Here is a 53,759-nt window from a genome sequence, read left to right as displayed (position 1 = left end):
CCCCCCCCCCCCCCCCCCCCGCCCCCCCCACCCCCCCCCCCCCCCCCCCCCCCCCCCCCCCCCCCCCCCCCCCCCCCCCCCCCCCCCCCCCCCCCCCCCCCACGGCTCCCAGGAACGGGCGTCATTCGGACTTTCTTACCCGAAGGGTGGACGAGCGAACCACTTCGGCCCGGGATTCATCCTTCTCTGTCATCCTGGCCCCCTAATACGACCATCAGGCCCCCACCAGAGGCGTACTCTCTGCGCTGTCCTCCGAGGATCAACGACAGGAAGCGGTAGGGCAGATGGCGTATGGGTCGTGGCAGCCGAACACCGAACCCCGCCCGTTGCTTGAGCGCCAACGCGAACTCAGAGCGCTCGACTCCGCGTTGTCGGACCTCCGCGACGCCGCCGACGGCATGCAGCGGGCCCGGCCCAGCGGGCTGCTCGCCTTCACCGGTCCGGGCGGGCTGGGCAAGTCGACCCTCCTCACCGAGGCCCGCGCCCGCGCCGCGGAGCTCGGCTTCAAGGTGCTCTCGGCCCGGGCCGGCGAGAAGGACCAGGAGCTGGCGTTCCGTCTGGTGCGTCAGCTCTTCCAGCCCGTGCTGGCCACCATGGAGGAGGCCGAACGGCGTGCCTTCCTGGGGAGTTGGTACGACATCGTCGCCGCCGCGCTCGGCCTGGAGGCGGCGGACACCGCCCACACGCCGGACCCGACCGGGGTGCGCGACGGCCTCGACTGGGTCATGACGCGCCTCGCCGCGATGAAAGCACCCCTCGTGCTGCTCCTGGACGACCTGCAGTGGGCCGATCTCGAATCGCTCGGCTGGCTCGCCTCCTTCGCTCCGCGCACCGTCGACCTCCCACTCCTGATCGTCGTCGCCTACCGGCCCGACGAACTGCCGTCCGAGGCAGCCCCCTTCCGCACGGTCGTCGAACGGCAGGGGAACCGCCCCTACCCGCTGGCACGGCTCAGCGCCGCGGGTGTGGCCCGGATCGTCCGGCACGAACTGGGCGAGGGGGCCGAGGACGAGTTCTGCGACGAGTGCTGGTCGGTCACCGGCGGCAGCCCGTTCGAGACGGTCGAGCTCGCCATCAGGCTCGGCGAACGGAACCTGAAGGGCGCACAGCACGAGTTGCCCGCGATGCGGGACCTGGCTGCGGCGGTCAAGGGCCCGGGACTGATCGAGAACCTGCACCGGCTCGGCACGGCCACCGTGCGTTTCGCCCAGGCCGCGGCCGTGCTGGGTCCCCCGGTGTCGCGGGAGCTCGCCGCCACGCTGGCGGTGATCGGCAGCGAGGAGGCAGTGGAGGCGACCGAGAAGTTGCGCACCGCCCGGATCCTGACCGACGCATCCGAGTCGGGGGACGGGCTGGAGTTCGTCCATCCGCTCATCGCGACGGCGATCTACCGGTCCATCCCCGCGGGCCTGCGGGTCGGCCTGCACGACCGGGCCGCGGAGGCCGTCCGTGCGGCCGGGTTCGGCCCGGTCTGCGCCGCCCGGCATCTGCTGGAGGTGCCCTGCGAGGGCAGGCCCGAGGTGGTCGCGTGCCTGCGCGAGGCCGCCCGTGAGCACCTGCGTGCCGGGGCCCCGGAGGCCGCCCGGCGCGCCCTGGCCCGTGCGTTGCAGGAGCCGCCTCGGCCGGAGGACCGCGCCGCGCTCCTGCACGAGCTCGCGGGCGCGACCTTCCTGATCGAGCCCACGGCCACGGTGAGCCACCTCCAGGAGGCGCTCGCGGAACCCGGGGTGGATCCCCATCTGCGGGCCTCCATCGTCTACCGGCTGACCCAGGCGCTGGCCCACACGGACCGGCTGGCCGAGGCGGCGACCGTGTCCGCCGACGAGGCGCGGCTCGCCACCCATCCCCGTATCCGGCTGCGTATGCAGGCCGATCACTTCGTCTGGAGCGCCTTCCGCGCCGACGAACCCGACTCGTTCGCCCGCTCACGGAGGCTGACGCGGCTCGCCGAGCGGCTGGCCGGCCGCGGTCTGGAGGAGCGCTACATCCTGGGTTCGCGGGCCTGGGACGCCATGGTGCGCGGCGAGCCCCGGCAGACCGTCCTGCAGTGCGCGGAGCGGGCCCTGCACGGCGGACTGAGCTGGACCGACGAGAACCGGGGTTTCGAGGTCCCCGTCTCGGTCGCCCTGACCTTCATGTACGGCGACCAGCCGCGACGGGCCGAGGAACTGTTCACCGACGGCATCGCCGAGTGCGTGGGCAAGGGCTGGCGCGGCTCCCATCTGGCTCTCGGGCAGACCCTGTACGGCTACATCCGCTACCGTCGGGGCTGCCTGAGCGACGCGGAGCAGCTGGTCCGGGAGGGGCTGCGCATCGCCGACCGGGTCGAAGGCGCGGTGCCCGCCCAGTGGTTCGCCATCGGCATCCTGATCCAGACCCTGCTCGCCCGCGGCCGTACCGCCGCCGCGCGTCGTCTGGCCGACTCCTACCGGTACGGCGAGATCGTCCCGAACGCCGTCATCTACCCCGATCCCCGCACGGTGTACGCCGAACTCCTGCTGGCCGAGGGCCGGCATTCCGAGGCGGAGCATCTGCTGTCCGCCGTCGGGGACTGGCTGGACGCGCGGGGCTGGCGCAACCCCTCCTGGTGCCCGTGGCAGCTGCACCTGGCGTCCGCTCTCGCCCCCACCGCCCCGGACAAGGCGGCCGGTCACGCCCTGGACGCCGTCAAGCGCGCCCGGGACTTCGGCGCCGCCTCCACCATCGGCCAGGCCCTCCACACTCTCGCCGACGTGACCGGCGGCCCGGCGGCACTCGCCCTGTACGCGGAGGCCGTGGAGCACCTGGAGCAGTCGCCTGCCTCCTACGAGCTCGCCCGGGCCCAGGTCGGCCATGGCGCCGCCCTGTCCCGCCACGGCCGCCTCCATGAGGCCGCCGACCGGCTCTACCAGGGACTGGAAGGCGCCGTGCACTGCGGGGCCGAGGCGCTCACCGCCCGGGCCAGGGAGGAGCTCGCGGCGGCCGGAATGCGCCCGCTGCCGCTGCGGTACACGCAGGCGGACACGCTGACCGCACAGGAGCGCCGGACCGCCGAACTGAGCGTCCAGGGGCACCCGGTGGGGGTGATCGCCAAGGAACTGCGGCTCACCGAGCAGGGCGTGCGGCAGTTGCTGTCCTGCGTCTACCGCAAGGTCGGCACCGACGCCACGGGCCTCGCCAAAGCCCTGGAGACCTTTCCTCGCACGCGCACTTGAAGCCGCCCCGGCCCCACGCCGGGCGGCGTTCACATGGGTCGTGTACGTCCCTCCCAGTACGGGTCCCGCAACCGCCGCTTGTACAGCTTGCCGTTGGGATCGCGCAGCATCTCCGCGATGAAGTCGACGCTCTTGGGCCGCTTGTAGCCTGCGAGCCGGTCGGCGCAGTGGTCGAGGATCGCGGCGGCCAGGGCCGGGCCCGGCTCGTGACCGGGGGCCGGTTCCACGACGGCCTTGACCTCCTCGCCCCAGTCGTCGTGCGGGATACCGAAGGCGGCGGCGTCGGCGACGGCGGGGTGGGCGAGGAGCACCGACTCGATCTCGGCCGGGTAGATGTTGACCCCGCCGGAGATGATCATGTCGATCTTGCGGTCGCGGAGGAACAGATAGCCGTCCTCGTCGAGATAGCCGAGGTCACCGACGGTGAAGAAGTCGCCGATGCGGTTCTTGCGCGTCTTGGCCTCGTCCTTGTGGTAGGCAAAGCCGCCGGTGTTCATCTTCAGGTAGACGGTGCCGAGTTCGCCGGGCGGTAGCCGGTTGCCGTCGTCGTCGAAGATGGCGAGTTCGCTGATGGGCCAGGCCTTGCCGACCGTGCCGGGCTTCTTCAGCCAGTCCGCGGCGGTGGCGAAGGCGCCGCCGCCCTCGCTGGCCGCGTAGTACTCCTCCACGCAGGGGCCCCACCAGTCGAGCATCGCCCGCTTGACGTGGTCGGGGCAGGGGGCGGCGCCGTGGATGGCGTGCCGCATGGCGGAGACGTCGTAGCGGGCCCGTGTCTCCTCGGGCAGGGCGAGCAGGCGGTGGAACTGGGTCGGGACCATGTGTGTGTGGGTGCACTTCTCGCGGTCGATCAGCCGGAGCATCTCCTCGGGCGTCCACTTGTCCATCAGCACGAGACGGTGGCCGATGTGGAGCGACGCGCCTGCGAACTGGAGGACGGCGGTGTGGTAGAGCGGCGAGCAGACGAGGTGCACGTTGTCGTCGAACGGGCGGATGCCGAAGATGCCGAGGAAGCCGCCCAGGTACGCCTCCTCGGGGCGCTTGCCGGACAGGGGGCGCCGGATGCCGCGGGGGCGGCCGGTGGTGCCCGAGGTGTAGTTCATGACCCAGCCGAGGGTGCGGTCGGCGGGCGCCGACTCCGGTTGTCCGTCGACGAGTTCGGCGTACGGCCGGAATCCCTCGACCGTGCCGATCGCGTACCGCCGGTCGGCGGGCAGGCCGGCCTCGTCGGCGGCGTGGCGTGCGGGGGCGGCGAAGCGTTCGTGGGCGAGGAGCACCTTGGCGCCGGAGTCGGCGACGATCCAGGCGATCTCGGGGCCGACGAAGTGGTGGTTGATGGGGACCAGGTAGAAGCCGGCCTGGCTGGCGGCGAGGTAAGCGACGAAGAACTCGGCGCTGTTGGGCAGGACGACGGCGAAGGCGTCGCCGCGTTCCAGGCCGGCCGCGCGCAGTCCGTGGACGAGGCGGTTGGTGGCGGCGTGCAACCGGCCGGCGGTCCACTCCTCGCCGTCGGGGGCGACGAGGACCGTGCGGTGGGGGTCGGCCGCGGCCTGTGCCCAGAAGCCTGCCGGGGGTGTACTCGTGCTCGTCACTCGCCGCTCCTTCCGGCTATGCGGTTGATGCGATCGACGGCTCGCTCGAAGCCGCGGGTGAGGTCGTCGAAGACGGCCCGGACGCTGCGTTCGCTGTTCATCCGGCCGACGATCTGGCCGACGGGGGTGCCGAGCAGCGGCGCGACCTCGTACTTCTGGATCCGGGAGACCGCGTCGGCGACCAGCAGGCCCTGCAGGGGCATGGGCAGGGTGCCGGGACCGTTCGTGTCGTCCCAGGCGTCGGTCCACTCGGTGCGCAGCTGGCGTGCGGGCTTGCCGGTCAGGGCGCGGGAGCGCACCGTGTCGCCGGAGCCGGCGGCGAGCAGTTTGCGGGTCAGGGCGGGTGAGTGCAGATCGGCTTCTGTGGTGGTCAGCCATATGGAGCCCAGCCACACACCCTGGGCGCCCAGGGTGAATGCGGCAGCCACCTGTTGGCCGCTGCCGATGCCGCCGGCCGCCAGCACGGGCAGCGGGTCGACCGCCTCCACGACCTCCGGTGTCAACACCATGGAGGCGATCTCACCGGTGTGCCCGCCCGCCTCGTAGCCCTGCGCGACCACGATGTCGATGCCGCGCTCCTTGTGCTTGACGGCGTGCCGGGCACTGCCCGCGAGCGCGGCGACGAGGACGTCCCGCTCATGGGCGCGCTCCACCACGTCGGCGGGCGGTGAGCCGAGGGCGTTGGCGAGGAGTCTGATCGGGTAGTCGAAGGCGACGTCGAGCTGGCTGCGGGCGACCTGCTCCATCCACCCGGTGATGCGCCAGCCGGACGCCTCCCCCTCGGCGAGTTCGGGCACGCCGTACTTGGCGAGGGTGTCCTGGACGAACTGCCGGTGCCCTTCCGGGATCATCGCCTCCACGTCGGCCTCGCTGACGCCTTCCACCTTCTTCGCGGGCATGACGACATCGAGGCCGTAGGGCCTGCCGTCGACATGGGCCTCGATCCAGTCGAGGTCGCGTTTGAGGTCGTCGGGGGCGGTGTAGCGGACCGCGCCGAGCACTCCGAAGCCGCCGGCCCGGCTGATGGCCGCGGCGACGGCGGGGAACGGCGTGAAGCCGAAGATGGCGTGCTCGACTCCCAGTTTCTTGCTCAGCTCCGTCTGCATGGGCGCAGGATGCCGCACTCCTCCGGAGGACGGAAGAGGTTATCTGATACCCCGTCAGGTTCAGGCCCATGGTCGGCCGGCCATGGTTCCGGGTAGGTCTCACGTCTCCGGTCGAATCGACGAAGGGACTTCCCGGTGACCGACGACGTGGCGGGCAGAGCGCCGACGAGAAGCGGACTGACACGACGTCAACTCGGCAGGGGCGCCATGGCCCTGGGCGGAGCACTGACCCTGGCCTCGCTCCCCGCGGGACCGGCCGCCGCCTCCCCCTCCGGCCATCACACTCTGCGCCACGGCTCCCCCGAGCGCGCAGGCCTGCTGCCCGCCCACCTCCGCCAACTGGTCACCGACGCCGAGGCGTTCCTGGGCCCCTCCCCCAAACACCCCTGGTACGCGGGGGCCGTACTGCTCGCCGGGCGCGGCGGCACGGTGGCCCTGCACCAGCCCATCGGGACGGCGGTGCGCTACCGGGCCTACGACGAGAAGACCGACACCGGCGTCGAGTTACCCGCCGATCAGCAGATCCCCATGGCCGAGGACACCGTGTTCGATCTGGCCTCGGTGTCCAAGCTGTTCACCTCGGTCCTCGCCGTGCAGCAGATGGAGCGGGGCGCTCTCGGGCTGGAGGCGACGGTCGCCTCCTACCTCCCGGACTTCGGCCGTGCGGGCAAGCAGGACATCACGATCCGTCAGCTGCTCACCCACACCTCGGGGTTCCGCGCCTGGATCCCGCTGTACGGCGCGCCGACGCACGAGGCGCGGCTGGAGCTCATCTGGAACGAGGCGCCCCTCAACCCGCCGGGCACCAAGTACCTCTACTCGGACCTGAACCTGATCTCCCTGCAGCTGGTCCTGGAGAGGATCACCGGCCGGACGCTCGACGCCCTCCTGCACGACGAGATCACCGCCCCGCTCGGCATGCGCCGCACCCGCTACAACCCGCCCGCCGACTGGAAGCCGAGGATCGCGGCCACCGAGGACGCCCGGAAGCCCTGGTCCGGCCTGGAGCGTGGGCTCGTGTGGGGCGAGGTGCACGACGAGAACGCCTTCGCTCTCGGCGGGATCGCGGGCCACGCGGGCGTGTTCTCGAACGCCTGGGACCTCGCGGTCCTGGGCCGCACGCTGCTGAACGGCGGCGCCTACGGCCGCGCGCGCATCCTGGAGCCGGAGTCGGTGGAGTTGATGTTCACCGACTTCAACACCGCGTTCCCGGGCGACGAGCACGGCCTCGGCTTCGAGCTCTACCAGCACTGGTACATGGGCGCGATGGCGACCCCGCGCACCGCGGGACACACCGGCTTCACCGGCACCTCGCTGGTCCTCGATCCGACGACCGACTCCTTCCTCGTCGTGCTCGGCAACTCCGTCCACCCGGTGCGCAGTTGGCGCTCCGGTTCCGCGCCCCGCGTGGCCGCCGCCGACCACCTGGCGCGGGCCGTTCCGGTACGGCCACGGCACGGTCGTAGGGCATGGTTCTCCGGAATGGCGACCGCCACCACAGCCACCCTCGCCCTCCCCGCACTCGACTCGTCGTCCGGCGACGCACTGCTGTGCTGCGCCCTGTGGTGGGACACCGAGCCGGGCCCGGACGTCCTCACCCTGGAGACGACTGCCGACGGGGGCGCCACCTGGCAGCCGCTGCCCTTCACGACGACCCGTCACGGCGAGCCTCCGCAGGACCACCCGGCCGGCACGGTCACCGGCTGGTCGGGCCGCGTCTGGCACCGGCTCACGGCCCGGCTGCCCGTGCACCGGCGGCTGGTGCTGCGCTGGCGGTACGCGACGGACCGGCTGTTCGTGGGCCGTGGCGCGTACGTCGACGGTCTGCGCGTCGAGGCGGCGGCCGGCGTCCTCTTCGACGAGGCCCGGCCGGCGGACGCGGCCCGGATAACCGCGAGCGGCTGGACCGCCTCGGCGGACTGACCGCCCGCCGTGCGCAGGTCCCGTCAGTCGCCGGACCGCTCCAGCACCGCCATCGCCGCATTGTGCCCCGGCACCCCGCTCACCCCGCCCCCACGCACCGCGCCCGCCCCGCACAGCAGCACGTTCGCGTGCCGCGTCTCCACGCCCCAACGCCCGGTGTCCTCCTGGGCGTACGGCCAGGTCAGTTCGCGGTGGAAGATGTTGCCGCCGGGCAGGCGCAGGTCGTGCTCCAGGTCGAGCGGGGTCTTGGCCTCGATGCAGGGGCGACCCTCGGCGTCGGTCGCCAGGCAGTCCGTGATCGGCTCGGCCAGGTGGGCGTCGAGCTGGGCGAGCGTGGACTTGAGGAGTTCCTCGCGTACGGCGTCGTTGTCACGTTCGAAGAGCGCGGCCGGGGTGTGCAGACCGAACAGGGTGAGGGTCTGGTAGCCCTGTTCGACGAGGGCGGGGCCGAGGATCGTCGGGTCGGTCAGCGAGTGGCAGTAGATCTCGGAGGGCGGAGCGGCGGGGAGCTCCCCGGCGGCGGCCTGGGCGTGGGCGGCGGCCAGTTGGTCGTAGCCCTCGGCGACGTGGAAGGTGCCGGAGAACGCCTCGCGGGGGTCGACGGAGCTGTCGCGCAGCCGGGGCAGCCGCTTGAGCAGCATGTTCACCTTGAGCTGGGCACCTTCGGCGGAGGCCGGGGGTGTGTCCCCGGTGAGGGCGGCCAGGGCCTGTGGGGAGGCGTTGACCAGGACGTGGCGGGCGGCGGCGACGCCCTCGCCGTCCGCCGTGCGGTAGGTGACCTCGGCCGTACGGCCGTCCGTGTCGACGCGGACCGCCTCGTGGCCGGTGACGATGTCCGCGCCCGCCGCGCGGGCCGTCGTGGCCAGGGCGTCGGTGAGGGCGCCCATGCCGCCGACGGGGACGTCCCAGTCGCCGGTGCCGCCGCCGATCACGTGGTAGAGGAAGCAGCGGTTCTGCTTCAGCGACGGGTCGTGGGCGTCGGCGAAGGTGCCGATGAGGGCGTCGGTGAGGACCACGCCCCGGACCAGGTCGTCGGCGAAGCGGTCCTCGATCGCGACGCCGATAGGTTCCTCGAAGAGGGTCCGCCAGGCCTCCTCGTCGTCCACCCGGCGGCGCAGCTCGTCGCGGCTCGGCAGGGGTTCGGTGAGCGTCGGGAACACCTTCCGCGCGATCTCGCCGGTCATGCCGTAGAAGCGCTGCCAGGCGGCGTACTCGCGCTCCGCGCCGGTCAGCCGGGCGAACGCCTCGCGGGTGCGCCGTTCGCCGCCGCCCACGAGGAGGCCGGTGGGGAGTCCGTCGCGTTCGACGGGCGTGTACGAGGAGACGTTGCGGGTGCGGACTCGGAAGTCCAGGCCCAGGTCCCGCACGATCTTCTTCGGCAGCAGGCTGACCAGGTAGGAGTAGCGGGAGAGACGGGCGTCGACCCCGGCGAACGGGCGTGTGGACACGGCGGCGCCGCCGGTGTGGTCCAGCCGCTCCAGGACCAGAACGGACCGGCCGGCCCGGGCCAGGTAGGCGGCGGCGACCAGGCCGTTGTGGCCCCCGCCGACGATGACGGCGTCGTACGTACGGTGTCGCGGGTGTCCCTCGTTGGCAGCCATGGTTCTTCGTAACACGTGATGATCTAGGTCGGCCAGAGGTGGCGCGCGGGAGTCACGGACCTGCCGCCCGCCCGGCGCCGCTCTCACGCGCCGCCGGAGGCCCGCTGCTGTCGCAGCACCGCCACCCTCCGGTACAGCTCGACGGCTTCCGCGCCCCGCCCGAGCTGTTCCAGGCAGTGGGCCTCGTCGTTGCGGCTGGCGAGGGTGTCGAGGTGGTCGGCCCCGAGGACGCGTTCACGGGCGGCGGCCACCCTGCGGTACTCGGTGAGCGCGTCCGGCCAGCGGCCCAGCCAGCCGAGGCTCACGGCGACCTCGCGTCGGCTGACCAGGGTGTCCGGGTGTTCGGGGCCCAGCACGCGCTCGCGGATCGCGCACACGTCGCGGGACTCGGCGAGGGCCTCCTCCCAGCGGCCGAGGCGGCCGAGGTTGACGCCGAGGCCGTGGCGGGCGCGTAGGGTCTCGGGGTGGGCGGGGCCGTGGACGCGGGTGCGGTCGTCGATGAGGTCGCGGTAGAGCTGGAGCGCCTCCGCGCTGCGGCCGAGGCGGCCGAGGCTGATGCCGACCTCGTAGCGGGCGGCGAGGGTGTCGGGGTGGTCGGGGCCGAGAGCCTGGGCGCGGGCCTCGGCGACCTCGCGGTAGGTCTGCAGGGCCTGTGCCCAGCGGCCCAACTGACCGAGCGCATAAGCGACTTCGTAGCGGGTGACCAGAGTGTCGGGGTGGTTCGGGCCGAGGACTCGGGCGCGGGCGGCGGCGACCTCGACGGCCATGCGGTACGAGTCCTCAAGGCGGCCGAGTCGGCTGAGGTTGAAGGCGAGGTTGTGGCGGCAGCGCAAGGTGTCCGGGTGATCGGCGCCCATGGCGCGCTCGCGGGCGATCAGCACCGATGTGTAGACCTGGTGCGCGTCGAAGTGGCGCCCCAACTGGCCCAGCACGTACGCCATTTCCTGGCGGGCGGCGAGCGTGTCGGGATGGTCGGGGCCAAGGGCGAGGCTGCGGGCGCGGGCGACGTGCTTGTACTCGCGCAGTGCGTCCGCGGCGCGGCCGGTCCGGCTGAGGGTGAAGGCGACCTCGTAGCGGCTGGCGAGGCTGTCGGGGTGGTCGGGGCCGAGGAGGTGCTCGCGCTCGGCGGCGACGGCCCGGTGCACCTCGCCGGCCTCCGTCCAGCGGCCGAGGCGGCCGAGGCTGAGCCCGGCGTTGTGCCGCCCGGCGAGCGCGGCGAGCGCGGCCGCGGACGGGGCGGCCGGTTCGTCCGGTACGGCGGTCTCCTCGGGGCGGCCGGTGGGCGGGCGCGGGATCCACTCGCCGGTGAGGCCGGCCGCGGCGTCGGGGGGTGTGGTGCGCAGTCCGGCGCCGGTGGCCTTGTGGCCGGTGGTCATGCCGCGGGTCCAGGACGGCAGGCGGGTTTCGCGGGCCACGGGCTCCGGGGGCCGCAGCACCGGCTGCGGAGTCACCACGGTCGGCACATACGTCGGTGTCGTACGGCCCAGGCCGATCCGGCGGCCCAACTCGCGCCCGTCGTGCGGGCGTTCCTCGGGGCGTTTGGCCAGCAGGTCGAGGATGATCCGCTCGAAGTAGTCGGGCAGCTCGGCGCGGTGGGTGCGCGGCGGCCGGGGCGGGGTGTCACGGTGGCCGACGAGGATCGCCCAGGGGTCGTCGAGGTCGAACGGTGGTACGCCGGTGGCGATCTCGTACAGCACGCACCCCAGCGAGTACAGGTCGCTGCGCTGGTCCACCTCCTCGCCGCCGATCTGCTCCGGCGACATGTAGTGCGGAGTTCCCATCGCGATGCCGGTGCCGGTCAGCCGGGAGGTGAAGCCGATGTCGTGGCCGAGGCGCGCTATGCCGAAGTCACAGATCTTCACCGTGCCGTCGGGCAGCCGCATGATGTTCGCGGGCTTCAGGTCACGGTGCACGATGCCCTGCTGGTGGGTGTAGGCGAGGGCGGCGGCGACCTGGTCGGCGATCTCGACGACGTCCGGGACGGGCAGCGGGTGGTGCTTGTTGTCCTCAAGGAGCTGACTGAGGTTGCGGCCGTCCAGCAGCTCCATGACCAGGAACAGGATGCCGTCGGACTCGCCGAAGTCGTGGACGACGGTCACCCCGCGGTGCTGGAGCGCCGCGGCCACCCGGGCCTCGCGGCGAAACCGTTCCCGCAGGACCCGCGTGAAGGAGTGGTCGTGGTCCGGTCCCAGCGGTTTGAGGCACTTCACGGCGACATGCCGGCCCAGCGACTCGTCGCGCGCACGCCACACCTCACCCATACCGCCGCGCCCGATCAGATCGAGCAGCCGGTACCGGCCCTGGATCAGCCTGCTCTGCCCCATCTCCCGCGATCGCCCCCCGTCACGGTCCGCCCCACCTTCCCCCGGCCCGTCCAGTATGGCGAGCTATCGTCCGAGTTTGTACGGTGCCCGGCGCGAGCCCGGGCCGAGTCGCGCCATGGCGCGCAGGATGTGTTTGGGCGGGAGTTGCCAGCGCAGACGTGCGGGAACACAGCGCAGCAGGGTGCCCGTGGCACGCAACTGACGGGTGACGGTGGCGGGTTTCGGGGCCGGTCTGCCGTACAGCTCGTGGGCGTACGGCGGCAGTGCGGCGTACGCCAGATGCGCCACGCGCCGCCACAGCACCTCGCGCGCCGGTACGAGCAGGGGATGCGTAGGCGGTCGGAGGAGGAAGTCGTCCACCGCGCGTGCCCCGGGGCCGCAGGCGAGCTCGGGCCGCACCTTCTCGAAGTACTCCGCCATCTCCTGCCGGTTCGCCGGTACGGCGTCGGGGTCGAGGCCCACCAGACGGGCGCTGACCCGCTGTTCGGCGATGTAGCGGTCGGCCTGCGCGTCGGTGAGGCGGAACCCGGAGCGGCGCGCGACCTGGAGGTAGGAGTCGATCTCGGCGCAGTGCACCCACAACAGCAGCGCGGGCTCGTCGACGCCGTAGCGCTCCCCGGTGTCCGGGTCGGTGGCGCCCAGCATGCTGTGGATCTTCCGCACCCGGGCGCCGGCCTTCTCGGCGGCTTCGGTGGTGCCGTACGAGATCGTCCCGACAAAGTTGGCGGTGCGCAGCAGTCGCCCCCAGGCGTCCTGGCGGAAGTCGGAGTTCTGCATGACGCCGCGTACGGCACGTGGGTGCAGGGCCTGGAAGTAGAGCGCGCGGACTCCGGCGACCCACATCATGGGGTCCCCGTGCATCTGCCAGGTCACGGAGGAGGGGCCGAAGAGCCCGGGGTCACCTCTGCGTATGTTCATGTCACCTATGAGATTCCCCGACCTGCATGTCTGCCAACCAGCTGCTCAAGTCATATATCCAGCGCTTGCTCCACCGACTCCGCGCCGGACGGAACGTCATGGAGTAGGTGACGTTCAGTCAAGTGCGTGTCGGGTGCGGAAAGTACGCCGGTATGTCGTCGGTGAGGTCCTCAGATGCCTCGCGAAGTGCTGGCGCATCGTCACCGGGGTGCCGAACCCGCAGTGCCGGGAGATCACCTCGACGGACAGATCGGTGGTTTCGAGCAACTCCTGGGCGTGGCACAGCCGTTGGAACACCAACCACTGAAGCGGCGTGGTACCGGTCTGCGCCCTGAATCTCCGGTTCAGTGTGCGCGGGCTCGTCCCCGCATGCGATGCGATGTCGGCCAAGGTCACGGGCTCTCCCAGCCGTTGCCGTAGCCACTGCATCACCGGCCCGAGGGATCCGTGGCCGTCGCCGGGCTCCGGATGCTCGGTGCAGGGCGCCTGACCTCCGTCACGCTCGGGCGCCACGACCAGGTGACGGGCGACGTCGGCGGCGACCGCGGATCCGAAGTCCTGGCGGACCATGTGCAGGCACATGTCGATGCCGCTGGCGCCGCCCGCAGAGGTGAGCACGTCACCGTGATCGATGAAGATCACGTCGGTGTCGACCCGCACCTGTGGGTAACGCCCGGCGAGGACATGCCGTCGCGACCAGTGGGTGGCGGCCCGTCGGCCGTCCAGCAGCCCGGTGGCCGCCAGTACCCTCGTGCCTCCGGAGCTGACCGCGGCGATCCTGACACCCCGCCGGTGTGCCTCGCGCAGCAGATTGAGTGCCTCGGCCGGTGGTTCCTGGCGTCGAGCGACGCCGATGACGACGATGGTGTCCGCGTCGACCGCGCCGACCAGCGGGTACCGCGGGGTGTACTGGTACATCTCGACGTCACCGACACCGGTGACAGCCAGGTTTCGGCCGTCACCACACACCCGCACATCGTAGAGGCGAGAGCCGAACACCTCGCCCCGTTCCTTGTCCAGCGAGTGAGCGGTGCTGAACACTTGCAGCGGCATCGACAGGTCGAAGCTGTGGATCCCGTCAAAGACGAGAACTGCCACCCGGTGCATGACGACAATCTATCGGAGATCGGCACTCCTGCCACTGGCGCCGGACCTCGGTCGATTCGACGATGGAGCCATGCTGCTCACCGTATTCATGACGGCCGGATTCATCGGCCTGCTCGTTCTGCTCTCGGCGGGCTGGCTCACTGACAGGCTTCACGGTGACCAGGCGTCGAAAGACAGCGACAGGATGCTGAACTCCTGAGGTGCCGGACACCGGCGACGCCGAGCGGGACTTGCGCCTGGTCCTCGCAGTGCAGGGCCTGCGCGCATTCGGCTACGGCTTCAGCAGCGTGCTCCTGGGGACCGCACTCGCGGCAGGCGGGCTGTCCGCCACGCAGGTGGGCGCCGTCTTCGCCGCCATGCTCGCGGGCATGGCCTGCTTCTCCCCGTTGGCGGGCCGGTACGCGGACCGCCTCGGTCGGCGGCGCTGTTATCTCGCGCTCCTGATCGCCATGGGCATCTCCGCCGCGGTATTCGCTCTCACCGAGAGCATCCCGCTGCTCCTTCTCGCCGCGTTCACCGGCACGCTGTCCACCGACCCCAACGAATCCGGGCCGATCACCACTTTGGAACAGGCCATGATCGCAAGCGCGCCTGCCGCGGCCCGAGCCCAGGTGTTCGGCCGGTACAACGCCATCGCCTACCTCACCGGATCAGTCGGCGCGCTGTTCGCCGGCGGCCCCGCCGTCCTGCGCGGCCTCTGGCCGGACGTCCCCGCCGACCAGCGATGGCTGCTCACCCTGTCCGTCTCGGCGTTCCTCGCCGTGCTCGTTGCCCTTCGGCTCGGCGACTCCGTCGAACCACCGGCCGCACATCGGTCCCGAGGGCGACTGGCCGGCTCCCGCAGCACGGTGCGACGGCTCTGTGCCCTCTTCGCCGTCGACGCGTTCGCCGGTGGCTTCGTCGTCCAGTCGTTCCTGGTGTACTGGTTCGTCCGCCGCTACGACGCGACCCCGGAGCTGATGGGTGCCGTCTTCTTCGCCGCCGGGCTGCTGCAGGCCGCGTCCAGTGTCCTGGCGGTAAAGCTCGGCGAGCGCATCGGGCTGCTCAACACCATGGTGTTCTCCCACCTGCCCTCGAACCTGCTCCTCGCCGCGCTCCCCTTCGCCCCCACACTCCCCGTCGCGGTGGCCCTGCTGCTCGCTCGCTCCGCGCTCTCCCAGATGGACGTCCCCGCCCGCCAGGCATACGTCGTCACCATGGTCGCGCCCGGCGAACGCACCGCCGCCGCGGCCTACACCAATACCGCTCGCTACGCCGCACGGCCGGTTGCGCCCCTGGCCGCCACCGCCCTGTCCCAGCTCGCCTGGAGCGGACTGCCCTTCCTCATCGCCGGCGGCTTGAGGATCGCCTACGACTTCACCCTTCTGGCGCTCTTCCGCCACGCACGACCGTCGACGCCCGACGAGACGGCGCCTGTCCCTTCCGCAGACGCGCAAGGAGACGCACGCTGAGAACCCGTCGGTGGCCGCGACGGAATCGACAGAGGCTTCAGGCGGGCCGTGCAGCCGGCTCAAACTGTCGCTCTGCTCCGCGCAGGCAGGCCTCCGCGAGGGTTCGGGGCTCCACCGTGACTCCGCGCGTGATCCAGCGATCGGGGAGGACCGAGTTCGGCACCAGCGCCTGCCGGCACCAGAGCCGAAGCGCGTCGTCGGAGCTCAGCGGTCTCGGGGAGTGCACAACAATGTGGCCCGCCCGATCAATTTCCATGTCGTACCGGTCGCCGTGCCCCAGCGCCCCACAAAAGAGGGCCTGTAGGGAGGCGCGGTCCACTGTGCCCCCGCGACCATGCACGAGCGAGCAGTCGGGCAGCTCCTGCTGACGGACGAGCTCGGCCAGCGGACGGGCATCGCCGCGGGCCAAGAGGCTCGGCCACTGCGTGACGCGCTCCAGGAGTTCCGTTGCGAGAGCGGCGGTACCGGCGCCCCGCAGCGTCACCGAGACGGTGCGGTCGTCCACGCCGACAACCAGGTCGGCCTTGGCGCTCGACGGATTGAAGGAGTAGGGATTCACGGTGGATCCGACGACCTGCGAACCACGCGTGCCCTGAAGGAAGTTGAGCTCCACGGTGGGCAGGAACCAGGCTCCCCTCGACGGCCTGTTGAGCTGCTCGACGACGTGCAGGGCGTCGTACCAGCCGTGCGCGTGCGCGAGGAGACTCGAACGATAGACCTGCCGCAGAGCCTGCGACGCGGGCTGGTCCATCGGGAGCGAGAGCGGGACGAAGACCGGCTGTGCCCGGTAGTCGACGGTGCTCGCGTCCGCCTCCGTGTACCGGTTCGCGCAGGTGAGCCTGCACACGACCTCCTCGTGGCCGGCACAGCGTTCCTGCGCCATGAGTGCTACGGCCGCGGTCCATACCGCGGCCGTGGTGACACGGGCGGCACGAGCGAGTTCCCGCACCTCGGCGGCGACGGAGGGCGGCATCGGTGGGACTGGCGTGTGAAACAGCGGGAGCCGGAGTGTCGTATCGGGGCCAGGATCCGCGCCTGGCTAGCGCCGCACCCTCGGCATCCCCAGCCCGATCCACGAGATGATCTCCCGCTGGATCTCGTTGTTGCCGCCGCCGAAGGTGAAGATGACGGCCGAGCGGTAGCCGCGCTCCAGTTCGCCGTGCAGCACCGCCCCCGCCGAGCCCTCCTTCAGCGCCCCCGGCGCGGCGACGATCTCCATCAGCCAGGCGTAGGCGTCCCGGCGGACCTCGGAGCCGTACACCTTGACGGCGGAGGCGTCCTGCGGGGTCAGCGTGCCGTTCTGGACGGCGCCGACCATCTGCCAGTTGAGGAGTTTGAGGGCGTCGAGCCTGGTGTGGGTCTGCGCGAGGCGGCGGCGCACCCAGGGCAGGTCGATGACCCGGCGGCCGTCGGCGAGCTTGGTCTCCATGGCCCAGCGCTGGACATCGTGCAGGGCACGGATGGCCATGGTGCCGTGGGCGGCGAGGGTGACACGCTCATGGTTGAGCTGGTTGGTGATCAGCCGCCAGCCCTGGTTCTCGGCGCCGACGCGGCGGGAGACGGGGACGCGGACGTTCTCGTAGTAGCTGGCCGTGGTGTCGTGCGAGGCGAGGGTGTTGATGAGGGTGCAGGAGTAGCCGGGGTCGGTGGTCGGGACGAGCAGCATGGTGATGCCCTTGTGGGGCGGGGCGTCCGGGTCGGTGCGGGTGGCCAGCCACACCCAGTCGGCGGTGTCGCCGTTGGTGGTCCAGATCTTCTGGCCGTTGACGACGTAGTCGTCGCCGTCGCGTACGGCGCGTGTCCTGAGTGAGGCCAGGTCGGTGCCCGCGTCGGGCTCGCTGTAGCCGATGGCGAAGTCGATCTCGCCGGAGAGGATCTTCGGCAGGAAGTACGCCTTCTGCTCGTCCGTGCCGTACTGCATGATCGTCGGGCCGACGGTGTTGAGCGCCATCAGGGGCAGCGGTACGCCGGCCTGGGCGGCCTCGTCGAAGAAGATGAACTGTTCCATGGCGGTCAGGCCGCGGCCGCCGTACTCCTTGGGCCAGCCCACGCCTAGCCAGCCGTCGCCGCCGAGCCGCCGGATGGTGCGGCGGTAGTGGCGCTTCTGGGCGGCCGGGTCGGTGAAGCCGGTGCGGTCGAGGTCCGGCTTCAACTGGGCGAAGTAGTCGCGCAGTTCGCTGCGCAGCCGCTGCTGCTCGGGTGTGTATTCGAGATCCACGGCGCCTCCAGGCTCCCCAAGGCCGGTCCTGACGGCGCACACCGTAGAACGTGTTTCAGAAATTGGGAATGGCAAGGAGAGGAAGCGGTCCACGACCGCGACAGGCGCCGGGCGCCCCTCAGCCGAGTGTGCCCATGAAATCCGTGCAGGCCCGTGCGCAGTCGCGGCACGCCTGCGCGGCCTTCTCGGCGTCCGGGTGCCGGTCGAAGACGTGGGCGCACTCCAGACACACCGCCCGGGTCCACTCCAGCTGGACGCGGATGGCGGTCTCGTCCAGCTGGTTCTGCTCGCCCAGCACGCGGCAGGTCGCGTCGCAGACCTCGGCGCACAAGATGCCCTTGCGCCGCAGGACTTCCTGCTCCTCACCGCCGTCCGGATCCCACAGGCTCGCGCGCAGGGCACAGGCACGGGCGCACTCGGTACAGGCCTGCGCGCACGCGAAGCGGTCCTCCAGGAACTGAACGGGCTGTTTATGGGATGTCGTCGATGTCACACGGGGCGGGTAGCCGCGGCCCGGGGCGCCAAACCCCGTGTTCCCGGGCGTTCCGGCCGATCCCGGTGGGCGGGTTCACGCATGGTGCCACGGGTACTCGCGAGCCATGGATACCGCTTGGATGGACATCGCCGCAGCACGGGGCGCGCTCGCCATCGGACTGTTCGTCGCGGGTGTGGCCGTCGTGGCGCTGCTCGTCGGCGCCTTCGTCCTGGGCATCCGCATCAGGCGCCGGGAACCGCGCCCGCCCCGCCCCGAGGAGCAGCCCAGCCCGCCCGCCGGGGGCCCGGTCCGCGAGGTGCGAGAGCACCGGGAGCCCGCCGAGATGCCCAAGAGCGACCACCGGGTCACCCCGCACGAGCTGCCCGCTCACGGCAACATCCCCTCCCGGCCCAGCCCGTCGAAGCACCGGCGGCGCTGGGGCGACGGCGACAGCGGGGCGTTCGGCAGCGGCGGCCCAGGCGGTACGTGATGCCTCCGGCCCGGTCCGCGGCCACGGCCACCGGACCCGCGGGACTGCCGAGGCCACCGTGCCGCCGGTACTGCCGAGGCCCCCGCCGGTACTGCCGAGACCGCCCGTACACGCGTCCCATGTGCCGAGCCCGTCGTTCGAGAGAAGTGAGAACCATGGCCGACCACGCCCGAGACACCCTGCCGCTGCCCGACTACGACCACCTGCCTATGGGCGGGCTGGAGAGCCGTATCCGGTCGCTGACCTCCCGTGAGGTGGAGGACCTGCTGGTGTACGAGCAGGCGCACGCCGACCGGCTTCCGGTGACCGAGGTGCTGGCCACCCGGCTGGAGCAGCTCCAGGCCGGGGCCGAACCGACGTCCGGTGACCCCGGCGCGCTGCGCCCCGAGAGCGGCGTCCGCCGGGCGGGTTCCCCGGTGTCCCCCGCGACCTCGCCGCAGCCCTTCGGTCCGCCGCCGCACGGTACCCCCGACCAGCGGGGGAAACCGAAGGGTGATCGTGCGTGACCCTCCGTTTCCCGGGACGGGCGCGAGGGCACTCGTGATCCGTGCTGTGGAGGAGGACAAGGGCCCGGGCAGGCGCTCGGGCCCGACGCGCGACCGAAGGCGCCGCCGACTACGTCGACGGGCGGCTCCCGCTGTACGACGGCGGCGGGCTCCTGCGGAAGGCATTCCCCGATCACTGGTCCTTCCTGCTGGGCGAGATCGCCCTCTACAGCTTCGTCGTGCTGCTGCTGACCGGTGTCTGGCTGACGCTGTTCTTCCACCCGTCGATGACCGAGGTCGTCTACCACGGCTCGTACACCCCGCTCGACGGCGTGCGCATGTCAGCCGCGTACGAGTCGACGCTGCATATCGGCTTCGATGTGCGCGGCGGTCTGCTGGTGCGTCAACTGCACCACTGGGCGGCCCTGGTGTTCCTGGCCGCGATCGGGCTGCATCTGCTGCGGGTCTTCTTCACGGGCGCGTTCCGCCGGCCCCGCGAGGTCAACTGGCTGATCGGGGTGACCCTGTTCCTGCTGGCGCTGGCGGAGGGATTCGCCGGCTACTCGCTGCCGGACGACCTGCTGTCGGGAACGGGCCTGCGGATCGCCCAGGGCATCATGCTGTCGATCCCGCTGGTGGGGACGTATGTGAGCATGTTCGCCTTCGGCGGCGAGTTCCCCGGTGAGGAACTGATCCCCCGGCTGTACAGCCTGCACATCCTGCTGATCCCCGGGCTGCTGCTCGCGCTGGTCACCGTGCATCTGATCCTCGTGTTCCACCTGAAGCACACCCAGTGGGCGGGCCGCGGCCGCTCGCAGCGCAACGCGGTGGGCAAGCCGATGTTTCCGCATTTCACAGCCGCGTCGGGCGGTCTGTTCTTCATGGTCTTCGGCGTCCTGACGCTGCTGTCGGGGGTGGCGCAGATCAACCCCATCTGGGCGTACGGCCCCTACCGCGCGGACATCGTGTCGACGGGTTCGCAGCCGGACTGGTACGTCGGCTTCCTGGAGGGCTCGCTGCGTCTGGTGCCGCCCTGGGAGACGACGGTGGCCGGGCACACCGTGATGTGGAACGTGCTGCTGCCCGCGGTCGTGCTGCCGGGAATCCTGTTCGCGGTGCTGTACGCGTACCCGTTCGTCGAGCGCCGGGTGACCGGCACCCGGGCGGAGCGCCATCTGTGCGACCGGCCCCGTGACCACCCCGTGCGCACGGGACTCGGGGTCGCGGCGCTCAGCTGCTACGGCGTTCTGCTCATGGCGGGCGGCAACGACATCATCGCCGACACCTTCGCGATCTCGGTGAACGCGCTGACCTGGGTGTTCCGGATCGCGTTCCTGGTACTGCCGCCGCTCGCGTTCATGGTGACGAGGCGTGTCTGCGGGGCGTTGCAGGAGGCGGACCAGAAGCGGCTGACGCGGGGCGAGGAGACCGGCCAGGTGCGGCAGACCCTCGCGGGCGGGTTCGAGGGTGGCCACGAGCCGGTCGACGAGGAACGACGGTACGTGCTGAGGGGCTACGGGTATCGCGTCGAGGAGGAACGGGAACCGTCCGCCGGCGAGCTGGAACGCTGAGCCCGCCCCGGCCGGCTAAGCGTCCCGGCCCGCGTGACCGTGCCGGTCCCCCTGACCGTCCCGGTCCGCGTACTGGAATACCATGCCGAACACCCCGTGTCCGAGCACCCCGAGGCCGAGCAGGAAGAGCCACAGGCCGAAGACGACGCCGAGGGCCGCCAGGACGGATCCCGCGGCGATCGTGATCGGCCAGGGGCTGTGCGGCGGGAAGAAGTCGAGCGGGCCCGCGGTGTCGGCGACCTCGGCGTCCTCACGGTCCTGGGCGCGCGGGCCGCGCCTTCGGTACTGCATGTGCAGGAAGAACGCGACGAGCGCGGCCATCAGGAAGGCGATGACCAGTACGGCGGTGCCGGTGGGTTCCTCGGAGCTGTAGCCGTAGCCGACGGCGGTGACCAGGAAGAACACGGCGACGCCGATGAACAGCCGGGATTCGGTCCGCATCAGCCCTCCTTGGCGATGTCCGGGTGGTGCAGGTCGAACGCCGGGGACTCGGAGCGGATCCGGGGCAGCGCCGTGAAGTTGTGGCGCGGGGGCGGGCAGGAGGTGGTCCATTCGAGGGAGCGGCCGTATCCCCAGGGGTCGTTGCCGGTCGCCCGCCGTCCTCGGTGGGCGGTGCGCCACACGTTGTAGAGGAACGGCAGGGTGGACAGGCCGAGCAGGAACGCGCCGATCGAGCTGACGGTGTTCAGGAGCGTGAAGCCGTCCGTGGTGAGGTAGTCGGCGTAGCGGCGGGGCATCCCCCGTTCACCGAGCCAGTGCTGGACCAGGAACGTGGTCTGGAAGCCGACGAAGAGGGTCCAGAAATGGATTTTGCCGAGGCGTTCGTCGAGCAGTCTGCCGGTGAGTTTGGGCCACCAGAAGTAGAAGCCGCCGAACATCGCGAAGACGACGGTGCCGAACAGCACGTAGTGCAGGTGGGCGACGATGAAGTACGAGTCGGTGAGGGGGAAGTCCAGCGGCGGGGAGGCGATGATGACGCCGCTCATGCCGCCCAGCAGGAACGTCACCAGGAACCCGCAGGACCACAGCATGGGTGTCTCGAAGGACAGGGAACCCCGGATCATCGTGCCGATCCAGTTGAAGAACTTCACCCCGGTCGGCACCGCGATGAGGAACGACATCAGGGAGAAGAACGGCAGCAACACCGCCCCGGTGGCGAACATGTGGTGGGCCCACACCACCGCGGACAACATGGTGATGGCGATGGTGGCGCCGATGAGACTGACGTAGCCGAAGATCGGTTTGCGGCTGAAGACCGGGATGATCTCGGAGACGATGCCGAAGAACGGCAGCGCGACGATGTACACCTCGGGATGCCCGAAGAACCAGAACAGGTGCTGCCACAGCAGTGCTCCGCCGCTCGCCGCGTCGTAGATGTGCGCCCCGAACCGGCGGTCCGCCTCCAGGGCCAGCAGGGCGGCGGTGAGCACGGGGAATGCGGGCAGGATCAGGACCGAGGTGAACAGCACGTTCCAGGTGAAGATCGGCATCCGGAACATGGTCATGCCGGGGGCGCGCAGACACAGGATCGTGGTGATGAAGTTGACCGCGCCGAGGGTGGTGGACACACCGGTCACCACCAGGCCCATGGTCCACAGGTCGCCGCCCACGCCGGGGCTGCGCACCGCGCTGTTGAGGGGCGCATAGGCGAACCAGCCGAAGCTCGCGGCGCCCCCGGGCACGACGAAGCCGGACACGACCACCATGCCGCCGAAGAGGTACAGCCAGTACGACAGGGCGTTCAGCCGGGGGAACGCCACGTCCGGGGCGCCGATCTGCAGCGGCATGACGGCGTTGGCGAACCCGGCGAACAGCGGGGTCGCGAACAGCAGCATCATGACCGTGCCGTGCACGGTGAACAGCTGGTTGTACTGGTCGTTGCTGAAGAACTGCATTTCGGGGCGGGCGAGTTCGGCCCGCATCAGCAGCGCGAGGACCCCGCCGAGGAGGAAGAAACCGAAGGCGGTCGTCAGATAGAGGTTGCCGATCACCTTGTGGTCGGTCGTCGTCGCCCACCGCACCAACGCCCGGCCGAGCCGCCCACGCGACCGGGGCGGCGCGGCACGTGCGGGCCCGGTCCTGCTGTCCACCGCCATGCGCCGCTGGGTACCCCGACGGCGATGCCGGCAGTCCTCCGCCCCGGGGTATTCACCCGAGCGCCTCAGCCGCCGTCGGCGAAGCTCCACGCGAGGTCCGGCGACCTGCCCGAGACGGCCGTCACCGGCTGCGGTCCGCGCCGGGGTGCACCGCCCGGCCCGGGTCAGTACGGTGCGTCAGTACGGTGCAAGTCCGGTGTTCGGGCGCGGCTTGTGGGAGGCGGCATGACCGGCAACAAGGCGGAGAAGCTGCCGCGCAGGACGTACGAGAAGGAACTGCTGCGTCTGCAGACGGAGTTGGTGCGGCTCCAGGAGTGGGTGCGGGCCGAGGGTGCCCGTCTGGTCGTGATCTTCGAGGGGCGGGACGCGGCCGGCAAGGGCGGCACCATCAAGCGCGTCACGGAGCACCTCAACCCCCGGGTGGCGCGGATCGCGGCGCTGCCCAAGCCCACCGAGCGCGAGCGCACCCAGTGGTACTTCCAGCGGTATGTCGAACATCTGCCGGCCGCCGGGGAGATCGTGCTGTTCGACCGCAGCTGGTACAACCGGGCCGGTGTCGAGCACGTCATGGGCTTCTGCAGCAAGGAGGAGTACCAGCTCTTCCTTCGCCAGTGCCCCATCTTCGAGCGGATGCTGGTGGAGGACGGGGTCCTGCTGCGCAAGTACTGGTTCTCGGTGAGCGACGAGGAGCAGCAGGAACGCTTCCGGCGCCGCCTTGAGGACCCGCTGCGCCGCTGGAAGCTGTCCCCGATGGACCTGGAGTCCGTCACCCGCTGGGAGGACTACTCCCGGGCCAAGGACGAGATGATGGTGCACACCGACATCACCGAGGCGCCCTGGTACGTCGTGGAGAGCGACGACAAGCGCCGGGCCCGGCTGAACATGATCGCCCACCTGCTGAGTTCCGTGCCCTACCAGGACGTGCCCCCACCCGTCCTGGACCTGCCGGAACGTCCCGAGTCGACCGGCTACCGGCGCCCGCCGCGCGATCTGCAGAACTACGTCCCCGACCACACGGCGGACCTCTGAGGTTCACGCCTGCCCGGTCCGGACCACGGCCACCGGGCACTGCGCGTGATGCAGCACCGCCTGGCTGACCGAGCCCAGGAGCAGCCCGGCGAAGCCGCCCCGCCCGCGCGCCCCGACCACCACGAGCCCGGCACCGGCACTGGCCTCGATGAGGGAGTGCCGGACCCTGCCGCGCACCAGCATGCGGTCCACCGCGACGTCGGGATACCGGTCGCGCAGCCCGCCCAGCGCCTCGGCGAGCACCCGCTCCTCCTCGTCCTGCAGCCGGCTCTCGTCGTACGTCACGAAGGGCGGGTCGGCGGGAGCCTCGTAGGCGCGCTCGGTCCGGGTGCTCCAGGCGTGCAGCGCCACCAGTCGCGCACCGTGCAGGGCGGCGTGGGCGAAGGCGAACTCGACCGCTCCGCGCGCGGCGGGCGAACCGTCCACGGCGAGGAGCACCGGCCCGGCCGGGTCGGGCCTGCGGCGCACCACCAGCACCGGGCAGGCGGCATGGGCGGCCAGATGACCGGCGGTGGAACCGAGCAGCAGCGCGCCGAACCGGCTCAGGCCACGGCTGCCGACCACCGCCAGGGACGCGGAGCGCGACTCGATCTCCAGGACCGTCACCGGGTCGCCGACGACGACCTCGCGCAGGATCTCGACGCCGGGGGCCGTGTCGTGAGCGCGCCGCTCCGCCTTGAGGAGCGTGCCGTCGATCAGCTCGCGCAGCCCGGCGCCGCTCGGCTCCCAGGGCCGCCCGCCGGACGGGATGTGCGCGGCGGGCAGCCCGAAGGCGTGCACCAGCCGCAGAGCCACGCCCCGCAGCCCTGCCTCGCGCGCCGCGACCTCCACGGCCGCCAGGCTCGACGGCGAACCGTCCACCCCCACGACAACCGGGCCGTTCATCGCGCTCCCCCTTCCGTGCGGGATCCGCGGGCTTCCGCCACCTGTTCCCTGTGCCGTCCGCCCTGTGCGCCGTGACTTCCAGCCTCTCCCCGGTGGCTGCGTCCTGCACAGGGCCGGGTCACTCGGGCAGGACCAGTCGTCCCGTCTCCCCCGGCTGGAGCGACACCTCGCGGCCCGGCAGCCGTACGTCGATCGGTGAGACGTCGTGGGACGGGACCGCGATCTCCAGCAGTCCGCGTTCCAGGCGCAGCCGGACGCCCCAGTTGCCCTGGTAGCGCAGGGCGAACCCGTACGAGGACAGCTCGGGCAGCGGCACGGGGTCCAGCCGCAGGGCGCCGCCCCGGGTCTCCAGACCGGTCAGCCCGCGCTGGACGAGGTCGAGGGTGCCGGCCATGGCACCCAGGTGGATGCCCTCACCGGTGGTGCCGCCCTGCACGTCGGCGATGTCGCCCTGGAGGGCCTCCTGGCAGAACTTCCAGGCCTCCGAGCGCCGGCAGCGGGCCAGCACCCAGCCGTGCACCAGGCCGCTGAGGGTGGAGCCGTGGCTGGTGCGGTGCATGTAGTAGTCGACGGTGCGCCGCCACACGTCCTCGTCCATCCGGTAGCCCAACCGGTGGAACAGGCCCCCCAGTTCGGCCGGTGCGAAGAGATAGCCGAGCATCAGCACGTCGGCCTGTTTGGAGGCCTGGTAGCGGTTGACGGTGTCGCCCTCCGCCTCCAGGATCCGGTCGAGGCGCCGGATGTCGCCGTACCGGCCGCGGTAGCCGTGCCAGTCGAGCTCGGCGAGGTCGCCGTAGCCCGCGAACTGGCTGATGACGTCGTCGTGGAAGGGGACGTGCAGCGTGCGCGAGACGTCCTCCCACCGCTCCAGCTCGCCCCCGTCCAGGCCGGTGCGTTCGACGAGCTCGCGGCGGCGCGGCTCGGGCAGGTCGGCGATCAGCTCCAGGGCGCGGGCGAGCACCCAGGCAGCGGTGACGTTGGTGTACGCGTTGTCGTCCAGGCCGGGATTCTCGGCGTCGGGGTACGCCTCGTGGTATTCGTCGGGGCCGACGACGCCCTTGATCCGGTGGCGGCCCATGCCGTCGTCGTAGACGGCCTTGCCCGCCCAGAAGCGGGCGATCTGCAACAGCATCTCGGCGCCCTTGGTGTGCAGGAACTCCATGTCGCCGCTGGCCTCGCAGTACTGCCACACGTTGTACGCGATCGCGGAGCCGACGTGGTGCTGGAGCCGGGAGTGGTCGGGCAGCCAGCGTCCCGAGCGCGGGTTGAGATGGAGCTGCTGGGTCTCCTCACGTCCGTCGCTGCCGCTCTGCCAGGGGTACATCGCGCCCTGCCGGCCGGCTGCCGCGGCGCTGGTGCGGGCCTGTTCGAGGCGTCGGTGCCGGTAGTGGAGCAGGGCGCGGGAGACCTCCGGGAAGTGCAGGTTGAGGAAGGGCAGGACGAACAGCTCGTCCCAGAAGACATGGCCTCGGTAGGCCTCGCCGTGCAGTCCCCGGGCGGGCACGCCCACGTCGAGGTCGGCGGTGTGCGGTGAGAGGGTCTGCAGCACGTGGAAGAGGTGCAGCCGCAGGATGCGGCCCGACTCGCCGGGCACGTCGAGTTCGGCGCGGCGCCAGAGCTGTCCCCAGGCGCTGCGGTGCGACCCGACCAGCGCGTCGAAGCCGGGGGCCCGGCCGACCCGGTCGACGGCCGCGTGCAGCGGGTCGCTGATGGCCGGGTCGCGGGAGGTGTGCAGGGCCACTGTCTTGTCGACCGTGACGGTGTGGCCGGGCACCATGTCGAGCGTCAGCCGCTGGATGGCGTACGGCGATTCGTGGCGGGTGGTGAGGGGTGCGTCGGCGGTGAGCCGGGCCGCGATCCCGATCCGGGTGTCGGAGGTGCGGGTGCGGCAGCGCAGCCAGACCGTGTCCGGGGCGGCGGTGCCGGTGTGCACATGGGTCAGATGACGGCCGTCGAGATCCCGGTAACGCGGCACCCCGGAGTTGGTGACCGAGCCGTCCAGGGCCGCCTCCACCTCAAGAGGGCCGGAGAACCCCTCGACGGTGAACTCGGTGCGCAGCGCGGCCAGATGGGGGTCGGCCATATGCACCAATCGAAGCTGGCGTACCGTCAGAACCCGGCCGCCGCCGAGGTCGTACCGCGTCCTGCGCTCCAGCAGCCCGACGGACAGTCGCAGCAGTTGCCGGTGGGCGAGCACAGGCGTGGAGTCGGGGACGATCCAGCGCCCGCCGGGAAGGCGGAAGCGCAGGGGCAGCCAGTTGGGGACATTGACCATGTCCTCGTTCTCCACATGGCGGCCCGACACCTTGGAGGTGAGCCGGTTGTAGATGCCGGCCACATAGGTGCCCGGGTAGTGGACCTCGTCGGCGGCGCATTCGGGAAGCGCGCCCCGGGTGGCGAAGTAGCCGTTGCCCAGCGTGCACAGCGACTCCCGGAGGCGTTCGTCGGCGGGAGCGTAGCCCTCGTACTCCCAGCTCCAGCCCGTCGCCTCACCCCCCGGGCTGCGGTCGTCGGTCACTTGGGCGCTCCTCCCGCGCAGAGTTCTCCGAGGTCACGTACGACGAGGTCGGCGCCGTGCCGCAGCAGCCGCGTCCCCGTGTCCGTGCCGGCGGCCCGGTCCACGCCGACCACCAAGGCGAACCCGCCACGCCGGCCCGCCTCCACGCCGGCCAGGGCGTCCTCGACGACGGCGGCCCGGTCGGCGGGGACACCGAGCCTGCGGACCGCCTCCAGGAACAGGTCCGGCGCCGGCTTGCCCGCGAGGCCCAGCCGGGCCGCCTCGCCGCCGTCCACCAGGGCGTCGAAGAGGTCCAGCACCCCGGCCCGGCTCAGCAGCTCCCCGGCATGCCTGGATGCGGAGGCCGCGGCCCGGGGCACGCCCGCCGCGCGCAGCGCCTTCACCAGCCGTACCGTCCCCGGGTAGGCGTCCACGCCCTGCTCGCGCAGCCGCTGCGTGAAGAGACGCTCCTTGTCCGCGGCGACGGCCCGTACCGTCTCGGCGGACGTCTCGATGCCGCGGGAGGCGAGGAAGGCCTTGGCTCCGTCGAGGCGGGACTTGCCGTCGACGTGGCGCAGATAGTCGTCGCGTGCGTCGAAGGGACGGCGCCGGTCGGGATCCTCGGGCGGGTGGGCGAGCAGCCAGGCGTCGAAGGCCGTCTTCCAGGCGGCCGCGTGCAGCCGGGCCGAGTCGGTGATCACCCCGTCGGTGTCGAAGACGACGGCGCCCATGTCGCGCAGGACGGGGGCGAGCGCGTCGCGGGACCGGTCAGCAGGGATGCGGGGCGGACGCATCGGTCACCTCACCTCCACTCGACGGCTCAGCCGTCCACTCGACGACTCACCCACGCCCGGCGGGATCCGCTCATGGGTACCCGCTGGGGCCGCCCTGCCACCTTCGGGCACCGCCCCCGGGTCTCGCCAGGGCCGTACGGCCCTGGCGTATCCGCCGCGCGCGTGGTGTGCTGGAGAGGACGGGAAGGACCCACAGCGACGCGGAGAAGCGGCACACGGCCGTGCACCGCGCAATCCGGATCCGCGAGAAGTGGATGGGGCCCTTCCCGCCCCATGCCGGAGCCCAGACGCCGGCGCCCGTACGCCGGGGCCGGTATTCCGGGGCCCGTGCCGCGGAGCCCGCGTCGTCACCTGCCGTTTTCCGGGCGCCACGCCGCACGCGCCTCCGTCCCGCCGCGCGCCCTTCTCCGTCGCCGCGCGCCCGGCTTCGTCGCTGCGCACCTGCATTCGTCGCCGCGCACACCTCTCATGACACGCCACCGAGGCCCTGCGCGCATCCCCGACGGCCGGGGTGTCAGTCGCCCCGGTACAGCGCGGTGAGCAGTTCGATCGCCGCCTGGGCCGCGGGGTGCGGGTCGTCGCGCCACCAGGCCAGTCGTACGGCGATGGGTTCGGCGTCCCGCACCGGCCGGTAGACGACGCCGGGGCGGGGGTACTGGTGGGCGGTGGCCTCGGCGGTCACGCCGACGCAGCGGCCGGCAGAGATCACCGTGAGCCAGTCGTCGACGTCGTGCGTCTCCTCGGTCTCGGGGCGCGAGTCGGGCGGCCACAGGTCCGCGGTGGTGGTCCCGGTGCGGCGGTCGACGAGGAGGGTACGGCCGCTGAGGTCGGCCAGCCGGACCGTGCGGCGCCGGGCCAGCGGGTCGTCGGCGGCGACCGCGCACAGCCGCCGCTCCAGTCCGACGATGGCGGAGTCGAACCGCCGGTCGTCCACCGGTCGGCGTACGACGGACAGGTCGCAGGCGCCCTCGGCGAGGCCGGCGGTGGCCGAGTTGACGCGCACCAGCTGCAGATCGGTCCCGGGGCGCGCGGCGGCCCAGCGGCGCTGGAAGGCCGGGGTGTGCCGGCCGAGCGCCGCCCAGGCGTAGCCCATCCGCAGCCGGTCGTGCCCGGAGGTGGCCTCCCTCAGCAGGTCGTCCACCTCGCCGAGCACACGCCGGGCGTGCGCCAGGACGCGCAGGCCGGTGCCCGTCGGGGTCACCTCGCGAGAGGTCCGCCGCAGCAGCCGTACGCCCAGGGCGCGTTCGAGCGAGGCCAGTGAGCGGGAGACGGCCGCCTGGGAGACGTCGAGGGCGAGGGCTGCGTCGGTGAAGGTGCCCTCGTCGACGATCGCGACGAGGCAGCGCAACTGCCTCAGCTCCACATTCATGACTCAAGCGTATAGATGCGGCCGCCAACGCATTATGCGCAAGGATGCACCGGCCCCACGATGAGCGCATGCGCACCCGCCCCGCAGCCGCGCCCGCACCCGCCCCTTCAGCCGCACCCGCACCCACGGACCCGCTCACAGACCCCGAGCCGACCCGCGGCCGTCTCGCCGGTGTGGCCACGATGATCGGCAGCGGCCTGTCGAACCAGACGGGCGCCGCGATCGGTTCCCTCGCCTTCCCCGTCCTCGGGCCCGTCGGTGTCGTCGCCGTGCGTCAGTACGTCGCCGCCCTCGTCCTGCTGGCCGTCGACAGGCCGAGGCCGCGCACGTTCAGCTGGCGCCAGTGGTGGCCGGTGACCTTGCTGGCCGTGGTGTTCGGCACCATGAACCTGTCGCTGTACTCCTCGATCGACCGTGTCGGCCTGGGGCTGGCGGTGACCCTGGAGTTCCTCGGCCCGCTCACCATCGCCCTGGCGACCTCCCGGCGCCGTGTGGACGTGTGCTGCGCGGTGATCGCCGCGGCCGGTGTCGTCACCCTGATGCGGCCGCAGCCCTCGGCCGACTATCTCGGGATGGGCCTGGGCCTGCTGGCCGCCGTCTGCTGGGCGTCGTACATCCTGCTCAACCGCACCGTCGGCCGACGCATCCCCGGGGCGCAGGGCGCGGCGGCCGCGTCGTGTCTGTCCGCGGTGATGTTCCTGCCGATCGGCGTCGTCGTCGCCCTGCGGCATCCGCCGACCGTCGGCGCCGTCGTCTGCGCGGTCGCCGCAGGTGTGCTCTCCTCGGCCGTGCCGTATCTCGCGGATCTGTTCACCCTGCGTCATGTCCCGGCCCGGGCCTTCGGCCTCTTCATGAGCGTCAACCCGGTCCTCGCGGCCCTGGTCGGCCTGATCGGCCTGGGCCAGGACCTGGGCGGACTGGAGTGGGCGAGCATCGGCGCGATCGTGGTGGCCAACTCGCTCAGCATTCTGACGTCACGGACTCGCACGGCCTGACGGCACGGACCGGCCCCACCCGGCGGGAACGTGCCGAACTCCTCGACGGCGGCGCGGAGTCCGGGCCCACCAGCAACGACAGGACACACATGAGACTCAGAGATGATGTCTCGTCCCCACAGTGAACGCACAGCGCGCGTTCCACCTCTTGCACGGCGAAACACCCCCCACCGGAAAGGGATGTGCCGTGCGCACACGTACGCGTATACGTACGACCTCTACAAGACAGGTGATCATCGCCGTCACCGCGGCGGGCTCCGTGCTCGCCTCCCCGCTCACTCCCGCCTTCGCCGCACCGTCGGCCGCCCCAACCGCCGACCTCCGCGCGGACGTTGACCGCGACGGCCGTGTCGACGTCACCGGCGACACCGACACCGCGGGTGAGGACAGTTGGTCCACCGGTCGCGGAGCGGTCTACCTTCCCAACCTCGACGACGACACCAAGCGCTGCCCGGTCAAGGGGCCCGACGGCCGTCCGCTGTCCGACGCCAAGTTGGCCTCCTGCAACGACGCGGCCGACAAGAAGGTCAACGGGGCGGCCGATGCCGCCGATCTCGCCCGGATCCGCTCCGTGGCCATGCCGGGTCTGGCAGCCGACGCCAAGGGCAGTGTGAAGGTGACGGCCGGGGCCAAGTACACCCGGGTCTTCCTCAAGCGCTCCGGCGGCTGGGCCCTGGTCACGCCCGACATGCGGCTGTCGGCCGCCGAGCTGCGCTCCGGTGCGGAGTTCGGCGTCGAGGCCACCGACGTCATCCGGGACACGGCGAAGTGGGACGGCCGCGCGGTGATCCAGCTGTCCGTGACGTCGGCCGGCCGGACCACCTCCGACACGGTGACCCTGCGCGTCGCCCCGCTGCTGACCCACCACCACCTGCAGAACGCCCAGCAGGTGATGGTCACCAAGGTGCCCGGCAACAGCCCCGAGGACGGGCCCTACCGGCAGTTCGTGAAGAACCTGGGGAACGAGGTGCGGCGCGCGGGGATCACCAAGCCGCTCGTGACCTTCGACAAGTACGGCGACATCTGGGCGCAGGACTTCGTGGAGCCGGCCTATGTGAGCATGGCCGGCCCGGGCGGGCAGCGGCATGTGATGCGTGTGATGCTGCGTTCGGCGCAGCCCGGCCGTGAGGCCGGCCGGGAGCTGTTCGAGAAGGTGCGCGGCCGCGACATCGGCGTCGTGCAGGTCTCCGGTGTGCGCGACTCGGAGGAGGGGACGCTCAACTCCACCGGGAACATGGAGACCATCCCGCCCTACACGCACGGCGGACGCTCCTTCCCGGCCGGCCGCGTCATCATGGGCCACCGCAAGGACACGGGTTCCAAGCCGGCGCAGGCGATGCGCACGCTGCTGAAGTCCCAGGGCATGCAGGACCCGCTGCTGCTGGACACCTCGTGGCTGGGCGTCGGCCATGTCGACGAGTTCGTGCAGTTCCTGCCGGCCGACACCCCGCGCGGCTGGCGGATCGGGGTCGCCGACCCGCAGGCCGGGCTGAAGCTGCTGCGCGACGCGCAGCGGGCCGGCCACGGCAGCACCAAGATGTTCTCCGTCCCGGGCCTCGGTGGCACGCCGGCGCCGAAGGAGACCATCGACCAGGCCCTCGCCGCCCGGCACTTCGTGGCCGACAACACCATGGCGGCCGAGCGCATCGCGGCGAACCTCGCCATCCTCAAGCGCGAGACCGGCGTCACCGACGAGGAGATCGTGCGCGTGCCGGGCCTGTACACCCGGGAGGCCGAGATGTCGGCGGCCGGCGGGCGGGACGTGGCCGTGCCGCGTCTGACCCGCATGGGCGGCGACCCCGCGCTCGTGGACACCCTCGGCAAGTACGGCCAGCAGAAGCGGCTCGCCCAGGACCGTGCCGCGTCCGCCGCCCCGGCCGCCGTCCGGACCAGCGCCTATGTCCCGGGCGCCGTCAACGGCATCCTGCTCGCCCGCGACCGCTATCTCGCCCCGCGCCAGTGGGGTCCGGTCATCGGCGGCAAGGACATCTTCACGCAGGCCGTCACGGCGGCGTACACGCGAGTCGGTCTGAAGGTGTCGTACATCGACGACTGGTACACCTACCACCTCGGCATGGGCGAGGTGCACTGCGGCACCAACACCCTGCGCGACGCCTCCGCGGCGTGGTGGAAGTCGAACTGACGGCTGTGTGGGCCGCGCCCGCCCGTTCGGGCGCGGCCCATTCGTCCTGCACCTCGATGTGAGAGCCCGTGATCACCGTGCGGTCGCGCGGCAGGCCGAAGTACTCGGCGGCGTCGGCGCCGTGATGCAGGAGGTGCCGATGCACAGCCGCTTGTGCCAAGGGGCCATGGTGGATCCTCCAGCGACGGCTCGACGGGCTTGAGGCTCTCGACCGCGGACAGCACCCGGATCGCCGGGGTGATCATGGTGTCGCCGAGGAAGAGCGACGCGCCGAAGGTGCCGAGCGCGGTCAGGACGAGGGCGGCTCTGCGGGTGCGCCGTGCGTTCCACCGGCGCAGCAGGGTGATCAGGGCCATGATGCCGCCCTCACCGTCGTCTCCTCGCGGGCTGCGGAGCGCCCGCGCACGTGACCTTCGCACCCGCAAGGTCGATACTGCCGACAGGCACCCTCATACGCCGTCCGGAAGGAAAACGGCAGCGATTCGGCATCAGAACCCGGCCACGATCCCACTCCGGACCGCCCACGAACCCTCACGAAATGTCAAGATCGAGAGCTGACACTCCAACCTCTGACCAGCGACGACACTGCCAGAGGCCATCGGCCACTCTCACCGGGAGGTACTCATGAAGATGCTGATCAATGTTGCGGAGACCGTGGTCGCGGACGCGTTGCGGGGGATGGCGGCCGCCCATCCCGAGCTGGTCGTCGACGTGGAGAACCGGGTGATCGTACGGCGGGACGCGCCCGTCGCGGGGAAGGTCGCCCTCATCTCCGGTGGCGGGTCGGGGCACGAGCCGCTGCACGGTGGATTCGTGGGTCCCGGCATGCTGTCGGCGGCCTGTCCCGGCGAGGTGTTCACCTCCCCGGTGCCCGACCAGATGGCGCGTGCCGCGGCCGCCGTGGACAGCGGGGCGGGCGTGCTGTTCATCGTGAAGAACTACACGGGCGACGTCCTCAACTTCGACATGGCCGCCGAGCTCGCCGAGGACGAGGGCATCCGGGTGGCGAAGGTGCTCGTCAACGACGACGTGGCGGTCACCGACAGCCTCTACACGGCCGGGCGGCGCGGCACGGGCGGGACACTGTTCGTGGAGAAGATCGCCGGCGCGGCGGCGGACGAGGGGCAGCCGCTGGAGCGGGTGGAGGCGATCGCGCGTCAGGTCAACGAGAACTCCCGCAGTTTCGGCGTCGCCCTGAGCGCCTGCACCACGCCCGCCAAGGGCAGTCCCACCTTCGATCTGCCGCCCGGTGAGCTGGAGTTGGGCGTCGGTATCCACGGCGAGCCCGGCCGGGAACGGCGGGCGATGATGACCTCGGGCGAGATCGCCGACTTCGCGGTGGGCGCGCTCCTGGAGGACATGACCCCGCGCAATCCCGTCCTCGTCCTGGTCAACGGCATGGGCGGGACACCGCTGTTGGAGCTGTACGGCTTCAACGCCGAGGTCCAGCGGGTGCTCGGCGGGCGCGGTGTCGTCGTCGCCCACACCCTCGTCGGCAACTACGTCACCTCGCTCGACATGGCGGGCGCCTCGGTCACCCTGTGCCAGGTCGACGAGGAGTTGCTGCGGTTGTGGAACGCGCCGGTGAAGACTCCGGGGCTGCGCTGGGGAGTGTGATCCAGGGACCCACCGTCCGGGGACCCACCGTCGGAGGCCCCCGCCCCGTCCGAGGCCTCTGTCCGTGGACCTCCGTCCGGAGATCCACGATCCGGGTACCCACCCATCGCAGACCGACGATCGCAAGACACCTGTCACACAAGGAGTTCCAGTGCTCGACGCCGAATTCTTCCGCCGTTGGATGACGGCGACCGCGGCCGCCGTCGACCGTGAGGCGGAACGGCTCACCGCCCTCGACTCCCCCATCGGGGACGCCGACCACGGCAGCAACCTGCAGCGTGGGTTCACCGCCGTCACGGCGGCGCTGGAGAAGGAGGCCCCGCAGTCGCCCGGCGCGGTCCTGACGCTCGCCGGGCGGCAGCTCATCTCCACGGTGGGCGGGGCGTCGGGGCCGCTGTACGGGACGCTACTGCGGCGGACCGGCAAGGCGCTCGGGGACGCCGGCGAGGTGAGCGAGTCCGAGTTCAGCCAGGCGCTGCGGGCAGGGGTGGACGCGGTCATGGCGCTCGGCGGGGCGGCGCCGGGCGACAAGACCATGATCGACGCGCTGGTGCCGGCCGTGGACGCGCTCGGCGACGGCTTCACCGCGGCACGGGCCGCCGCCGAGGAGGGCGCCCTGGCTACGACGCCGTTGCAGGCCCGCAAGGGGCGGGCGAGCTATCTCGGCGAGCGCAGTATCGGGCACCAGGATCCGGGGGCCACATCGTCGGCGCTGCTGATCGCGGGGCTGGCGGAGGCGAACGGTGAGTGAGGAGGAGGCGCGTGACGGAACGGCAGGTGACGGCACGGTGAGTGACGACAGGAAGGGCGAGCGGCTCGTCGGCATCGTGCTGGTCTCGCACAGCGCGCAGGTGGCCGCCTCGGTGGCCGAGCTGGCGCAGGGGCTGGCGGGCGGCGGAACGGCCGTGCCGGTGTCCCCGGCGGGCGGCACCGAGGGCGGCGGCCTCGGCACCAGTGCGGAGCTGATCGCCGCGGCGGCCGCCTCCGTGGACCGTGGTGCCGGGGTCGCGGTCCTGACCGACCTGGGCAGCGCGGTCCTCACCGTGAAGGCCCTGCTCGCGGAGGGCGACGAACTCCCCGACAACACACGCCTGGTGGACGCCCCGTTCGTCGAGGGCGCGGTGGCCGCGGTCGTCACGGCGTCCACCGGCGCCGACCTCGCGGCGGTGGAGGCGGCGGCCGCGGAGGCGTACACCTACCGGAAGGTGTGAGACAGGCGGCACAGCGGCATCAGCCTGCCGCGCCGAGGGCCCCACGGCCGCGTCACCGGATTCCGGTCGGCGTGCTGTGGGGCCCTTGCCGCCGCTCTGCGAGGTCGTACGCCGCCAGGCCGTCCTTCGCCAGGTCGTACGCCCCCAGGCCGTCCTCCGCGAGGTCGTTTTCCGCCGGGCCGTCAGGCGAGTCCTTCCGCCACGACCGCCAGCGCCGAGCGCATCGTCGCCGTCAGCCGGGCCTGTGCCGTCGCCGGGTCGGGCTCGGTTCCGGTGGTGTGCCAGGCGTGGTGCTCGACGGCCGCGCGCAGCGCCGCGTTGAGCATCGCGGCCTGGATCGCCGGGCACAGGTCGTCGGCGGGCAGCCCGGCCCGTGTCGCGAGGGCGCGGGCGAACGCCGGTTCGGCCTCGTCGTACGTCTGGAGCCAGATCGCGCGCAGACCGGGCTCGGTGCGGGTGAGCCGTACCAGCGCCCCCACGGTGGAGCGGTCGGGTACGGACAGCAGGCGGTCGTCGGCCGTGAACTCCCGGTCGATGACCTCCTCCAGGGGCTCGCCGGGGCGCCAGCGCCGCAGGCACTCGGCGATCAGGTCGATTCCGGCCGTGAACAGCGGGCGTACGCAGCTCTCCTTGCTCGGGAAGTAGCGCCACACGGTTCGCGCGGACACACCGACCGCCGCTCCGATCTGCTCACCGGTGGTCGCCGTCACGCCCTGGGTGACGAAGAGGTCCACCGCCGCCCGCGCGATCTCCTGCCGGATCTCGGCCTTGCGCTCCTCGGTCAGGGGCGGTCGTCCCGTGGGTCGTCTGGTGCCTCCGCGGGCTGCGGCCATGGTCTCCTCCGGCCGGCGCTGATCGCTCTCCCGGAATTCTCCATCAAGACTTTATGTCTCTCAGAGACATAAAACCGTAGGGTGGGCTCCCCCGGGCTCCCCCGAGCTCGTCCGGCAGGCAATGCCCCTCGGGCAACGGAAGTCGGGCACCGACACCGAGGCATCGCTATCGACATCGGCATTGATCGATCCGACACACGGATGCAGCACTTCATGAGCGGCGGACCGGACGGACGCAGCGTCATCGTCACCGGAGCGGGCTCGGGCATCGGGCGCGCTGCCGCGCCGGCCTTCGCCGGAGAGGGCGCGCGGGTCGTGGTGGCGGATCTGAATGCCGAAGGCGCGCAGGCGGTGGCCAAGGAGATCGAGCAGGCGGGCGGCGCCGCGGTAGCGGTCGTCGGCGATCTGAGTGAGCAGGCCGTCGTCGACCAGGTGGTCGAGACCGCCGTGGAGCGCTTCGGTGGCGTGGACGTGCTGGTGAACAACGCCGGGATCATGGACCGCATGTCGGCTGTCGCGGACGTCACCGACGCCGAGTGGGAGCGGGTGATCCGCGTCAACCTCACCGCCCCGTTCCTGCTCACCCGGGCGGCACTGCCGCACATGCTGGAGGCGGGCAGGGGCGCCATCGTGAACACGGCTTCGGAGGCCGGCCTGCGCGGCGGCGCCGCGGGCGCCGCGTACACGGCGTCCAAGCACGGGGGGGGGTGGGGCTGACGAAGTCGCTTGCGGTGATATACCGCAAGCAGGGCATACGCGCCAACGCCATCGCCCCGGGCGGCACGCAGACCGGCATCGTCGTGGACTCGGCGCAGGACGCCCATGGAGGCGGCCCTCGGCCCGCACTTCGTCAACCTCGGCAGGCTGGCCCAGCCGGAGGAGCAGGCCGCCGCCATCGTGTTCCTCGCCTCGGACGCGGCGAGCAACATCAACGGCGTGATCCTGCCGGTCGACGACGGCTGGTCGGCCGTCTGACCTCGCCCTGGCTCCCCGGCCGACCTCTCCTCGGCTGCCCTTCCGGCCTCTCCTCGGCTGTCTGTCCGCCCGCTCCTCAGTTCCCGCGCCCGGCCGGCCCGCCGTGCACGAACTCCCGTGCCAGGCGCTCACCGGTCGTCACGGCGGCCGCACGGTTCTCGATGGGGGCCACCGGCTCGTCCGCGAAGACGATGTAGGTGACCTCTGAGGCCGCGCCGCCGGCGTTCGGGTCGGCCGGGATACCGAGGGCCTCGGCGGTGGCGTACGACGCCTCGCCGATCATGTCGCGCGGTCCGACGTCGCCGACGACCGCGTACTGCACCCGCCCCCGGTACACGACCGCCGCGACCGAGCCGCCGCGGACGCCGTGGTCACTGGGGTTCCAGATGCCGCTCGGGGCGGGCACCACGATGTACGGGAGGCGTTCGGCGTTCAGGTGGCGGCCGTCGGTCTGCTGAAAGGCCGTCGCGGCGGAGAAGTAGGGGTCCGTACGGCGGTTGCAGCGGGCGGTGGGCTGCCCGTCGCAGTCGATGTCCATGTCCGCCTTCCAGAACACGGCGCCCGGCATTCCGCAGACCGGGATCGTCGCGGACGTGTTCCTGTCGGTGCGGTAGAGCCCGCGGGAGACGGAGGTGCAGTCGCGCACCTTCGACAGCAGGTCGGCGGCGCCGACGTCGACCTCCTCGCGATGTGTGGTGGGCCCCTCCCGTGCGACGGGCGGACCGGCGTGAAGCGTCGTCGGAGCGAGTAAGGCGGCACTTGCCGCCGCCAGCGTCAGCGACCGGACACGCACAACAAGGACCCCTCTCCGCGGGGACACTGACGGGCACTCAGTCCGAAGCATTATCAGTAGGGCACTCAGTCAATTTGATGCTGTTCGGATCATGGCGCCGCCAGCGGGACCCGTACGGCGCACACTCCGGTGACACGACGGAGCCGTCACCCGGACCTCCGGGCAGGGGCCGGGGGCCCGAGTCCGCGGCGGACCCCGCCCCCGGCCACCCGCGTCCGGCGCGGGATCAGCGACGACAGCGGCCCGTGCCGGCGGCATGAACTCCTCGACCCACAGGGAGAGTTCAGCCATGAGGAGGTTCAGCATACGTAACCGCGCGAGCGGGCCACCAACGACCGCCCTCTTGATGTGATCGCGTCAGCCGCGCCATATTGGTCCGGACCATTGCCGTGAGGCCGCTCCCCGGGAGGCAGAGTCGTGCGACGCCTTCTCGTTCCTTTCGCCGCGCTCTGTGCGACGCTCGGGCTGCTCACCTCCTGCGCCTGGGGCGGGGCGGCCGAGGACGGCGGCCGGCTGCCCGCGGCGCCCACCGGGGTCACGGCGGACGCGGGCAGCGCGACGAGCGTGCACGTCATGTGGAACGCGGTCGCCTCGGAGCGCGGCATCCGCGGCTACGAGGTGTATCGGGGCCCCACAAAGGTCAAGGAAGTGCCGGGCTCCGCACACATGGTGGATGTCACCATGCTCAAGCCGTCGACCCCGTATGCCTTCACCGTGCGCGCGCGGGACACCGACGGGCGGCTCGGCCCGCCTAGCAAGGTGGTCCGGGCGACGACCCCGAAGGCCGTGACAGCCGACCGCTCCGCCCCGACCCGTCCGGGCGAGGTCCAGGGCCGGGCGGTCGGCAGCCGGGCCGTTCAGCTGTCGTGGTCGGAGGCGACCGATGACCGGGATGTGGTGTCGTACGACATCCAGCAGGGCGGGACGAAGATCCACAGTGTGGGCGGCAACCAGACCGCGACCGTGGTCACCGGGCTGCGGCCCGGCACGCGCTACTCCTTCACGGTGCGGGCCCGGGACGCGGCCGACAACCTCTCCCCCGCCACGGCGGCGGTCCGGGTCACCACGCCCGGCACCGACGACGGACGCGGCACCGCGCCGACGGCCTTCCGGGCGACGACCCATCGCGAGGACGGGGCGTACCACCTCGATCTGAGCTGGGTGCCGCCGCGCACGGACGGTGTGGTCGCGGAGTACCAGGTGCAGCTCGACGGCCGTACGGTCACCTCGCTGGTGTACGGCGGGAGCGCGCCGCGCGAGCGGGCCACGTACAGCTTCTATCTGGGCCCGGAAAAGGGGGTCGGGCACCGGGTGCGGATCCGGGGCAGGCTACCGGACGGCACCTGGGGCGGCTTCTCGGCGGAGCGGACGGTGACGACCGGCGGGCGGGGCTGAGAGCCTCACAGGCTCCGAGGTCCGCTCCGGCGTCCCCCGGATGCAGCACTCCGTCACCTGTCCGGGGGCGGCCCGCATGCGGACGGGGCCCGGGGCGCGTTGGCTGCCTCTGAGGCAGCACGGGCGTTCCCGACCCTCGGCGGCGCCAGGGATGTTCCGCCGACCGTGCCGCCGGAGGGCACCCTATGCGCAAGTCATCGCTACTCCTCCGCTCGGGCCTGACCGTGGCAGCCGCCTCCCTACTCCCCTTCGCCATGGCCGCCGGTCCGGCCGCCGCGGTCTCGGGGATCTCCGTGAGCACCACCGGCTCCACGGTCTCGGTCACGACCAGGGCGTGCACCAACGTCAACGGCAGCTGGGGCACGGCCTCCCTGCTGAACAGCCGGCAGGCGAACTTCGCCCAGGGCCGTCAGGTCTCCCTGTCGGGGACGGACGCCCTGCAGTCGGCGGCCTGGTCCGGCGTGAGCGCGGGCACCTACACGGTCATCGTCGTGTGCTCCAACGGCACGACCGCGGGCACCCAGTCGGTCGTCGTCTCGGGCCCCTCCCCCACCCGGACGGCCTCGGCCACGTCCTCGCCCTCACGCGGCGTCATGGGCGGCGTCGGCGGGGCCACGAAGGACTACGGCACGCTGACGCTGGTCGGCGGCGGGGTCCTGGTGGGCGCGGGCGGCCTGGCCGCGGCCTGGTACCTGCGCCGCAAGTCGAAGCCGTACCGCCTCTGACACGGCTGACCGAGACCGGCCTTCTCCGGGCCTTCCGGCTCACACCGGCTCCGCGCTCCCTGCCCACACCGGCTCCGGGCCTTCCGGCTCACGCCGTCTCGCGCCCCGGCAGCTCGGCGAACTCGTCCAAGGCGCGGGTGAGCCACTGGGTCCAGAAGGTCTCCAGGTCGATGCCGGCGCGCAGCACCAGGTGCCGCAGCCGGTCCTGGGAGCTGTCCCTGCCGGGCGGGAAGTCCCGCTTCTCGATCGCCGCGTACTCGGCCAGCTGCCTTCGGTGCAGGTCGAGATGGCGCCGGAGGTCGGCCTCGATGCCCTCGGTCCCCACGACGGCCGCGGCGCGCATCCGCAACAGCAGGGTGTCGCGGTGCGGCCGGGGGTCCTGGGAGGCGGCGGTCCAGCGGGCCAGTTCGGCGCGGCCCGCCGGCAGGACCTCGTAGCTCTTCTTCTGCCCGCGGGCCGGCTGCTCGCTCGGCAGTGTGCGGATGAACCCCTCGGTCTCCAGTTTTCCCAGCTCGCGATAGATCTGCTGATGCGTGGCCGACCAGAAGTAGCCGATCGACCTGTCGAACCGGCGGGTCAGCTCCAGCCCCGATGACGGCTTTTCGACCAGGGCGGTGAGAATCGCGTGCGGGAGTGACATGGGCTCATCCTAAGTACGGCCCTTGGGGCCTCAGCAGTGCCCGAACGGTCGCTACAGGCTCGCCGCCAGCTCCGTGCCCTGTTTGATGGCACGCTTGGCGTCGAGTTCGGCGGCCACGTCGGCGCCGCCGATGAGGTGCACGCTGCGGCCCTCGGCGAGCAGTGTCTCGTACAGGTCGCGGCTCGGCTCCTGCCCGGTGCACAGCACGATGGTGTCGACCGGGAGGACGGTGCTCTCCTCGCCGACGGTGACGTGCAGTCCGGCGTCGTCGATACGGTCGTAGCGCACGCCCGGGACCATGGTGACGCCCCGGTGCTTCAGCTCGGTGCGGTGGATCCAGCCGGTGGTCTTGCCGAGCCCCGCGCCGACCTTGCTCGCCTTGCGCTGGAGCAGGTGGACCGTGCGCGGCGGGGCGGGGCGCTCGGGAGCGGTGAGGCCGCCGGGGGCCGTGTAGTCCATGTCGACGCCCCAGTGGCGGAAGTACGTCTCGGAGTCCTCGTTGGCCTTGTCGCCGCCGTCGGTGAGGAACTCGGCGACGTCGAAGCCGATGCCGCCCGCGCCGAGGATGGCGACGCGGTCGCCGACGGGGGCGCCGTCGCGCAGGACGTCGAGGTAGCCCACCACGCTCGGGTGGTCGACGCCGGGGATATCGGGGGTGCGGGGGGTGACGCCGGTGGCGACCACGACCTCGTCGTAGGCGGCGAGGTCCTCGGCCGACACCCAGGTGTTCAGCCGTACGTCGACGCCCTGCCAGTCGAGCTGGTGGCGGAAGTAGCGCAACGTCTCGTCGAACTCCTGCTTGCCGGGGACCTTGCGGGCGACGTTCAGCTGGCCGCCGATCTCGCTCGCGGCGTCGAACAGCGTGACGTCGTGGCCGCGTTCGGCCGCGCTCACCGCGCAGGCCAGCCCGGCGGGTCCCGCGCCGACGACCGCGACGCGCAAGCGCCGCCGGGTCGGGGAGAGCGTCAGCTCGGTCTCGTGGCAGGCGCGCGGGTTGACCAGGCAGGAGGTGATCTTGCCGCTGAAGGTGTGGTCGAGGCAGGCCTGGTTGCAGCCGATGCAGGTGTTGATGGCCTCGGGACGACCGGCCGCGACCTTCGCGACGAAGTCGGGGTCGGCGAGCATCGGGCGGGCCATCGAGACCATGTCCGCGCAGCCGTCGGCCAGCAAGTCCTCGGCCAGCTCGGGGGTGTTGATGCGGTTGGTGGTGACGAGCGGGACCGCTACCTCGCCCATCAGCCGCTTGGTGACCCAGGTGTAGGCGCCGCGCGGCACCGACGTCGCGATGGTCGGGATGCGCGCCTCGTGCCAGCCGATGCCGGTGTTGATGATCGTCGCCCCGGCGGCCTCGACGGCCTTCGCGAGCGTGATCACCTCGTCCAGCGTGGAGCCGCCCGGGACGAGGTCCAGCATGGACAGCCGGTAGACGATGATGAAGTCCTCGCCGACTGCCTCGCGCACCCGGCGGACGATCTCGACCGGGAAGCGCATGCGGTTCTCGTACGAGCCGCCCCAGCGGTCGGTGCGCCGGTTGGTCTGCTGGGCGATGAACTCGTTGATCAGGTAGCCCTCGGAGCCCATGATCTCGACGCCGTCGTAGCCGGCCTGCCGGGCGAGGCGGGCGGCACGCGCGTAGTCGTCGATGGTCTGCTCGACCTCGGCGTCGGTGAGCTCGCGGGGCGGGAAGGGGCTGATCGGCGCCTGGAGCGGGCTCGGGGCGACGAGGTCCTGGTGGTAGGCGTACCGGCCGAAGTGCAGGATCTGCATCGCGATCCGCCCGCCCTCGCGGTGCACGGCCTCGGTGATGACCCGGTGCTGCTCGGCCTCCGCCTCGGTGGTGAGCTTGGCGCCGCCCTCGTAGGGCCGCCCCTCGTCGTTGGGCGCGATGCCGCCGGTGACGATCAGGCCCACTCCCCCGCGCGCCCGCTCGGCGTAGAAGGCGGCCATGCGCTCGAAGCCGCGCTCGGCCTCCTCCAGGCCCACGTGCATGGACCCCATGAGGACGCGGTTGGGCAGCGTGGTGAAGCCCAGGTCCAGCGGGCTCAGCAGGTGCGGGTAACGGCTCATCGGGCCCCTCCGTGCGGGTTTCGTGCCTGACGTAGTTGTAGAGGACCGCGAAGGCTTTATGCAACTAGTTGCACAATCGCAGTGGGGTGACACGGACCACTCAGGCCTCCGGGCGGCTGCGGGTCGCGGGTGGTTGCTCGCGCAGTTCCCCGCGCCCCTTGAGGACGTGCGGCGGACGTACCTCCAGGGGCGCGGGGAACTGCGCGACCAGCCCCCATGCACCCGCAGCCGCCACCCGGTCACAGCCCACCCCTGCATCCGGCTTCGGGCACAGTGATCCCATGACCCCACACGCCGACATCATCGACCTCGCCCAACGGCTGATCCGCTGCCCCAGCCGGGCCGGGATCGACGACTACGGCCCCGTCCTCGGCGTCCTGGTGGACTGGCTCGCGGAGCGTGAGCTGCCGTATCGACGTCTCTGCGGCGATCAGGGCGCCGTCGTCGGCCTGCTGATCCAGATCACCGGCAGTCGCCCCGGTCCCTGGTGGGCGCTGGACGCCTGTGTGGACACCGCGCCGTACGGCGACGAGGCCGCCTGGACGTTTCCTCCGGACTGCGGCGAGGTCGTGGACGGCTGGCTGCGCGGCAGGGGCGCGGCGGACTCCAAGCTCGCCGCGGCGATGTTCTGCGGCATCGCGGCCGAGTTGCACGGCCGGGCCGGTGACCTGCACGGCGGGCTGGCGGTGCTGCTCGACGTCGATGAGCACACGGGTGGCTTCGGCGGGGCTCGCGCGTACCTGGCCGATGCGGAGGCGGTCCGTCCGGCCGGGGTGATGATCGGCTACCCGGGGCTCGACGAGGTTGTGGTCGGTGGGCGGGGCCTGTGGCGGGCCACGATCGCGGTGCACGCGGCGGCGGGTCACTCGGGGTCGCGTGCCACCACGCCGGGTGCCGTCTCTCGCGCGGCGCATCTCGTACGGCTCCTGGAGGAGGCCGAACTCCCGGACTCGGACGGGGAGTTCCCGTTGCCGCCGAAGCTGACGGTGACCTCCTGCCACGGTGGTCAGGGCTTCTCGGTCGTGCCCGACCTGTGCGAGCTGGGCGTCGACGTCCGTACGACGCCGGGCTTCGACGCCGTCGACGCCGAGCGGCTGGTGCGCGGGGCGGTGGGCGAGCTGGACGTGCGGGTGCCGGTGCCACGGCCGACCCTGATCACCCCGGTGGCCGCCTGGCCGCCGTATCGGCTGGCCGGGGACCAGCAGCCGGCCGCTGCCCTGCTGGAGGCCGCCTCGCGGGAGGGCCTCACTGTCCGACCGAAGACCGCCGGCCCGTCGAACATCGGCAATCTGCTCGCCGGCGAGGGCATCCCTGCGACGGCGGGTTTCGGAGTTCGGTACGCGGGCCTGCACGGCGTGGACGAGCGGGCCTGTCTCGCGGACCTGCCCGCTGTCCACGCCGTCTACCGGCGTGCCGTACTCGGCCTGCTGGGCTCTTCCTCGCCGAGTTCGCCCTCACCGGGCTCGCCCTGACCGACAGCCCTTGCCGAGCCGCCCTTGCCGGGCTCGGCCGTCAGAGGCCGGGGCGGCTCCTCAGCACCACGTGCAGCTCCCGCTCCTGGTCGCCCGAGGCCGAGGCCAGGTCGTGGACCGTGAACAGGGAGTCCAGCGTCGTACGGAGCCGTTCGATGGCCCAGTAGCCGCCCTGTGCGTCCGCCTCGACGGCCGCCGAGAGCCGGGCGGGCGCCGGGCACTCGTGCGCGTCCGTCACCTCGAACGTGCCGAGCCACACCATCGGGCGGGTCTCATGGAGCTGCTGCGGCACGTCCTCGGGGCCCCGGTCGGACTCGAAGCACGTGCACAGCGCGTCGAACACGATCCGGGCGTCTTCCTTGCTGCATCCGCTGATCTCGACGGACACGGGCTCCTCGTGCAGTCGTTCACGACCCATCGTGATCGCTCCTCTCGTGGCCGCACCGCGGTACCACGGGTAGCCCGCGGAACCGGACCCCAACCCAAGAAAAGCACCACCCGCGCCGGAGCACTACCGGCGGAGCCGCCCCGTCCGCGCCGCTGACCGGCGCGCTCAGCTCCGCGTGAACCGGTACGTCTTGCTGTCGGTCAGCACACAGAAGCCCGGCGAGATGACGATCACCCGCAGGGTGCCGGTACGGCGGTCGTAGTCGATGCCCTCGGTCTCGTGGTCGCCGGAGCAGGAGCTGCGCAGCGGGAGCCGGCGCAGGGCGGTGACATGGCCGGTCACGTCGGACGAGCCGGGCTCCGCGGAGAGGTCGATCTGGAGCAGCGGCTTGGTCATGCCGAAGAGGGTGCCCGCCGGGTCGTCGGAGGAGCACAGCAGGGTCTTGGCGCCGGTGAAGTCACAGCCCTGGATGTCCCGGACGGCGTGGTCCAGCCGGATGCTGGAGGTCCAGGGCAGATTCGCCGAGGGCGAGGTGGCGGGGTTGACGCCGGGGGTCGGGTGGACCAGCAGGCGGGTCATGGTGCCCCACTCGCCCGAGACCATCCACTGACCGCCGGGTGCGATGGCGGCGAAGGAGTTGTTCAGCGCCTCCCCGGAACCCAGCGTGTGGACGTACTCCGACCAGGTCCCGTCCGGCGCCTGCACCCGGAACATCTTCGCCGTGCCCGAGTCCGCCTGGTACGGCTCGACGTAGTAGCCGTTGTAGGAGGCGTCGGGGTCGCCCACATGGTTCCAGCCGCGGCTGCTGACCGAGATGGGAATGGTGCCGATGCCGGTGTAGCGGTTGGGGCTGTTCGCCGGGACCTCGACGGAGGCCAGGCCCTGGCTCTCGGTGAGCGGGTCGGCGCGGTCCGAGCCCACCTCCGTCCAGGTGTCGGCGGCCTGCGCGGGCGTCGCGGTGGACAGCACGGCGGCGGAGGCGAGGGCGACGAGGCCGGTCAGAGCTGTATGACAACGTTGCCGGGCGCGCAGGGCCATGGGGGCGACTCCTTGGGGGTGAGTGCGCGGGTGGGGGTGTGTCGGCGGACAGTTTGGCGGCCCTACGTAGTCATGTACAGACCAAACAGGCGAACGGGTGCCGTCTGATCGGCCACAGTCATGTGGCCCGGAGCCGGCTTCGGCGGACGTTCTCCGCCGTGTTGAGGGATGGTGGAGGTGAACGACCAAGGGGGCCCAGAGACGCTTGAACGCGGTAGAACTAGGGGAGTCGGCACGGGGGAACGGCGTGCCGTGAGGATGGGCGAAGGCGGTGCGTGGGATGTCTGCAGCCGAACGTCCCGTGCCCGAGGGCCACGAGCCGGCACGCGGGCCGATGGGCCAGAACGGCGAGCCCGCCCGCGGCCCGATCGGGCCGAGCGGGCTGCTCGACGTGCTGGGCATGGCCTCGGTGGTGCTCGACGTCGAGGGGCGCATCGTGCTGTGGAGCCCCCAGGCCGAGGACCTGTTCGGCTATCCGGCGCACGAGGCGCTGGGCCAGTACGCCGCCCGGATCATGGTCCACGAACAGCACCTGGACCTGGTCGTCAAGCTGTTCTCCGACGTCATGGAGACCGGTGAGGGCTGGGCCGGCGCCTTCCCCATCCGGCGCAAGGACGGAAGCACCCGGCTGGTGGAGTTCCGCAACATGCGGCTGCTCGACGACGAGGGCGACGTCTACGCGCTGGGCCTGTGCGCCGACCAGACGACGGTCCGGCGCCTGGAGCGGGACGTGGCGCTGTCGACGCGGACGATCGCGCAGGCCCCGGTCGGTCTGGCCGTCCTCGACACCGAGCTCCGGTACGTCTCGGTGAACCCGGCGCTGGCTCAGCTGAACGGCATTCCCGCCGAGGACCACATCGGCCGTACGCCGCGTGAGCTGCTTCCGGGCGTCGACGCGGACGCCATCGAGGCGGTCCTGCGCGACGTACTGCGGACCGGTGATCCGCTGATCAACCATCGCATCGTGGGCCGGACCCCGGCCGACCCGGACCGGGAGCACTTCTGGACCATCTCGCTCTACCGGCTGGAGGACACCGCGGGGACCGTGCTGGGCGTGGCCGGCATGGCCGTGGACATCACCGAGCAGCACCAGGCAGCCGTCGAGGCCGAGTCGGCACGGCGGCGCCTCGCCCTCATCGCCGACGCCTCCGCACGGATCGGCACCACGCTGGAGCTGGACCGCACGGCACGCGAGCTCGCCGACGTCGCCGTGCCCGAGCTCGCCGACGTGGCGGCCGTGGATCTGCTGGAAGCCGTGGTGGAGGGCAGACGCAGCAGTCTCGGGCCCACCGAGCCGGCCGTGATCCGCGCCCTGGCCGTCCAGGCCGACCACGCCACGGAGGCCCTGAGCGCCGCCGACCCGCCCGGGCACGTCACCCGCTACGGCCCGGACCGCCTGGTCACCGAGTGTGTGCGCACCGCCAGTCCCGTCATGGTGGCGCACGTCCAGGAAGAGGACCTGCCGCGGATCGCCCGCTCCCCCGAGGCCGCCGTACAGCTGGGCCGTGCGGGCGTGCACTCGTATCTGGCGGTGCCGCTGATCGCGCGCGGCGAGGTGCTCGGCGCCCTCGACCTCAAGCGCACCCGCAATCCGCTGCCGTTCAGCGAGGACGATCTGCTGCTCGCCCGTGAACTGGCCGCCCGTGCGGCCGTGCAGATCGACAACGCCCGCTGGTACCAGAACGCCCGCGACACCGCCCTCACCCTGCAGCGCAGTCTGCTGCCCAGCCACCCCGCGGTGACCGGCGGCCTGGAGGTCGCCTCCCGCTACCAGCCGGCGGGTGCCAGCGCCGAGGTCGGCGGCGACTGGTTCGACGTGATCCCGCTGGAGGACGGCAAGACCGCGCTGGTCGTCGGCGATGTGATGGGCAGCGGCATCGACGCCGCCACGACCATGGGCCGGCTGCGCACCGCGACGCACACCCTGGCCTCCCTCGACCTCGAACCGACCCGCCTCCTGGAACACCTCGACAAGATCACCGAGGGTCTCGACCACTCCATCGCCACCTGCGTCTACGCCGTCCACGACCCGAAGCTGCGGCAGTGCCGGATCGCCAACGCCGGCCATCTGCCGCCCGTCCGCGTCCACCCCGGCCGGCCCCCGGAACTTCTCGAACTGCCCACCGGTGCACCGCTGGGCGTGGGCGGCGTCGCCTTCTCCACGACGACGATCGACCTCCTGCCCGGCGACCAGTTGGTGTTCTACACGGACGGCCTCGTCGAGACCCGCCAACACCCGCTGGACGAGCGCCTCGACGCCCTCCTGGAGCTCCTCGACGACCCCGACCGCCCCCTGGAGGAGTGCTGCGACCTCCTCCTGCGCACGCTGCACCAGCCGGACAACTCCGACGACGTGGCACTGCTCATCGCGCGGGTGTTGACGCCGAGTTGACAGGCGGGTGGGACGGGCGCCCGAATTCACAGCAACTGATTACTTGTTCCTTACCGTCCGCCACCCACAATCACAGCAAGGCATGGCATGGGGATGCCGGGTGCCGTGACCGACGGGAGCGAGCGGTGACACACGATCCGGATCAGGGACACCACGCCGGCGCGGAGCCGGCCGACGCGGAATTCGAGGTCCTCACGGGACCGGGCGGCCCGGAGCGGGAGCACACCCGGAGTGCTGCGCTGCGCGGGCTGTGGCAGGGGCGTTCCGTCCGGGCGCGGGCGGTGACCGCGACGGCCACGGTCGCCGTCCTGGCCCTCGGCGGTACGGTCGCCTACGCGGCGTCTGCCTCGGGCTCGGACTCCGGGACCTCGCCCTCGGCCACCGGACCGGCGTCGGCGTCACCGTCCCCGGACGGGCCCGGCGGCCGACACGGCCACGGCATGTTCGGCCTCGGCGGGGGCGGCGTGCACGGCGAGGCGACCGTCGAGGACCCCGGCAGCGGCGAGTGGATCGTACGGATCTGGCAACGCGGCACCATCGCGAAGGTGGACGGCGACCAGGTCACCGTCAAGAGCGAGGACGGCACCTCGTGGACATGGACCGTCGGCTCGGACACGACCGTGCGCCATGACGGCGACAAGGGCTCCGGCACCGAGGCCCTCAAGAAGGGCGAGGACATCTTCGTCGTCGGCACACGGTCCGACGACGACACCAGGACGGCCTCCCGTCTGTTCTCGGGCAACTGGGACGAGTGGAAGCCGAAGGGCAGGGACGGGGACCGGGGGCCGGGCGGCCGGCGGGACAAGTTCCCCGGACCGCGCCACTGGGACTGGCGGAACCCCGCCCCCTCTGCGAGCCCTTCGAAGAGCGGCGCGGCGACCTGATCGGGCTGGATGGGGCCGTGGGCTGAGCCGGCTGAGCCCTCGCTCAGGGCTGGTGGAGGCGGCGACCAGCCCTGAGCGAGGTGGCCCTCAGGGCTGGTTGAGGCCGATCACGACATTCGCGTACAGCTCCTCCGACGCGACCACACGTGCCGACAGTCCACTGCCGGTGAAGGCTTCCAGGGCCTTCGGCGCCTGGCGTTCACTCGTCTCGACCAGCAGACAGCCGCCCGGCGCCAGCCACCGGGGCGCCTCGGCGGCGACCCGGCGCAGCACGTCCAAGCCGTCCGGACCGCCGTCGAGCGCGACACGGGGCTCGTGGTCGCGGGCCTCCGCGGGCAGGAGGCCGACCTCGTCGGTGGGCACGTACGGCACGTTCGCCGCGAGGATGCCGACGCGGCCGCGCAGGCTGTCGGGCAGTGGCTCGAACAGGTCGCCCAGGTGGACCTCACCGCTGTAGGGAGCCACGTTGCGGCGGGCGCAGCGCACTGCCGCCGGGTCGATGTCGGCCGCGTGCAGCTCGATCCGGCCGCGTGAGCCGAGCGCGGCCGCCAGGGCCACGCCGACCGCGCCCGAACCGCAGCACAGGTCCACGACCACGGATGCGTCCGGTGCGACGGCGAGGGCCTGCTCGACCAGGAACTCGGTACGGCGGCGGGGTACGAAGAGGCCGGGTTCCACGGCTATGCGCAGCCCGTGGAACTCGGCCCAGCCGAGGACGAGTTCGAGGGGCAGACCGGTGACGCGGCGGTTCACCATGGCGGCCAGCTCGGCCGGGGTGCGGGCGGCGGCCAGGATCAACCGGGCCTCGTCCTCGGCGAAGACACAGCCGGCGGAGCGGAGGGCGGTCACCACGGCGTCGTGGGAGAGCGGCGAGGGGGACGCGGGTGACGGCGAGGAAGAAGAGAAGGGGGGCATGGGAGCCGAGAGCCTTTCGGAAGCCGAAGGGTGCTCTCGCGGTCGCCTACTGGCGGTGATCCGCGCCGATTCGAGATGAGAGCACCCGACCTGACACAGCGGTAATGGGTCTCACCTCCCTGACTCCGCACGCCGGGACCGTCCCGACCGAACGGCCACACTACCCCAACGATCACTGGGACGATTGAACGAACGTGTAACCCGTACGGTTGAATGAGCACGTACCGATCACGCTCGACCCGCGGGCCGTCGCCTTCGGCGGCCTGGAGGCACCACCCGCATGAATGTCACCCGAGGCTTCACCGGGCGCCCTCGCGTCCAGAATGCCGCGCTGCCGCCCGGCCAGTACGACGCGGGCGACGACTGGCCCGTCCTGTCCGCCGAAGTCACGCCCGAGCTGACGCCCGCCGAGTGGTCCTTCCGTGTCGACGGGCTCGTCGAGGAGCCGCGCACCTGGAGCTGGGAGGAAGCGCATGCGCTGCCTGCGTCGGTGTACGAGGGCGACATCCACTGCGTGACGAGCTGGTCGAAGTTCGGCGTGCGGTTCGGCGGTGTGTCGCTGGACGCCTTCCTCAGTGTGGTCCGGCCCCATGTGTCCGCCACACATGCCGTCGCCTATTCGCACACCGGGTACACCACGAACCTGCCGCTCGCCGACCTGACGGGTGGGCGGGCCTGGATCGCCTGGGAGTACGACGGGGAGCCGCTCGCTCCCGAGCACGGTGGCCCGGCACGGCTGCTGGTGCCGCACCTGTACTTCTGGAAGAGCGCCAAGTGGATCGCGGGCCTGCGGATCCTCGACCACGACGAGCCGGGGTTCTGGGAGCAGAACGGCTACCACGGCCGCGGCAACCCCTGGCAGGAACAGCGGTACTCCGGTGACTGAGGCAACTGGGACGACCGGGGTGCCCGAGGCGACGGCCGTGACCTCCGCGTCCGTGGCGTCCGCATCCCTGGCGTCCACATCCGTGACCTCCGCTCCCCCGACCCGGTTCGCCGTGCCCGGCCGGATCGCCGTCAGCAACCGGACCGCGGCGGTGTGGCAGACCGCCACGATCACCGAGGTCCGCCGCGAGACCCCGCGCGCCGCCACCTTCCGTCTCGCGGTGCCCGCGTGGGCGGGCCATCTGCCGGGCCAGCACCTGATGCTCCGGCTGACCGCGGATGACGGCTATGTGGCCCAACGCCACTACTCGATCGCGTCCGCGCCCGACGACCCGGGCCATATCGAACTGACCCTGGATCACGTCGAGGGCGGTGAGGTGTCCGGCTGGTTCCACACGGTCGCCGAGCCCGGCGACACGGTCGAGGTCCGCGGCCCGCTCAGCGGCTTCTTCGCCTGGCCCGGGGACCGGCCGGCGCTGCTGGTCGGCGCCGGCTCCGGCGTCGTACCGCTGATGTCGATGGTGCGGCACCACCGGGCGCGGGGCCTGGACGTTCCGCTGCGGCTGCTGGTGTCGGTGCGCAGCCCCGAGGAGCTGATCTACGCGCGCGAGTACGGCGCGGAGACGACACCCGTGTTCACGCGGAGCGCGCCGGTGGGTGTGCCCGTGGGACGTATGGCCGCCGCACATGTGGCGCCGCTCCTGGCCGAGCAGCCTCCTGGTGGGTGGGAGGCCTATGTGTGTGGCTCCAACGCGTTCGCGGAGCACGCCTCTCGACTGCTCGTGACGGCAGGTCAGCCGGTGGACCGCATCCGGATCGAACGCTTCGGCTGATCGTCGGGGCGCAGCCGCAACCAGGGTGCGCGCGTCCGCCCGTGCGCCCCGCGTACCTGTCGTGCCCGGCGTACCTGTCGTGCCCGGCGTACCTGTCGTGCCCGGCGTGCCCGGCGTGCCCGGCGTGCCCGGCGTGCCCGGCGTGCCCGGCGTGCCCGGCGTGCCCGGCGTGCCCGGCGGTTGACGATGTCCCCGGGATCGTCAGGAACGATGTCCCGTCTTCGGGGGTACCTGCACGGCATGCGAAGCCGCGTGCATGGCCGGCGTTGGTGGCACAGTCCGCTGCGGCGCCGGTCGGATGTCGTCGAAGCGTGGACGGTGGTGGCCGTGATCGCGCTGCTGCTCGTCGGCGCGCCGCTGGCCGGGGTGATCGCGGCCTGGTGGGCCCATGGCGACGCCCTGACCATGGCTCGGGAGCAGCGCACCGGTCTCCGGCAGGTCCGGGCCGAGGTCATCGACAGAGCCCCCGGCGCGGTGCCCCTGCCGCAGGGCGGACGGCAGCTGTCCGCGAAGGCGACGGTTCGCTGGACGGAGTCGGAGACGGGTCCGCGTACGGCCACGGCGCGTGTCCCGGCCGGGACACGGACCGGCGACACGGTCGACGTATGGCTCGACACCGAGGGCCGCAGCGTCCCCCCACCTCCCGACGACGCGTCCGTCTGGTACCGCTCCGTGACCGTCGGCATCTGTGCCACGGGCGGTGCGGTGGCCCTGACCCTCCTCGGCCACACGGCCGTACGACACACCGCGATGCGCCGTCGCCTGGCCGAATGGGAACAGGAGTGGGCCCGAACGGAGCCGGGCTGGACGGGCCGTAGGGCATGAGCCGTGGCGTCAGCCGGTGCCAGGGAATGACGTCGGCCGGTGCCAGGGAATGACGTCGGCCGCTGCCACGGTTTGCGTCGGCCGGTGTCACGGAATGCAGACCCGATTCAGTCCGCCGGCGTCAGGAATTCCGGTCCGTCGGTGCGAAACCGTCGAGGAGCGCGTCGAGTCCGTCGGACAGGCCGTCCGGTCCGCCCTGCTCGGCGAGGGCCGGGGCGACCTCGCGCAGCACGGGCAGTTCCTGGGACGGCATGCGGTGCAGGCCCAGGCGGAACGCGGGGTCGGATTCCTCGGGGTTGTCCACCATGGCCCTCAGTTCCACCGACACATATCCGAGCACCCAGGCGGTGTAGGCGCGGAACACGGAGGCGGCACGGGCGTCGTCGAACCCGGCCTGGCGGAGCAGGCCGAGGATCCGCTCGTGATCCCTGAGCACCGCGAGCGGCCTGCGGGCGAGCGGCACGGCCATCATCCGGGTGGAGAGCAGCGGCACGGCCTGCGGGTGGGCCAGACACACGTCGTACAGGGCGCGAGCGGTCCGTTGGAGCTCGGCACGCCATTCGGGTGCCTCGGTGGCCCCGGTGTCCGCGGACTCGGACGTGGTCGCGGGCGCCGTAGCCCCGGAGCCGTCGGACAGTCGCCCCTCCAGCTCCAGGTACAGCGCCTCGACGAGGCCGTCCAAGAGGGAGTCCTTGCCTTCCGCGTACCGGTACAGCGCCATGGCCTCGACACCGAGCTCCGCGCCGAGCCGACGCATGCTCAGAGCCGACAGGCCCTCCCTGTCGACCAGCTCCAGGGCGGCGGCCAGCACGCGCTCGCGACTGAGCCTGCCGTAGCGTCCCCGGTCACTGGCGCGACGCGCGGGCCTGTCCGTCGAACCCTCAGCCATTCCGTGCCTCCCTGCGCCGCTGCCGTACGACCCCGGCCCGTCCGGGGCGACAGCATCCGCATACGACGTAAACATACCTGGCGGCACCCCTCCTGACCCTTCTCGTTGGCCTTCCCGCTTGACCTTGCGTCTCTTTCCGTGCAAGATGTTTACAACGTAAGTTTACATATCAGCAGACTGATGGTCATGAGTGCCCCCATCGAGGACTACGCCCTCATCAGCGACCTGGAGACCGCCGCCATGGTCGGCAAGGACGGTTCCGTCGACTGGCTGTGCCTCCCCCGCTTCGACTCGCCGGCTTGTCTGGCCGCGCTTCTCGGCACCGGGGACAACGGCTTCTGGCGGGTCTCCCCCGAGACCGGCGGGACCTGCACACGGCGGACCTACCGTGCGGACACACTGGTCCTGGACACATGGTGGGAGACCGCGACGGGGACCGTACGGGTCACCGACTTCATGCCTCCCCGTGCCCAACTGCCCTGTGTGGTCCGCGTGGTGGAGGGGCTCTCGGGGACCGTGACCATGCGCAGCGAGCTGCAGCTGCGCTTCCACCAGGGCCGGGTAGTGCCCTGGATCCGGGCCGTCGACCAGTGCGCGGTGGCGGTCGCCGGCCCGGACGCCGTCTGGCTGGACGCCGACGGGCCGGTACGGTCGCTCGACCGCGAGGACTCGACGGTGTACGACTTCACCGTCCCGGCCGGTCGGCGGCTGGCCCTGACACT

At 71.8% G+C, this 53,759-nt stretch carries 46 protein-coding genes and 1 pseudogene (1 of these 47 running past the window's edge); 23 read left to right on the top strand and 24 right to left on the bottom strand.

The window, feature by feature from the left end:
• The first annotated feature begins 284 nt into the window (after nt 1-284).
• Nucleotides 285-3,194 carry an ATP-binding protein gene (locus POF73_RS19510; protein WP_272117019.1) on the top strand — a complete coding sequence of 970 codons (2,910 nt, stop codon included), beginning with the start codon at nt 285-287 and terminating at the stop codon, nt 3,192-3,194.
• Nucleotides 3,195-3,223: 29 nt separating this feature from the next.
• Here POF73_RS19510 and POF73_RS19505 read toward each other — a convergent pair whose 3' ends face one another.
• Nucleotides 3,224-4,783 (bottom strand): acyl-CoA synthetase, encoded by a 1,560-nt coding sequence (locus POF73_RS19505; RefSeq protein ID WP_272117016.1) that lies wholly within the window; start codon nt 4,781-4,783, stop codon nt 3,224-3,226.
• Nucleotides 4,780-5,889 carry a nitronate monooxygenase gene (locus POF73_RS19500; protein WP_272117014.1) on the bottom strand — a complete coding sequence of 370 codons (1,110 nt, stop codon included), beginning with the start codon at nt 5,887-5,889 and terminating at the stop codon, nt 4,780-4,782. The genes POF73_RS19505 and POF73_RS19500 overlap by 4 nt, the downstream gene beginning before the upstream one ends.
• 207 nt (nt 5,890-6,096) lie before the next feature.
• Here POF73_RS19500 and POF73_RS19495 point away from each other — a divergent pair, with 207 nt between their 5' ends.
• A complete protein-coding gene (locus tag POF73_RS19495; protein ID WP_272117034.1) occupies nt 6,097-7,812 on the top strand; it encodes a serine hydrolase in 1,716 nt (571 codons plus the stop codon).
• Between the two features lie 23 nt (nt 7,813-7,835).
• Here the strand turns inward: POF73_RS19495 and POF73_RS19490 are convergent, their stop codons facing one another.
• The 4 genes from POF73_RS19490 to POF73_RS19475 form a co-directional block, all read right to left on the bottom strand.
• Complete coding sequence (locus tag POF73_RS19490; RefSeq protein ID WP_272117011.1) at nt 7,836-9,413, bottom strand: phytoene desaturase family protein; 1,578 nt, start codon at nt 9,411-9,413, stop codon at nt 7,836-7,838.
• Nucleotides 9,414-9,496: 83 nt separating this feature from the next.
• Entirely contained in the window at nt 9,497-11,737 is a 2,241-nt protein-coding gene (locus tag POF73_RS19485) for a serine/threonine-protein kinase (protein WP_272117009.1), read from the bottom strand.
• Nucleotides 11,738-11,800: 63 nt separating this feature from the next.
• The gene (locus POF73_RS19480; RefSeq protein WP_272117007.1) at nt 11,801-12,655 is read right to left on the bottom strand and encodes an oxygenase MpaB family protein; all 855 of its coding nucleotides are present in this window, start codon (nt 12,653-12,655) and stop codon (nt 11,801-11,803) included.
• Between the two features lie 114 nt (nt 12,656-12,769).
• Nucleotides 12,770-13,762, bottom strand: coding sequence for a GlxA family transcriptional regulator (locus tag POF73_RS19475; RefSeq protein WP_272117005.1), 993 nt, complete (start codon nt 13,760-13,762; stop codon nt 12,770-12,772).
• A gap of 70 nt (nt 13,763-13,832) precedes the next feature.
• Here POF73_RS19475 and POF73_RS19470 point away from each other — a divergent pair, with 70 nt between their 5' ends.
• Together POF73_RS19470 and POF73_RS19465 are read left to right on the top strand one after the other, a co-directional pair.
• Complete coding sequence (locus tag POF73_RS19470) at nt 13,833-13,961, top strand: hypothetical protein (protein WP_272117003.1); 129 nt, start codon at nt 13,833-13,835, stop codon at nt 13,959-13,961.
• Nucleotide 13,962: 1 nt separating this feature from the next.
• A complete protein-coding gene (locus POF73_RS19465) occupies nt 13,963-15,213 on the top strand; it encodes an MFS transporter (RefSeq protein WP_272117001.1) in 1,251 nt (416 codons plus the stop codon).
• Between the two features lie 37 nt (nt 15,214-15,250).
• On the opposite strand, the gene POF73_RS19460 is transcribed toward POF73_RS19465, so the two are convergent.
• The 3 genes from POF73_RS19460 to POF73_RS19450 all read right to left on the bottom strand — a co-directional run bounded on the left by POF73_RS19460 (nt 15,251) and on the right by POF73_RS19450 (nt 17,924).
• Nucleotides 15,251-16,186, bottom strand: a complete 936-nt coding sequence (locus POF73_RS19460) for a hypothetical protein (protein ID WP_272116999.1) — start codon at nt 16,184-16,186, stop codon at nt 15,251-15,253.
• A gap of 66 nt (nt 16,187-16,252) precedes the next feature.
• Entirely contained in the window at nt 16,253-17,431 is a 1,179-nt protein-coding gene (locus tag POF73_RS19455; protein ID WP_272116997.1) for an acyl-CoA dehydrogenase family protein, read from the bottom strand.
• Nucleotides 17,432-17,549: 118 nt separating this feature from the next.
• The gene (locus tag POF73_RS19450) at nt 17,550-17,924 is read right to left on the bottom strand and encodes a ferredoxin (protein ID WP_272116995.1); all 375 of its coding nucleotides are present in this window, start codon (nt 17,922-17,924) and stop codon (nt 17,550-17,552) included.
• 106 nt (nt 17,925-18,030) lie between these two features.
• Between POF73_RS19450 and POF73_RS19445 the strand changes: the two genes are divergently transcribed.
• The 3 genes from POF73_RS19445 (at nt 18,031) to qcrB (ending at nt 20,452) form a co-directional block, all read left to right on the top strand.
• Nucleotides 18,031-18,396 (top strand): DUF6479 family protein, encoded by a 366-nt coding sequence (locus tag POF73_RS19445; protein WP_272116992.1) that lies wholly within the window; start codon nt 18,031-18,033, stop codon nt 18,394-18,396.
• A gap of 155 nt (nt 18,397-18,551) precedes the next feature.
• Nucleotides 18,552-18,902 (top strand): hypothetical protein, encoded by a 351-nt coding sequence (locus tag POF73_RS19440; protein WP_272116989.1) that lies wholly within the window; start codon nt 18,552-18,554, stop codon nt 18,900-18,902.
• A 41-nt stretch (nt 18,903-18,943) separates the two neighbouring features.
• A complete protein-coding gene (qcrB, locus tag POF73_RS19435) occupies nt 18,944-20,452 on the top strand; it encodes a cytochrome bc1 complex cytochrome b subunit (protein WP_272116987.1) in 1,509 nt (502 codons plus the stop codon).
• Between the two features lie 15 nt (nt 20,453-20,467).
• Here qcrB and ctaF read toward each other — a convergent pair whose 3' ends face one another.
• Both ctaF and ctaD read right to left on the bottom strand, forming a co-directional pair.
• On the bottom strand, nt 20,468-20,893 hold the full coding sequence (gene ctaF, locus POF73_RS19430) for an aa3-type cytochrome oxidase subunit IV (RefSeq protein ID WP_272116984.1): 426 nt from the start codon (nt 20,891-20,893) through the stop codon (nt 20,468-20,470).
• Nucleotides 20,893-22,548: an aa3-type cytochrome oxidase subunit I gene (gene ctaD / locus POF73_RS19425; protein ID WP_272116982.1), complete on the bottom strand. Its 1,656-nt coding sequence runs from the start codon at nt 22,546-22,548 to the stop codon at nt 20,893-20,895. Before ctaD ends, ctaF begins: the two co-directional genes overlap by 1 nt.
• A gap of 225 nt (nt 22,549-22,773) precedes the next feature.
• On the opposite strand from ctaD, the gene ppk2 reads away from it, so the two are divergent.
• Nucleotides 22,774-23,577 (top strand): polyphosphate kinase 2, encoded by an 804-nt coding sequence (gene ppk2 / locus POF73_RS19420; protein ID WP_272116980.1) that lies wholly within the window; start codon nt 22,774-22,776, stop codon nt 23,575-23,577.
• A 3-nt stretch (nt 23,578-23,580) separates the two neighbouring features.
• Here ppk2 and POF73_RS19415 read toward each other — a convergent pair whose 3' ends face one another.
• The 4 genes from POF73_RS19415 to POF73_RS19400 all read right to left on the bottom strand — a co-directional run bounded on the left by POF73_RS19415 (nt 23,581) and on the right by POF73_RS19400 (nt 29,122).
• Nucleotides 23,581-24,462 (bottom strand): universal stress protein, encoded by an 882-nt coding sequence (locus POF73_RS19415; protein WP_272116978.1) that lies wholly within the window; start codon nt 24,460-24,462, stop codon nt 23,581-23,583.
• Nucleotides 24,463-24,580: 118 nt separating this feature from the next.
• Nucleotides 24,581-26,980: a glycoside hydrolase family 65 protein gene (locus POF73_RS19410; RefSeq protein WP_272116976.1), complete on the bottom strand. Its 2,400-nt coding sequence runs from the start codon at nt 26,978-26,980 to the stop codon at nt 24,581-24,583.
• Nucleotides 26,977-27,753 carry an HAD family hydrolase gene (locus POF73_RS19405; RefSeq protein ID WP_272116973.1) on the bottom strand — a complete coding sequence of 259 codons (777 nt, stop codon included), beginning with the start codon at nt 27,751-27,753 and terminating at the stop codon, nt 26,977-26,979. The genes POF73_RS19410 and POF73_RS19405 overlap by 4 nt, the downstream gene beginning before the upstream one ends.
• A 514-nt stretch (nt 27,754-28,267) precedes the next feature.
• Complete coding sequence (locus tag POF73_RS19400; protein ID WP_272116970.1) at nt 28,268-29,122, bottom strand: LysR family transcriptional regulator; 855 nt, start codon at nt 29,120-29,122, stop codon at nt 28,268-28,270.
• Between the two features lie 68 nt (nt 29,123-29,190).
• Between POF73_RS19400 and POF73_RS19395 the strand changes: the two genes are divergently transcribed.
• Together POF73_RS19395 and POF73_RS19390 are read left to right on the top strand one after the other, a co-directional pair.
• On the top strand, nt 29,191-30,117 hold the full coding sequence (locus POF73_RS19395; protein WP_272116968.1) for an EamA family transporter: 927 nt from the start codon (nt 29,191-29,193) through the stop codon (nt 30,115-30,117).
• 187 nt (nt 30,118-30,304) lie between these two features.
• Nucleotides 30,305-32,260, top strand: a complete 1,956-nt coding sequence (locus POF73_RS19390; protein WP_272116965.1) for a protein-arginine deiminase domain-containing protein — start codon at nt 30,305-30,307, stop codon at nt 32,258-32,260.
• On the opposite strand, the gene POF73_RS19385 is transcribed toward POF73_RS19390, so the two are convergent.
• A complete protein-coding gene (locus tag POF73_RS19385) occupies nt 32,179-32,679 on the bottom strand; it encodes a KUP/HAK/KT family potassium transporter (protein ID WP_272116963.1) in 501 nt (166 codons plus the stop codon). The two genes, POF73_RS19390 and POF73_RS19385, sit on opposite strands and share 82 nt — an antisense overlap.
• 205 nt (nt 32,680-32,884) lie before the next feature.
• Between POF73_RS19385 and dhaK the strand changes: the two genes are divergently transcribed.
• From dhaK to POF73_RS19370, 3 genes are all read left to right on the top strand, one after another.
• On the top strand, nt 32,885-33,877 hold the full coding sequence (gene dhaK, locus POF73_RS19380) for a dihydroxyacetone kinase subunit DhaK (RefSeq protein WP_272116961.1): 993 nt from the start codon (nt 32,885-32,887) through the stop codon (nt 33,875-33,877).
• A 151-nt stretch (nt 33,878-34,028) separates the two neighbouring features.
• Nucleotides 34,029-34,628, top strand: coding sequence for a dihydroxyacetone kinase subunit DhaL (gene dhaL / locus POF73_RS19375; protein ID WP_272116959.1), 600 nt, complete (start codon nt 34,029-34,031; stop codon nt 34,626-34,628).
• A 37-nt stretch (nt 34,629-34,665) separates the two neighbouring features.
• The gene (locus tag POF73_RS19370) at nt 34,666-35,088 is read left to right on the top strand and encodes a PTS-dependent dihydroxyacetone kinase phosphotransferase subunit DhaM (RefSeq protein WP_272116957.1); all 423 of its coding nucleotides are present in this window, start codon (nt 34,666-34,668) and stop codon (nt 35,086-35,088) included.
• A 182-nt stretch (nt 35,089-35,270) separates the two neighbouring features.
• Here the strand turns inward: POF73_RS19370 and POF73_RS19365 are convergent, their stop codons facing one another.
• Complete coding sequence (locus POF73_RS19365) at nt 35,271-35,921, bottom strand: TetR/AcrR family transcriptional regulator (RefSeq protein ID WP_272116955.1); 651 nt, start codon at nt 35,919-35,921, stop codon at nt 35,271-35,273.
• 201 nt (nt 35,922-36,122) lie between these two features.
• Here POF73_RS19365 and POF73_RS19360 point away from each other — a divergent pair.
• Nucleotides 36,123-36,896 (top strand): annotated as a pseudogene (locus POF73_RS19360) (SDR family NAD(P)-dependent oxidoreductase).
• 76 nt (nt 36,897-36,972) lie between these two features.
• Here the strand turns inward: POF73_RS19360 and POF73_RS19355 are convergent.
• Entirely contained in the window at nt 36,973-37,689 is a 717-nt protein-coding gene (locus tag POF73_RS19355) for a glycoside hydrolase family 75 protein (protein ID WP_272116953.1), read from the bottom strand.
• Between the two features lie 417 nt (nt 37,690-38,106).
• Here POF73_RS19355 and POF73_RS19350 point away from each other — a divergent pair, with 417 nt between their 5' ends.
• On the top strand, nt 38,107-39,084 hold the full coding sequence (locus tag POF73_RS19350; RefSeq protein ID WP_272116950.1) for a fibronectin type III domain-containing protein: 978 nt from the start codon (nt 38,107-38,109) through the stop codon (nt 39,082-39,084).
• A gap of 185 nt (nt 39,085-39,269) precedes the next feature.
• Nucleotides 39,270-39,809, top strand: coding sequence for a hypothetical protein (locus POF73_RS19345; protein ID WP_272116948.1), 540 nt, complete (start codon nt 39,270-39,272; stop codon nt 39,807-39,809).
• Nucleotides 39,810-39,897: 88 nt separating this feature from the next.
• Here POF73_RS19345 and POF73_RS19340 read toward each other — a convergent pair whose 3' ends face one another.
• Nucleotides 39,898-40,449 carry a PadR family transcriptional regulator gene (locus POF73_RS19340; RefSeq protein ID WP_272116946.1) on the bottom strand — a complete coding sequence of 184 codons (552 nt, stop codon included), beginning with the start codon at nt 40,447-40,449 and terminating at the stop codon, nt 39,898-39,900.
• A gap of 51 nt (nt 40,450-40,500) precedes the next feature.
• Nucleotides 40,501-42,516, bottom strand: a complete 2,016-nt coding sequence (locus POF73_RS19335) for an NADPH-dependent 2,4-dienoyl-CoA reductase (protein WP_272116944.1) — start codon at nt 42,514-42,516, stop codon at nt 40,501-40,503.
• Between the two features lie 281 nt (nt 42,517-42,797).
• Here POF73_RS19335 and POF73_RS19330 point away from each other — a divergent pair, with 281 nt between their 5' ends.
• A complete protein-coding gene (locus tag POF73_RS19330) occupies nt 42,798-43,988 on the top strand; it encodes a M20 family metallopeptidase (RefSeq protein WP_272116941.1) in 1,191 nt (396 codons plus the stop codon).
• 40 nt (nt 43,989-44,028) lie between these two features.
• Here the strand turns inward: POF73_RS19330 and POF73_RS19325 are convergent, their stop codons facing one another.
• Nucleotides 44,029-44,406 carry a hypothetical protein gene (locus POF73_RS19325; protein WP_272116939.1) on the bottom strand — a complete coding sequence of 126 codons (378 nt, stop codon included), beginning with the start codon at nt 44,404-44,406 and terminating at the stop codon, nt 44,029-44,031.
• Between the two features lie 135 nt (nt 44,407-44,541).
• The gene (locus tag POF73_RS19320) at nt 44,542-45,414 is read right to left on the bottom strand and encodes a hypothetical protein (protein WP_272116936.1); all 873 of its coding nucleotides are present in this window, start codon (nt 45,412-45,414) and stop codon (nt 44,542-44,544) included.
• 280 nt (nt 45,415-45,694) lie between these two features.
• Between POF73_RS19320 and POF73_RS19315 the strand changes: the two genes are divergently transcribed.
• On the top strand, nt 45,695-47,806 hold the full coding sequence (locus POF73_RS19315; protein WP_443049554.1) for a SpoIIE family protein phosphatase: 2,112 nt from the start codon (nt 45,695-45,697) through the stop codon (nt 47,804-47,806).
• A gap of 125 nt (nt 47,807-47,931) precedes the next feature.
• Nucleotides 47,932-48,690 carry a hypothetical protein gene (locus POF73_RS19310; protein WP_272116935.1) on the top strand — a complete coding sequence of 253 codons (759 nt, stop codon included), beginning with the start codon at nt 47,932-47,934 and terminating at the stop codon, nt 48,688-48,690.
• Between the two features lie 87 nt (nt 48,691-48,777).
• Here the strand turns inward: POF73_RS19310 and POF73_RS19305 are convergent, their stop codons facing one another.
• Nucleotides 48,778-49,605: a putative protein N(5)-glutamine methyltransferase gene (locus POF73_RS19305; protein WP_272116934.1), complete on the bottom strand. Its 828-nt coding sequence runs from the start codon at nt 49,603-49,605 to the stop codon at nt 48,778-48,780.
• Between the two features lie 280 nt (nt 49,606-49,885).
• On the opposite strand from POF73_RS19305, the gene POF73_RS19300 reads away from it, so the two are divergent.
• The 3 genes from POF73_RS19300 to POF73_RS19290 all read left to right on the top strand — a co-directional run bounded on the left by POF73_RS19300 (nt 49,886) and on the right by POF73_RS19290 (nt 52,148).
• Nucleotides 49,886-50,491, top strand: a complete 606-nt coding sequence (locus POF73_RS19300; protein WP_272116932.1) for a sulfite oxidase-like oxidoreductase — start codon at nt 49,886-49,888, stop codon at nt 50,489-50,491.
• A gap of 82 nt (nt 50,492-50,573) precedes the next feature.
• Entirely contained in the window at nt 50,574-51,323 is a 750-nt protein-coding gene (locus POF73_RS19295) for a ferredoxin reductase (RefSeq protein ID WP_272117031.1), read from the top strand.
• A 240-nt stretch (nt 51,324-51,563) separates the two neighbouring features.
• Nucleotides 51,564-52,148: an Rv1733c family protein gene (locus POF73_RS19290; protein ID WP_272116929.1), complete on the top strand. Its 585-nt coding sequence runs from the start codon at nt 51,564-51,566 to the stop codon at nt 52,146-52,148.
• Nucleotides 52,149-52,269: 121 nt separating this feature from the next.
• Here the strand turns inward: POF73_RS19290 and POF73_RS19285 are convergent, their stop codons facing one another.
• Nucleotides 52,270-53,037 (bottom strand): TetR/AcrR family transcriptional regulator, encoded by a 768-nt coding sequence (locus POF73_RS19285; RefSeq protein ID WP_272116925.1) that lies wholly within the window; start codon nt 53,035-53,037, stop codon nt 52,270-52,272.
• 186 nt (nt 53,038-53,223) lie between these two features.
• Here POF73_RS19285 and POF73_RS19280 point away from each other — a divergent pair, with 186 nt between their 5' ends.
• On the top strand, nt 53,224-53,759 hold the start of the coding sequence (locus POF73_RS19280; RefSeq protein WP_272116923.1) for a glycoside hydrolase family 15 protein. Its footprint extends 1,303 nt past the window's final position; 536 of the gene's 1,839 nt are visible here — the first part of the coding sequence; its start codon is at nt 53,224-53,226; the stop codon falls past the right edge of the window.

The organism is Streptomyces sp. HD, from assembly GCF_028369295.1.
In the GTDB taxonomy this organism is placed as follows: Bacteria; Actinomycetota; Actinomycetes; order Streptomycetales; family Streptomycetaceae; genus Streptomyces.
The sequence above is the reverse complement of the archived record's forward strand: the minus strand, read 5'-3'. Positions and strand labels throughout refer to the sequence as shown.

Excerpts from the sequence above, each read along its gene's own strand:
- POF73_RS19510 (WP_272117019.1), top strand. The coding sequence starts at position 285 with ATGGCGTATGGGTCGTGGCAGCCGAACACCGAACCCCGCCCGTTGCTT.
- POF73_RS19500 (WP_272117014.1), bottom strand. The coding sequence starts at position 5,889 with ATGCAGACGGAGCTGAGCAAGAAACTGGGAGTCGAGCACGCCATCTTC.
- POF73_RS19495 (WP_272117034.1), top strand. The coding sequence starts at position 6,097 with ATGGCCCTGGGCGGAGCACTGACCCTGGCCTCGCTCCCCGCGGGACCG.
- POF73_RS19490 (WP_272117011.1), bottom strand. The coding sequence starts at position 9,413 with ATGGCTGCCAACGAGGGACACCCGCGACACCGTACGTACGACGCCGTC.
- POF73_RS19485 (WP_272117009.1), bottom strand. The coding sequence starts at position 11,737 with ATGGGGCAGAGCAGGCTGATCCAGGGCCGGTACCGGCTGCTCGATCTG.
- POF73_RS19480 (WP_272117007.1), bottom strand. The coding sequence starts at position 12,655 with ATGAACATACGCAGAGGTGACCCCGGGCTCTTCGGCCCCTCCTCCGTG.
- POF73_RS19475 (WP_272117005.1), bottom strand. The coding sequence starts at position 13,762 with ATGCACCGGGTGGCAGTTCTCGTCTTTGACGGGATCCACAGCTTCGAC.
- POF73_RS19470 (WP_272117003.1), top strand. The coding sequence starts at position 13,833 with ATGCTGCTCACCGTATTCATGACGGCCGGATTCATCGGCCTGCTCGTT.
- POF73_RS19460 (WP_272116999.1), bottom strand. The coding sequence starts at position 16,186 with ATGCCGCCCTCCGTCGCCGCCGAGGTGCGGGAACTCGCTCGTGCCGCC.
- POF73_RS19445 (WP_272116992.1), top strand. The coding sequence starts at position 18,031 with ATGGATACCGCTTGGATGGACATCGCCGCAGCACGGGGCGCGCTCGCC.
- POF73_RS19440 (WP_272116989.1), top strand. The coding sequence starts at position 18,552 with ATGGCCGACCACGCCCGAGACACCCTGCCGCTGCCCGACTACGACCAC.
- ctaF (WP_272116984.1), bottom strand. The coding sequence starts at position 20,893 with ATGCGGACCGAATCCCGGCTGTTCATCGGCGTCGCCGTGTTCTTCCTG.
- ctaD (WP_272116982.1), bottom strand. The coding sequence starts at position 22,548 with ATGGCGGTGGACAGCAGGACCGGGCCCGCACGTGCCGCGCCGCCCCGG.
- ppk2 (WP_272116980.1), top strand. The coding sequence starts at position 22,774 with ATGACCGGCAACAAGGCGGAGAAGCTGCCGCGCAGGACGTACGAGAAG.
- POF73_RS19415 (WP_272116978.1), bottom strand. The coding sequence starts at position 24,462 with ATGAACGGCCCGGTTGTCGTGGGGGTGGACGGTTCGCCGTCGAGCCTG.
- POF73_RS19405 (WP_272116973.1), bottom strand. The coding sequence starts at position 27,753 with ATGCGTCCGCCCCGCATCCCTGCTGACCGGTCCCGCGACGCGCTCGCC.
- POF73_RS19400 (WP_272116970.1), bottom strand. The coding sequence starts at position 29,122 with ATGAATGTGGAGCTGAGGCAGTTGCGCTGCCTCGTCGCGATCGTCGAC.
- POF73_RS19395 (WP_272116968.1), top strand. The coding sequence starts at position 29,191 with ATGCGCACCCGCCCCGCAGCCGCGCCCGCACCCGCCCCTTCAGCCGCA.
- dhaK (WP_272116961.1), top strand. The coding sequence starts at position 32,885 with ATGAAGATGCTGATCAATGTTGCGGAGACCGTGGTCGCGGACGCGTTG.
- POF73_RS19365 (WP_272116955.1), bottom strand. The coding sequence starts at position 35,921 with ATGGCCGCAGCCCGCGGAGGCACCAGACGACCCACGGGACGACCGCCC.
- POF73_RS19345 (WP_272116948.1), top strand. The coding sequence starts at position 39,270 with ATGCGCAAGTCATCGCTACTCCTCCGCTCGGGCCTGACCGTGGCAGCC.
- POF73_RS19340 (WP_272116946.1), bottom strand. The coding sequence starts at position 40,449 with ATGTCACTCCCGCACGCGATTCTCACCGCCCTGGTCGAAAAGCCGTCA.
- POF73_RS19335 (WP_272116944.1), bottom strand. The coding sequence starts at position 42,516 with ATGAGCCGTTACCCGCACCTGCTGAGCCCGCTGGACCTGGGCTTCACC.
- POF73_RS19330 (WP_272116941.1), top strand. The coding sequence starts at position 42,798 with ATGACCCCACACGCCGACATCATCGACCTCGCCCAACGGCTGATCCGC.
- POF73_RS19325 (WP_272116939.1), bottom strand. The coding sequence starts at position 44,406 with ATGGGTCGTGAACGACTGCACGAGGAGCCCGTGTCCGTCGAGATCAGC.
- POF73_RS19320 (WP_272116936.1), bottom strand. The coding sequence starts at position 45,414 with ATGGCCCTGCGCGCCCGGCAACGTTGTCATACAGCTCTGACCGGCCTC.
- POF73_RS19315 (WP_443049554.1), top strand. The coding sequence starts at position 45,695 with ATGTCTGCAGCCGAACGTCCCGTGCCCGAGGGCCACGAGCCGGCACGC.
- POF73_RS19305 (WP_272116934.1), bottom strand. The coding sequence starts at position 49,605 with ATGCCCCCCTTCTCTTCTTCCTCGCCGTCACCCGCGTCCCCCTCGCCG.
- POF73_RS19300 (WP_272116932.1), top strand. The coding sequence starts at position 49,886 with ATGAATGTCACCCGAGGCTTCACCGGGCGCCCTCGCGTCCAGAATGCC.
- POF73_RS19290 (WP_272116929.1), top strand. The coding sequence starts at position 51,564 with ATGCGAAGCCGCGTGCATGGCCGGCGTTGGTGGCACAGTCCGCTGCGG.
- POF73_RS19285 (WP_272116925.1), bottom strand. The coding sequence starts at position 53,037 with ATGGCTGAGGGTTCGACGGACAGGCCCGCGCGTCGCGCCAGTGACCGG.